We start from the raw sequence: 51,029 nt of genomic DNA on the forward strand, positions 1-51,029 counted from the left end.
CCACCCAGGCACGCTCCCGCCTCCACGGCTCCCGCCTCCGGCTTCCCTGGCCGTTCCGGCAATGCCGCCGTCAGCTCCGGTTTTCTCGCCTCCGGAAGATCGCCCGGGATTGCCACCCCCGGTTGAACTGATCCCCTTGCCCCCAGCCGAGCTCCCTTGACCGCCCGCTACCGGGTGATCCTTGAGTTCGTGGGCTTTCTTCATGTCCTTCACGGCTTGGGCATCTTCGGCTTTCCCCTTGCGCTCCAGGTGAGCCGCCCTCATCTGATCGATTTGCGCCTGCTGGGGATGGCCCTCCTGCTTTTCGATTGAGGCCGCATCTCGGTATCCTCGCGCAAGTGCCTCATTCCCGGCGGCTTGATCCTGTAAGTTCGTGGCTTCTGCCCTCAGTTGGCTCGCGCTCTGGCCTTGGCCAGTAGACGCATTCTCCGCCAACGTCCCCAATAGTGGAGCCACCCCGGTGGCATCAGCAGCGTTAGGATTGTCTCCTCCCGCTTCTTGCGCCTGAAGTAGGGAGTAAGGGGTCGCGCAGATCAGGAACCCTGTCATCAGCCACCACTTTCGACCAAGCCGCCTCTGTCGTTTCATCTCCTGCTCCTCCTTTGGGTTGTTTGAATTACGTAATCGTCTGCAAAACTTGGACTCCTTCTTAAAAGCTGAGACGTATCCGCTCAGCGGGTTCTTAGAAAAAACTTTCGGAAAGAAGGGACGGGAAAATCGGTGCGGTCGGTCTTTCCCTCTCGGACCGAGGCATGGCGAGTACGAGCTCCCTCCGCTTTTCCTGGAGCGAAGGCCATGGTTTCCTGGTAGAGCTGCGGCGCTTCTCTTCTCCACCGAGGATGGATCGATCTCTCTTCCGCGTCGTGGAAAGAGCCTTCGAGAGCCAAAAACGCCCTGGCGCCACCGCCGGAACTCGTCAGGCAAGACCAATCACGTTGCCTATCCCTTTTGCCCGCGAATTCCCGCTCTTGTGTAGGAGCGGAGGGAAGGCCGTGGAAGAATAATAATTATATCGAAGCCTTCGCCAACTCGGCCTCCACTTCTTCGAGACGCTTCCGCCGGCTTAAGGGCGCCAGCAATGAATAGACGCAGGGGACGACGAAGAGGGTGAAAAACGTCGAGACGAGAATCCCGCTGATCACTACGACAGCTAGAGGCTTCCGGACTTCCGCGCCGGGGCCGACGCCCAATGCGGCCGGCAGCGCCGCCGCGATGGTGGCGAGCGAAGTCATCAAGATAGGCCGTAGCCGGATCGCGGCCGCGTCGAGTAGGGCTTCAGGGAGGGGCAGCGCCTCTTCGAAGCGCTTCTTATTAAAGAACTCGACCAGAAGAATCGAGTTTTTCATCGCCAGGCCCATGAGCAAAATGATCCCGATTCCACTGTAGATGTTGAGCGACATCCCGGTCAGATAGAGCCCTTGGAGGGCTCCCGTCAGGGAAAAGGGGATCGCCACGAGCACAACCAGGGGATAGAGGAAGCTGTTGAACTGAGCGCCCAAAAGCATATAGGCCAAAAGGATTCCCAGAGCGAAGGTCACGGGGAAGGCGGCGAACGTCTCCTTGGCAGTCTGGCTGCTGCCTGTCGGCTCCACGTCGTAGCCCGGAGGCAACTCTTTCCGGCAGATCGCCAAAGCGGTGTCCAAGGCCTTCGCCTGAGAAACCTCGGGCTTCACGTTGGCGAAAAGGGTGATCGCCCGCCTGCGGTTTTCCCGAGTGATGTCGAGCAGCTTCGGCACGATCCGTAGCTCTGCGATGTCTTTGAGCCGGATCATCTCTCCTCCATAACCCGACCAGAGCGGAAGATCGGCTACATCCTCGGGCTCTTGCCACTGCCGTGGTTCGAGTCGAATCCGTACGTCGTAGCGGCGGTTATCTTCCAGATTGGTATATTGCCCCTGGCGCACTCCTCCGATCGCCGTCCCGACGACATCGGCGATCGTCTGCATGCTTATGTTCGATCCGGCAGCCTTTTCCCGGTCGGGCACTACCTCCAACTCGGGCATCCCCGTTCGATAGTCGGTGTCCAAATCGGAATAGAAGCCGGTCGCCTCCATCTGGCGAAGAATCGCGTCCGCTTTGGATTGAAGAACCGCATAGTCGGAACCGCGCAACGAGAGCTCAATGTTCGTCCCTCGCTTGCTGCTGAAGGCACTCTGGCTGATATCGATTACCTTGATGTGCAAGTCGTCGTACGAAGGTTTCCGAAATTCCTTCCGCCAAGCACGAATGATCTCCTGCAGATGCTGACTCCGCTCCTTGCGAGGTTTGAGCGTGACGAAAACCGCCCCATGGTTCACTTCTCCACCCGAATAGCCGCCTACCGTGGTAAAAAAGTGAGCGACCGTCGACTGCTCCTTTAGGAAGGACTCGAGCTCCTGGACTCGGGTGCTCGTATATTCCAACGAGCTTCCTACAGGAGTTTCCACGCGGAGAAGAGCCATACCGAGGTCTTCGGAAGGGGCAAGTTCCCTGTGTAGCAAGGGGAAGACCCGGAGAGAAAAGAGGAAGAGTCCGAAAGAAACGAAGACGACGAGCCACCGGTGGTGGAGGGCAATGCCGAGGAGAGCTCGGTAGACCTTCCCCATTTTCCGATAAAAGCGCTCCAGCCAATTTTCGATCGGTCCAGGCCCGTGCGCCCCGCTCACGAACTCGGCGCAACGCATCGGGGCCAAAGTAACTGCTTCCAGAAGAGAGATGAGGACCGCGCAAGAAATCATTGCTCCGAACTGGAAGAGGAATTTGCCGACGACCCCCCCTAAGAATGCAATCGGAGCAAGAACGGAAACGATCGTCAGAGTGGCGGCCCCCGCCGCGAAAAAGATCTCCCGGCTTCCGTCGAGAGCCGACTGCTCCGGGCTCTTCCCCAACCGATGATGGCGGGTGATATTCTCGAGCACCATGATGGAATCGTCGACCACGATCCCGACGGCGAGGGAGAGGGCCAGCAGCGTGAAGAAATTCAACGTAAAGCCCATCGCCCGGCAGAAGATGAAGCTTCCCAGAATGGAAATCGGGATAGAGAAGAGCACGTTCACGGTGGTCCGAAAGGAGCCGAGAAAGGCGAGGCATACCAAAGTCGTCACAGCGATGGAAAAGAGTAGAGTGAAGGCGGTTTCCCGGATCGCCTCGATTGTAAAGACGGACGAATCGAAGCGCGGGCCGATCTTCATGCCCGGGGGCAAATCGGGCTTCAGTTCGGCCATAATCCGTTTGGCGGAATTCGCCACTTCGATCTCGTTGTATCCGCGAAGCTTTTGCAGCCCCAATCCCACGGAAGGCACGCCATCGCTCCGTGCGAACCGGCGAGGATCCATGATTCCATCCTCGGCCCGTGCTATCTGCCCTAGCGGAGTGAAGGAATCGGCCGGGCCTCGTACGTTGCTCAGGACATTGGTGGCAAAACTCGTGGCACCGGCGGCCCCGGTCATTCCGGGTTGCGCAGAAGCAATCCCGGTCAATGGGGGCAGATTGGCTCCGCCGGAGCCTCCTCGGTGGTTGAGGGCCAAGCCGCCCATCTCTTCCGGAGACCGAACCTCGCCCATGACGCGGACGTTGATCTCGTTCGTGGCGCTCTCCAAGTAGCCGGAAGCCGTTTCCTGGTACTCGGCTCGGAACAAATTGAGAACATCGTTGGGGGCGACTTGGTACTGCGCGAGCTTGGCCCGGTCAAGCCAGACACGGAAATTCCGGTCCGTCCATCCTCCGAGCTGGATATCTCCAACACCTCGAACGAGAGAAAACTTGTCGCGAACGTTCGTGTCCACGTAACGAATCAGATCCTTGAGAGGCCGATCCCACGTCACCGCAAGCCAGAGGATCGGGGAATCGTTCTGATTCACTTTGAAGATTACGGGCGGATCTACATTGTAGGGAAGTCGTACCGAGCGGATCTTCGAATTCGTCTCCTGCAGGGCGGCGTCGATGTCCCGATCCAAGCGAAAATCCAATTGAATCCGTGCAACCCCCTGCATGATCGTGCTCGTGACGTCTCGAATTCCCTGCACCGACATGAGCACCTCTTCCAAAGGGTCGACTACCTCAGCTTCCATCACCTCGGGGGAGGCCCCGGGCCACTGCGCGACGACGGTCAAGACCGGATAGGTCACATCCGGCAGGCGGCTGATCCCTAGAGAAAAAAGGCAGAGAATGCCGAAAAAGACCAAGGCCGCCATCAGCATCCAAGCGGCAACCGGTCTACGGATCGCAAGTTCGGGTAAGTTCACGGGATCCCATCCGGGCTCTGGGGTGCCTCCGCATGCTCCCATACCGCGGGTGCAGGACGCTCCCGAGCCGGAGGCGAGGGCTGGCGAGGTCTTCTTTCCAGCCGCGCGAGCACGCGGTAAGCGGCCGGGACGACGAAGAGCGTAAAGAGGGTGGAAACCGTCACTCCCCCAAGGATCGTGATAGCCATGGGAATCCGGCTTTCGGAGCCGGGACCGATCGCCAAGGCCGGAGGAAGTGCCGCCGCCAAGGTCGCCACCGAAGTCATCAGGATCGGACGGAGCCGGATCGGACCCGCCTCCAACAATGCTTCCCGCACCGGAAGCCCGTCGAGTCGCCGCTTTTGGTTGGCGAACTCGACGAGCAGAATCGAGTTCTTCTTCGCGATCCCCATGAGCAGCACCAAGCCGATCATGCTATAAAGATTGATCGACTGATGCGTCGCCCAGAGGGCGAGAAGGGCTCCGCTCAAGCTGAATGGGAGCGCAAGCAAGACGGTAAAAGGATGAAGGAAGCTATTGAATTGGGACGCGAGAACCATGTAGGCGATGACGACACCGACCCATAGGGCGAACTCGAGGCTGCCGAAGGTCTCTTCGAAGGCCGCTGCTCCTCCGCTCCAATGCACTCGATATCCGCGGAGGACATATTTCTCGGCGATCTTTCGGGCCTCGGCCAGAGCCGCTGCTTGCGACTTCCCCGGCGCGGCGTTCGCGAAGACCGTGATCGCCCGTTCCCGCATCCGCCGGCCGATCGTCTGGTAGGTAGGGACGGTCTCGAAATGGGCGACCGAGCCGATCGGCATATATTCGTTGGAGTTCGTGCGGACGAAGAGCTTTTGAATGTCCCCCGGCGTAACGCGCTCCCCGCCTTCCAAGCGGATCCGAATGTCGTAGCGCCGATCTCCATTCGTGAATTGGCTCTGGGCAATGCCTCCGATCGCGACCGCTACTGTGTTCGCGATGTTTTGAATCGGCATGGCGCAGGCATTGGCCGCGAACCGATCGGGGAATACCCGGACTTCCGGCATGCCGTCTCGGAAGTCGGTATCGAGATCGACGAAGTAGCCGGATTTCTTCATCTCCTCAGTGATCTTGTCGACCTGCTCCCGGAGGACCTTGTAGTCCCGACCTCGCACGGAGAACTCGATCGGAAACCCCCTTCCGGTAGTAAATCCCCGGATCGATAGGTCCTGGAGGGCCACCTTAAGACCTCCGAGGGCAACGAGCTCAGCCCGGAGGCGATCCCCCAACTGTTGCTGCGTGAGCTTCCGCTCCGCCTTGGGCTTGAGGGTCACATAGACCGTGCCCACATTGACCTGCGCATCGATCAGGTTGCCGTCGCTCGCCCCCGTGCGCTGCAGGAAACCGCCTACCTCCCCGAATACTCGAGCCACCTCGGGGTGGGCGGCGATGATCGCCTCACACTCTTCCAGCTTCCTTTGCGTAAGGTGAATCGAAGAGCCGACGGGCGTCTGGATACGAACCAGAAAGGACGACTCGTCTTGCGCGGGAATCAGCTCCTTGGGCAACACTGCCAGAAAGCGCAGGGAGAGAACGAAGAGGGCCGTAGCCGCAATGAGAATCAACCAGGGGTGATCTATGCAGATGCGCAGGAGGAGCCGATATGTCCGTGACAACCCGCAAAAGATCCGGTCCATGAGCCACGCGAGTCCTCGCCGGTGGCTCGGATCTTCCAGGAGCTGAGAACAACGCATCGGAGTGAGAGTGATCGCCTCGAGCAGCGAAAGCGCGACCGCCGCGGTGATCGTGACCCCGAACTGGTAAAAATATTTCCCGATAATCCCGCGCATGAACGCCACCGGTAAGAAGATGGCCAGGATCGCCACCGTTGCCGCCACGGCCGCAAAGGTGATCTCTCTCGCTCCGATCTGGGCGGCCAGCACCCTCCCTTGGCCCATTTCCCGATGGCGGACGATGTTCTCCAAAACCATGATCGCATCGTCGACGATGATGCCGATGGCCAGCGATAGGCCGAGAAGCGTGAAGAAGTTGAGCGTAAAGCCCAAGAAATAGAGGACGATGAAGGTCCCGAGCACGGAGGTAGGGATCGAGAAGAGGACATTGAGGGTCGAACTCCACGTTCCCAAAAACAGATAGCAGACTACCGCCGTCACCAGAGCCGAGAGAAGAAGGGTGAACAGGGTTTCCTGAATCGCCTCTTCGATATGCTGCGTCCGGTCATAGACCACCTTGACAGCGAAACCGGGAGGCAAATGGCGCTGGATCTCCTCGAGCTTCTGCTTCACCGCCCGGGCGACCGCGACTGAATTCGCTCCCGGCTGCTTCTTGATCCCCAGTCCCACGACCGGATGTCCATCCGTAACCGCAACCCTTCGGATATCATCGAGACCGTCTTCCACCCGAGCGACATCCCGAATATGAATCGGGGATCGATAGATAAGCTCGGTCCCTCGTTTTTTGATCTGAATGTTACCCACCTGCTCCGGAGTCAGACCTTCCCCCATCGCCCGAACGTTCATCTCTCGTCGCGAGTTTTCGAGGTATCCGGCCGCTACCTCGACCTGCTCCTGCTGAAGGGCGGTCTGAACGTCGAGGACGGTAAGCTGCAGCGGCTTGAGCTTCTCGTTGTCCACCCAGATCCGTAGGTTGCGAACGTTGTAGCCGGCCAGGACGATCTCCCCGACTCCGGGCACGATCTGGAACTCGTCGTGTAAGACCAAGTCTACGTAGGTGACAAGGTCGTGGAGCGTCTTGCCCGTGCCGGAAACCGAAAGGATCAGGATGGGCTGTTCCTCCGGGTTATCCTTGGTCAAGATGGGCTGCGCAACAGGCTGTACGGTCTGCGTGGCGGCCTGGGTGGTCGTGTCGTAGGGGAGCTTGACGGAGCTGACTTTCGACTGGACCTCGGTCAATGCCGCATCGATCGGCCTGCCGAGATCGAACTCGAGGATGACCGATGCCTGTCCTTGCTCGATAAAGGATGTGATATTCCGGAGCCCCTGCGCCGAAATCACGGCTTCCTCGATCGGATCGACGATCGCCGTCTCCAGGATCTCCGGGGCAGCGCCCGCCCACTGGAGGTTGATCGTCACTACCGGAAAGTCGATCTCCGGAAGATCGCTCACTCCTAGTCGGCCAAGAGAGATGGCGCCGAAGACGATGAGCCCCGCCATCAGCATCCATGCGAAGACCGGCCGACGAATCGAGAGATCGGAGAGAGTCATTCGGATGTCCCATCCCTCACTGGTCAGAGCCCGCGATCCGCTTCCCTACGGGGATCCTTCCGTCCCCTCCGGGCGGAGCTCCCCGAGAGAACACAAACGATTTACCGGACGATTCGAGAAAAAGTTGTCCGCTTCGTGCCGTAGCCCTCCCTCCCGAAGCCGCCCGCTAGAGGCCGCCCGAAAAGGCTCCGGTTTCCATTGCCTCATCCGGAATAAAGGAAGGCACGACTCGTTCTTGGGATATTTTCCCATGTTGTCCAGCCCGCGCTCCTTCGAAAGCGCCTGGCGCGGGTAAGCTGGGGGGGGTCGGAATCACGATGACCGGGCCATCCGAACGCTGCTGGAAATAACCGCCGCCCCCAGGGAACGTCCTCCACAAGCTCTTCTGCGCCGCGCCGCTGTCCGGCGATCGCTCCAAGACTTTGGTCTCGCTAGCCGTCGCGGCTCCCAAAGCAATCGAGAAAAACCATACGGCGAATACGAGAATAGCGAAGACAATCCGCCTTACACGCCCCATGGAAAAGAGTGTAACCGCTTATTCCCCGAGAGAAAAGGAACGAAAATGAGAAGAACCGGATCCTCTTGCCATCCGCTACCGCTCTCCCAGAAGGAACGGCAGGGACTTCCGCAAGGATTCTCGTGCACGGAAGAGCAGGGCTCGCGTCGCGCTCAAAGACAAGCCGAGCACTCGTCCGATCTCCTCATAGGAGAGATCCTCGTATCCCTTCAGGAGCACAGCCAGCCGCTGCTTCGGCGGAAGGGACGCGATCGCTCGCTCGACTAGATCGATCCGTTCTTTATCCAGAAGCATCTCCGCGGGAGAGCGGGCCGTGGTTTGGGAACTTCCCGCTCCTGGATCGTCTCCCGTCAGAATCAGAACCTCGGCGGAGGGGCGGCGGCGGAACTCATTCAACACAAGCCGTCGCAAAATCGTAAAGAGCCAAGTCCGGAATTTTGCCGTCGGCCGGTACCGTTTTGCCGCCCAATAGACGCGGAGGAAGACCTTTTGGGTAATTTCCTCGGCGAGGAAGCGATCCTGCAACATCTTGAATGCGGTGCCGAACACCGCGAGTTTGTGACGCTCGATCAACAAGCGAAAAGCCTCATCATCGCCCTTGGCGATCCTCGCCATGAGCTCTGCATCCTGGAATTGTTCCGGTACCACGCTTTCGTATCCCGTTTTGTCGCTCCGGCGGTAGGGAACGGAAGCCCCCTTCCCCTCAACCGAATCGCGCTATCTTCCGGACGCTCGGGTCCGCCCCCGGGGTCGTTGTCGTCCCTCGCAGAAGGAAGCCGATGGAAGAGTGCTCTGCCTTAGGGAGAAGAGAACGGCATCACCGGAGACGTCCCGGGCCCGGAAGGCGAACTGGTTTGCAGCATGTCATGAAGCGGAAGGCCGGTGCGATCTGGATTCCCCGAGGCCAAGCCCGCCTGGACAAAGAGATTTACCAATTGGTAACGCGCATTCATCTCGTTCTGATGGAGCGCGAGCCTCGCTTGCTGATAGGTATTCAAGGCGACGAGCACATCGAGAAGTTGCGCCACCCCTCGCTCGAAGTCCTGCCGCTGCGCCGCGTAATAGAGCGCGGAAACTTCGACCTGTTCCCGATATTGGAGAACCTGCCCTACGGCGGCATTAAAGAGAGCAAAGGCGATTCGAAGATTTTGATCCGCGGTACGCTTCAAATTCTCCACCTGAAGCTCGGCGGAATGGACGAGCGCTCGCTGCTGGCGGACATATCCCACGTAAAGGCCGCCGGTAAAAAGCGGCATCGTCGTCACGATATTCGTGTTCCAGACTACGGGAGAAACAGGCTGATGGCTCAGGAAGTACGTGCCGGTCAACGCAGTGCGAGGGCCGAACTCGCCAATGGCCACCGCCAACGTCGCTTTCTGGGAACGCAAAAGCTGCACCTGGGCAAGAATGTCCGGGCGGGTCCCCACGTGCACCAAGTATTCTTCCAAGGATTGGGATCCAGGGAAAGCTTGGCTCTCCTTCAAATCGATCTTCTCCGTGCCGATGCCCAAATAGTAATTGAGCACCGCTTTGTACTGGTTCCTCAGCCCGACATAGTTTTCCCGCGAGGCGACCGATGCCGCGAGATTTGCCTGTCCTTGAAAGACGTCGGCCGGACGAGAACGACCAACTTTCCATCGGTACTGAAGCTCGTTCACGAGCCCCCGGAGGGCGGCAATCTGATCTTCCAGGATGATCACGCTGCCTTCATAATTCAGTTCCTGATAGAAGGCTTGGGCGACATTCAAATAGAGGTTCTGGTAGTCCCACTGCATCGAGTAGGTCTGCGCTGCGGCGGTCGCCCGCGCCGCCGCGACTCGGTTTTGTTGCCGCAAGCTATCGAAAAGAAGCCAGGTCGAGTTGATCGAGTTGAAGGAGAAGTAGCCCTGGGAAGCTCCCACCGCCACTCCGCCCACGGTGGGAATCACTCCGGTCGTGTTTTGGAAGCTCTGCATGTTCTCCCAGGAAAATTGCGGAGCGAATGCCGACTGCGTCTGCGCTACCACCGCCTGCTGCGCGCGCACGGTCTGATAATCAATCTTCAACTGATCCCAACGGATCGCCGCCAGCCGATAGCACTCAGCCAAGTCGATTGCTATTGGATCGGACCGTTTTCCGGCGATCGGGGAAACGGCTTCCAGCATCGTTTCCAGAGAAGGGAGATTGGAAACGGCGGGACGACTCGGGGCCGGCAGAGCCTGAGCCGGCAGGGCCCGTGCGGGCCAACCCGGCCGCCCCGTTCCCACCGCCTCCTCCTTCTGAGCCGTGACTCGGCACGGAAAAAGGGCCGGCAAACAAAACGCTCCGGCGGCGAGAATCGCCAATGATCGCTCCGACCCTTTGCGTCTCCTGAGCTCCTCTTTCATAAAACGGACCTTCCCGCGCCGACTGTCGTTCACCGACCGCTACGGAATCGAAGCCTTCAACACCGGCGGGCTATTCGGACCCACCGGCGGTCCGGTGCGAAGGACATTCTGCAAAGGGAGGCCGGTGGCATCGATATTGGTCGGCGTCAGGCCCGCTTGGACGAAGAGATTCACCAACTGGTAGCGAGCATTCATCTCGGTCTGATGCAAAGCAAGCCTCGCCTGCTGATAGGTGTTCAAAGCCACCAAAACGTCGAGGAGTTGGGCGACGCCACGCTGAAAGTCGTCCCGCTGCGCCGCATAATAGAGAGCCGAGACTTCGACCTGCTCGCGATACTGGAGTACCTGCTCGACCGCGGCATTGAAGAGAGCAAAAGCAATCCGAAGGTTCTGGTCGGCCGTGCGCTTCAAATTCTCCACCTGGAGTTCCGCGACATGGACGAGTGCCCGCTCCTCTCGAACGGTCGAGGTGAGGAGGCCGCCGGTAAAGAGCGGCATCGTCGCCACGATGTTGACGGTCCAAACGACCGGAGAGTCCGGCTGGTGGCTCAAAAAGTAACTTCCCGCCACTCCGGCACGCGGGCCGAAATTTCCAATGGCGACCGCCAGCTGAGCCTTCTGCGCACGCAAGAGCTGCAGTTGGGCGAGGACATCGGGCCGGCTCCCTACATGCACCAAATACTCTTCCAGGCTCTGTGAGCTGGGGAAAGGCTGCGTCTCTTTGAGGTTGACCTTCTCCGGACCGATTCCCAAGTAGTAGTTGAGCGTCGCCTTATACTGATTCATGAGCCCGACGTATCCCTCTCTCTGGGCGACCGCCGCAGCCAGGTTTGCTTGCCCCTGGAAAACGTCCGCGGGACGAGACCGCCCGATCTTGAGCCGATACTCAAGCTCGGTTACGAGTCCTTGCAGAGCGGCAATCTGATCCTCCAGAATCGAGACGCTCCCCTCATAGTTCAACTCTTGATAGAACGCCTGGGCGACATTGAGGTAGAGCATCTGGTAATCCCGCTGCAACGTGTAAGACTGCGCCGCAGCGTCCGCTCGAGCTGCGGCGACGCGGTTTTGTTGTCTCAAGCTGTCGAAGAGCAGCCAGGTAGTGTTGATGGAATTAAAAGAGAAATACCCCTGGGATGTTCCCACAGCCACCCCGCTGACGGTGGGAATGACCCCAGTCGTATTCTGGAAGCTCTGCATGTTCTCCCAAGAAAACTGCGGGAAGAACGCCGACAAGGTCTGCGTCACCACCGCCTGCTGAGCTCGTAGGGTCTGATAGTCGATCTTCAACTGATCCCAACGGATCGCCGCCATCTGATAGCAGGCGGCTAGATCGAGTGCCTTCGGGTCGGACCGCTTCCCGGCGATCGGCGAGACGGCTTGCAGAAGCGCCTCGAGAGGAGGAGCATTGCCAGGAGCGGGACGTCCTTGCACCGGCTGCTCATAGGCCGGCAGCGCCCTGACCGGCCGAGTCGCCTGCGCTTTATCCGCCTCCAATTCGAGTCGAGCGAGAGCCGACCGGAACGGGAGACTGAAAAGAAGGACTACTCCCACACCCGCAGCGGTCAATCGCCGCGTCGGCCTGCTCTGCCTCGCCCTCGTTTGCTTCACAACACCCAATCGCTCCCAAGAGGCTCTTACCAAGCTTAGCGCTTCCTCCCGAAGAGCCGGTTACCGATATAACCGGGTGGCGCGAAAAATGTCTCGCTTCCGCTAGCGCCATTCTCCCGATTCGCGAGAGCGTGTCAACGGACAGCGGCGCTGAAACGGATCGGCGTCCACGATCCTTCTCGGCTTCGGAAGGCCAGCCGGTCCAAGCACTCCCTCTTTGACGGGCGGACCCTTGGATCGGATCGCAGCCGCCTTCCCCGCAATTCGTATCCGCCACGCCGGATAGGGCGTGCATGCGGGGCGAACGGCGCTATACCTGCTCTCCAAGCTCCGGGAAGAGCCGCTGCAACGCCTCCCGATACTTCGCTTGCGTTTTTGCCACGATCTCCTCGGGCAAAGGAGGTGCAGGCGGCTGTTTATTCCAGGGAAGCGCTTCGAGGTAGTCCCGCACGAACTGCTTGTCGAAACTGGGACAGGGTCCTCCAGGATGATATTCCGACAGCGGCCAAAGCCGCGAGCTATCCGGGGTCAGAACCTCGTCGATCAACAGGAGCTCCTCTCCTTGCATTCCAAACTCGAACTTCGTGTCCGCGACGAGGATCCCCCTCTCCAGCGCGTATCGCCTCCCCGCTTCATAAAGCTCCAAGGAGAGCGAAGAGACTCGCGCATGCAAGGCCGTTCCCAACAACTCCTCCGCCTCCGATGCGCTCAGCGGCAGATCATGCCCGACTTGGGCTTTGGTCGTCGGAGTGAAAATCGGTTCCGGCAAGGAATCCCCTTCCCGCAAGCCAGCGGGAAGAGAGATCCCCGCCACGGTCCGGCTCCGGCGATACTCCTTCCAAGCGGAGCCCGCGAGATACCCGCGCACCACGCACTCGATCGGCAACGGTCGACACGGCCGGGCTCGGGTCAGCCGTCCGGCCCACTCCGGAAAAGGAATCTCCGCCGGGAGGTCGTAGCTCAAGGCATGGTTGGGGCAGAGGGAGGCCAGAAGGGAAAACCAGCCTCGGCTGATCTGCGTGAGAATTTTCCCTTTGCCCGGAATCGGGGTAGGCAAGATGCAATCGAAGGCCGAAATCCGATCGGAGGCGACCAGCCAAAGCTCATCGCGCCAGGCGTAAAGATCGCGCACCTTTCCCTGGTGAACCAGCCGGAGACCGAAATGGGCCAGCTCCTTTTGCGTCCTCACCGTCTCTGTCTACTCCCTCCGCTTCCGTTCCGTAAAGCCTGCAACTCTCTGCCAGTTCGGCGGGCAGCCGCCTTGCCAACCTTCCCAAGGAATCGCTAGGATTCTCTCCGAGAGCCGCTTAGCGGCGCAGCGCCATGCCGGGTGCTGCTCCTATCGTGTATGGGCATCGCCCGCGTCCAAGTTCGCGCGAAGTTTTTCTTCGAAGAGGAGCGGAAGTTTCCTATTCAAGGAGTAAGCTACGGACCGTTTGCTCCTCGTTCGACCGACGGAGCCCCGTTTCCTGAGCCCGCGACCATTCGCAGCGACTTCTCGCAAATGAAGGAGTGCGGCTGCAACGTTCTCCGCGTTTATCACATTCCTCCCCTCGATCTGCTCGATTCGGCGCTCGATCACGGACTGCGGGTTCTCATCACGATCCCATGGGTCGAGCGCACGCTCTTTTGGAAGGATCCCGCGATTCTTCGGAGGATCGAGGAACATGTCCGACAATCTGTCCGGGCAAGCGCGGGTCATCCGGCGATTTTCGCCTACTTGGTAGATAACGAGATCCCTCCGGATCTCGTTCGCTGGGCCGGGATCCGGAGGATCGAGCGCCACATCGATTCGCTGATCCGCTTGGTACGGGAAGAAGATCGGGAAGCGCTGGTAAGCTACGCAAATTATCCGCCGACCGAATACCTCCGTCCCTCGTCGGTCGATTTCGTCAGCTTCAACGTATATCTTCACCGACCGGAAGAGTTGCGCGCCTATTTGGCGCGCTTGCAAAACCTCTCCGGTGAGAAGCCTCTGCTGATATCCGAGTTTGGCATGGATACTCGCCGCCATTCGGAAATCGAGCAAGCCGACCTGCTCGCGGGCCATATCGAAGCGGTTTTTCAGAGCGGCGGAGCCGGCACGATCCTTTTCTCATGGACCGATGAATGGTTCACGGGCGGATCCGAAATCTCTGATTGGGCATTCGGACTGGTGAGGAAAGATCGCACTCCGAAAGAAAGCTTCCATCGGGTAAAATCTCTCTTCCGCTCTTGGAACGATCCGCTCTTCCGCCGCTTCCCCCTTCGACAGCTGCCAAAGATCTCCGTCATCGTCTGCAATTTCAACGGCGGCCGCTTCCTGGGAGACTGCATCCGCTCTCTCCAGCAACTCCAATATCCCGATTTCGAAATCATCGTGGTCGATGACGGTTCGACGGACGGCTCGCGCAAGCTCCTCGAAACCTTTGAAGGAATCCGAGTGATCCATCAGGAGAACGGGGGCTTGTCGGTCGCGCGAAACCGAGGAATCGCCGCTGCGGAAGGAGAGGTTCTTGCGTTCACCGATGCCGATTGCGTAGTCGACGAGGATTGGCTCTATTTTCTGGCGAGCGCTTTTCAGTCTGGCGATCTCGCTGGCGTGGGAGGACCGAACATCGCTCCCCCTCCGGCTACCGCAGTCGAAGCCGTCATTGCGGCGGCTCCCGGTTCCCCGTCTCATGTCCTGCTCACGGATCGGTTAGCGGAACACCTTCCCGGATGCAACATGGCCTTTCGGCGTACCGCCCTGGAGAAGATCGGAGGGTTTGTTCCGGAATTTCGGGTTGCCGGGGACGACGTCGATCTCTGTTGGAGGCTTCTCGATCAGGGTTTCGCTCTCGGCTTTTCGCCCGGCGCCCTGGTTTGGCACCGCCGGCGTTCAACCGTTTCGGCTTACCTCCGACAGCAAGCCGGCTATGGGAAGGCCGAAGGCCTGCTGCGCTTCCGCCACCCGTCGCGTTTCCGGTCGAGCGAGACAGCCTTCTGGAGAGGTCGAATCTATCCTTCGCCCGCTCCCCGCATTCCGATTCTCGAGCCCATCGTTTACCGCGGCGCTTTTGCCAGCGGCCTTTTCCAATATCTCTACGCTCGCCCTGCGCCTTCCTGGTTCTGGGTCGTCACCAGCATGGAATGGTTCGCGCTCGCTCTCCTATCCCTTGCGCTGAGCTTCCGCTGGCCCTGGTTTCTCGCTCCGACGCTCCTACTCGTTTTGGCTGGCATCATTCCGGCGGCACTCTACGGATTCCAGAGCCGACTCTCTCCGCGATTCGCAACGGGAACCAATCGATTCCTCCTGTCGGCCTTGGCGCTTTTACAACCGCTGGTTCGAAGCCTTCTCCGACGGCTTACCTGGCTGCGCGGCAAGCCCGCACCGACCACCCCGGAACCGTTGCCGGAAATTGCTCGGCTGGAGGGAGCGCTCTTGCAGGAGGGAGTGGCCCTTTGGAGCGAATCGGGCATCGAACGCATCGGCCTCCTGGACAGGATTCAGTCGGTGTTGGAGGAGGATCGCTATTTTTCCGTCGTAGACGACGGCTGGAGCGATTGGGACATCCAAGTCTTTGCCGGACCATGGTGGCAAGTCCGCCTCCGCACCTTGACCGAGGTCTATCCTCAAGGCGCAAGGCTGCTGCGAGTGGCTATTCTGCTCAAGCCGAGCCCTCTCTCCGCGCTTGCCTTGGTAGGCGGCGGCTTCTCGATCGCCGCGGCCTTCGTCGCCTTTGGTCGACCCGCCCTGCCTCTCCTCGCAGGCGGCATTCTGACCTTGCTTCTCTGGCTCCGAGAGGGGCTTCGTCTTCGCCGCTGCCTTGCCACCCTGATAGGCAGGGCGGGTCAGCGACTCGGTCTGATACCGGTTTCCTGGCATCCTTTCGGCTCGCGTCCCGGCCCGCGCTTCGACCCGCCGCAAGAGGAGCGATAATTCTCATGTCGCGAAAAGCGAAAATCGGGGATGCCGCAGCGAACCGCCGAACCCGACTCGGCGATCCGCTCGGAACTCGAAACTCCCCGTGGACCGTCTATCGGGACGCCCTTCGCTTCTTTTCCGAGGTCTCCGGCGCGGCGCTCTTTGCTTCTCTTCTGCTTCTGCTCACCGTGGCGGCGAGTCTTCTGCGCCCTTGGCCAGTGCAATGGCTGATCGACAACGTGCTGCTTTCGCCCCACGCTCCTCTTCGCTTCCTCGGCAAGCCGCTCTCCCTCTCCGAAGCCGCCTTCGGCGCCGCCTCGGCCCTGGTTGGATTTTCCCTTCTCCACGGAGGCCTCAACCTCTGGGCCAATTCCCTGCTCTATCGGATCGGGCTGCGCGCTCTAGTCTCGCTCCGCACCGAGCTCTTCGACTGCTTGCAAAACCTTCCTCTCTCCTATCATCGAGGCCATCTGACCGCGGACTCGTCCTATCGAGTCGCATACGACGCACAAGCGATCCAAACGGTTCTTCAGAAAGGACTCGGTTCGGTTCTCGGATCGAGCGCCACCTTGATCGGGGCTGCTGTCGTTCTTTTTCGGATGAATCCGCTTTTGGCGGCCTGCTCCCTCGGCATCCTTCCCTTCCTCTGGATCGTCATCATCCATTTCGCAGGCCGGATCCGCAAGGAGAGCGGAGAAGTCCAAGAGAAGGAAAGTCTTCTTCTCGCTCAGGTCTCGGAAGGTTTGAGCAACGTGCAACTGCTTCAGGCTTACGGGCGGGAGGAGGAGTCGCTCTCTTCCTTCCGTCGGCACGCCGAGAAGAGCGGGCAGGCCAATCTCCGATTCCTTTGGACCAACAGCCTGTCGGCCTTGGCCGCGACGGCCATTACCGCCCTTGGGTCCGCTCTCGTCCTCTTCGTCGGCGCCCAACAAGCCGCCGTCGGTCGCCTGACCGTAGGTGAGTTGTGGATTTTCCTGAGTTATCTGGCATTGCTCTACCACCCTCTGGAACAACTCTCTTATACGGCATGGGCGCTGGAGGACGCGGCGGCTCGGCTTGGCCGCGTCTTCGAAGTCTTGCGAGTCGCAGACGCAATCCCGGATCCGCCAGGCGCAAAACTCTTCCCGCGCACCCGAGGGGAAATCTCCTTCGACCACGTTTCCTTCTTCTACGATGCGCGGCGACCGATTCTCCGGAACCTCTCCTTACACGTCGCTCCGGGGCAGCGGATCGCAATCGTCGGTCCGACCGGAAGCGGAAAAAGCACTTTCCTTTCCCTGCTTCCTCGATTTTTCGAACCATCGGATGGCGCTATCCGAATCGACGGCATCGACATTCGTACGGTAACGAAGCGCTCGCTGCGCGAGCAGATGGCGATCGTTCTCCAGGACACGATGATTTTTCAAGGGACCGTTCTGGAGAACATCGCGTTGGGACGCGCTTCCGCTTCCTTTCCGGAAATCGAGAAAGCGGCGCAAGCGGCGCGGGCGGATGAATTCATCGAGCGGCTCCCGCAAAAATATGAGACTCGGATCGGAGAGCACGGACTGACCCTGAGCGGCGGGCAGCGGCAGAGGATCGGGATTGCCCGGGCCTTCTTGCGACAAGCCCCGATTCTTTTGCTCGACGAGCCGACAGGATCTCTCGATCCGGCGGTCGAGGCCGACATCATCCAGAGCTTGCGCCTGCTCTTTTCCCGCCGGACGACCTTACTAGTCACCCATCGGCTTCATCTCGCCTGCGAAATGGATTGGATCTACGTCCTGAACGAAGGTCGCTTTGCCGAATCGGGCCGACATCGCGACCTCCTCGCTCAGCACGGCCTCTATCGTCGGCTTTGGGAAGCGCAGAATAGCGGAGGAACCTAGTCGTAGCCGATCAACCTTTGTTGGACCGGTCGCGTTCTTTCTCGAATCGCGCCGCGACGGTGCCGATCCGGCTCACATCGTATCCCGGAAGAGCGGCGAACTCGGTCCGCAACCGGCGGTCCGAGAGGAGGTCGAGGAGCAAGGCAACCGTGGGATGTTCGGTCTGATCTTGCGGCACGATCCAATCAAATTCGCTTGTGCCCAGAGGAAGGAAGGCTACCCCTTGGGCCTCCGCACAGGCGCGGTTGGTCAGGGATGCATCGGCTACCCCGAGACGGACCGCTCGAGCCGCAGACACGGGGCTGGGAGCAGCCGTTTCATATCCTCGGATTGCCTCTTCCGGAATTCCCCGCTTCCGAAGCAGATCGTCCAAGAGGGCTCGGCTTCCCGACCCCGGATCCCGATTGAGAAATCGCAATCCTGGATTGATCAAATCTTCCACCGAACGGATGCCGGCCGGATTGCCCGGCGCGAGAGCGATCCCCTCCTCCCACTGGGCGAAACGGATCAACATTCCGCCGAACTCTCGCAGAGCTTCCCGTGCGAGCACGACGTTATTGCGGGCCTCGTCTGCGGGGAGATGGCAACCCGCGAGATGCGTCTGCCCAGCGCGAAGGGCTGCCGCAGCCTCTTCGCTCGCACACGAGATCCAGCGCAGGCGATCCCGACTGACGGCGGCGAGTCTCTCCACGAGCAGACCGATGCCCGGGTCGCAGCCGAGAAAGAAAGCGCTCCGTTGAATGGCGGAAGCCGACGAAAGCAGCGTCCACCCGCCTCCCCGGCCTTCTCCCGGGAGAAGAGCATCGGCCGCCGTGAAGGCACCGGAGCCCTCTTCGATCCTTTCCACGGGGTAGGGCACCAACCGGCCGCGCACGTCCGCCAACACGATCCGCCTCCCCCCTGCTACCCCGGGAAACGGGCCGGACAAGAGAGGAAGATCGATTCTGTCCCAGCAAGGAAAGAGCTCTTCGACACGGCTTCCGAGCGTGCGAGCAAGACGGATCGCCACGAGAGTGTTCGGAATGTAGCGCCCCGTCTCGATGGAATGCAGCGCTTGGCGTGTAATCCCGATGAGCTTCGCTAGCTCTTTTTGCGAAAAGCCTCTTTCGATCCGTTTTTGCCGGACGGGCTTCTCGAACTCCGCAGCGCGGGCCTCGGATCCCCGAATTGGTTGTCTGCCATTTGCCATGAGTCCTTTTCCGAGATCCCCTCTCGCCATGACCGCGTTCGATTACAGAACCAAGGAAGGATCGGACCGATTCATTCGCCGGCGAATCGGCTCCCGCTTCTGCGTCGAAAGGCGGGAATATCGAGATTCTCCCCCTTGTGCATGGTAGCCGTGGTCTTGGCAAACGGAGCACTCTCCGCAGGGAAAGAAACCCGCCGTCCCTCGCGTTGTACTCCGACCGCCGCTTCTACGGGAAGCTCGGAGGACGTCCGCATCGGCTCGTTCCGAGCCTCCTCCGAAAGATCTTGTTTCTGGAGCCGAGAAACGCATCGCCCGAAAAGAAAGAGCCCATGATTTCGCATCGGGCGAGCTGGCGATCGCCCCAAAACACAGACGGGCGTCCCCCTCGGGAGAAGTTGGGCCAGCTTCTCCCGGGCTTCGTCCTGCATACCAAAAATCTCCTCATCCGTCTCGAAGTATCCCACGCAATAATCGGCACTTTCCGCCGCCTGCCGGAAGTCGCTCCTCTCGAAGAGGGCCAATGGGGATCCATCCGCGCGGGGCCCCTTTTCCCAAAAGACGCGGCAATCCTCAACCCTACGACCGGCGGAAAAGGGCGACGAGTCCGCCCCACCTTCCAGGGAAACGGATCGGACCCCTCCGGAGGCGATCTCCCGCCATAGGTCCACCCATTGTCCGACCCCGGCCTGAAGATCCCGCAGCCGGCGCCGCACATCGGCGACTCCGGGGGTTGACCCGTTTTGTACGACCGGCGCGGTCGAGAAAAGAAACAACGAGGCCTCGGCGGGGAACTCGTCGCGAGCGATCTCCGCTGCCTTTCGTCGCTCCTCGGCTTCGAAGGGAAAAGGAAGAAACGCGAAGATTGCAGTGGGAATCTCCCGCTCCACCGACTTGAGAGAAAGAGCTTCCGCCACCGTCGCTCCTGTCGCGCCGGCAAGCCCGGTGAGAATCAGCAGCGAAGAGCAGCCCGTCAGCAGACTCTCGAGCCGCTGGTTCTCCTGCCCTACCATCCGCCATGCAAGATCCCGACTTCCAAAACAGCCGAGCCCTCCCACGAGGTTGGGAGCCAGAAGGAGCTTTTCCCCTGCCAGCGACCCTTCCACCGCGGAAAGCTCTCCATCGCATGCAAAGCTCCCCTCCGGGGAATCCGACAGGAGAATCCACTCATCCAAGACGTTGATCCCCGCCGAACCTGCTCCGACGATGCGAACGCTCATTCTCCATTTTCCCCAGATCGCGCTGCCGCCTAAAAAAATCGGATCCCGGAAAGAAATCGTCGCAGCGACCTGCCCATACGGTTCCACCGACCACCTTCGCCCTCTTGCATTTCTGCGATCCTCCCATAGCGCAAGAGACCCAAGACGGTCGCCCAATCCTGTTTCCCCTCGCAGGAGACTTCCCCGTCAAAGGCGAGAAGCCTCCCGGCTTGCACGGGCCGATCAAAGATCTTTCCCGCCAATCCCTGGACTCCGTCGAGCCGGGATCCTCCGCCCGTCAGAATGATCGTTCCGGAAAAGCTCTCCCAAAACGGCTGCGCCTCCAAATCCTCTCGGATGATCTCGAAGATCTCGGCCTGCCTGGCCCGAAGGACGTCGACGATCAGGGACATCGGCACGAATCGCTGCTCATAAGGCCCTTCGGCCGGTAGACTGACCCGCCGGTACGCCACATCCTCCCGTACTTCCACCGTCCCGCTGCTTTTTTTGAGTTCCTCGGAGCGGGGGAACGGAATTTTCACCGCGACGGCGAGATCGTTGGTGAGATGATCTCCTCCCACCCCGAGCGTCCCCGAATGGGCGACGTAGCCGTTCCGATAGACGATATAATCGGTAATTCCCGCCCCGCAATTGACCACCACCGCACCGGAGCTTTTCTGCTCCGGCGCGAGAAGGGCCTGTGCGGTAGCATAGCTGGATAGGGCATACCCCTTGACGCGAAGGGAAAGTCCCGTCACGCAATGGATGGTCGTCTGCAGACGCGTCGCAATCCCGGAAACCAGATGATAGTCGGCCATCAAGCGGCGGGAAAGGAGTCCCACGGGGTTGGCGGTCGGCGTGCCATCGTCGAGAATGTAGGTCTGCAACAAATCGTGAAGCAAGATCTGACCTGGTGGTAGCGCTTGCTGCCGTACGAGTTGACGCAGCTCTCGCAGATGGCCCTCCTCGATCATGGCTCCCTCCGCCCCTAAATCGAGGGCCAGGCGACTTTGGAAAGAGCGAATATGCGCCCCCGAAATCGCCAAGTAGACCTCTCCAATGGAAACCGCAGTCTTTGCTTCCGCATCCAAGATCGCTTGGTGGATTGCCTTTTGCGTCATCTCGAAATCGGTGATTTCGCACTTACGAACATGCGTCGAAGGGCTCTCCGCGACTCCGAGAAGAGAGAGAGAGCCTTCCGCATCGAGCTCGGCAACCGCGACTTTGATTTTGCTCGTTCCCACCTCCAACCCGACAAGAACCGACCGAGACCTGCCGCCAAACATCGACATTCTCCTAATATTCAAAAATTACCGGAACATTCTGCTCCGGAGTCAAATCGACGGAAGCTACCTTGCGGCCGCGACTCTGGGAAAAGGCATAGATCTTTTGGAGCCGCTTCATCTGCCTTTCCAGATGATCCAACCTCAAGACGATGCCAACCCCATCACGGGTCACCACCTTCAGGCAGAGATGGCCGGAAACATCGAGACTCGCCGGATCGAGCAAATTTCGCAAAGAGGGCGTCCCCTGAAGCAGTCGAAGCAGACGGAGCGCTGCGCGGCATTCCTGGCTATCCAACCGGTTGCCGATCTCCAATTCGTCTGCCGGTACCCCTTCGATCTCCGGCAAAAGCGCAAGGACTTCCCCCTTTCGCGCCAGAAAAACGACCCCGTGGAAATCCACACACAAGTTCTGACCCGCAAATCGCTTCCCCTTCGTCCAAAGTTTCGCGAGCGGGATCCGTTCCTCGACGGTAATGGCAATGCGATCGGGCAGGTCTCGACGAACGGAGACTCGCTGTACATAGGGAAGCGAGGCGATCGACTGATAGACCTCCGGCAACGAAATGCTCAGGAGATTTTGCCCTAAGCGAAGTTTCGAAGCGGACAAAATCTCCTTGCGAGGCAGGTGATCGGTTCCATCGAGGGTGATTTCCCGGAGCGCATAGCGAGAGTCTCTCGCAAAAAAGGGGAGAGCCAGTCGCGTCCCGGCATAATAACCGGCGCCACCTAGGAGGATGAGAGCCGCCAAGATCAGCACGAGCGCAGAGATGCGCCGCAGAAAAAGCCGCCTCCGCTGCTGCGGACCCCCCTTGGTCTGCAACACGCTCTGCTTGGCTCGGTTTCGGCGGTTCGGTTTGCGAAAGCGATTCATCTTGCGTTGCGTTCTTCCCAAGACAAAAGGAGGATCTTTTCGCAGAGCTGCGGAAATTCGAGCCCGGCCGCCCGTGCGGCTTTCGGGAAGAGGCTCGTCTCCGTCATTCCCGGAATCGTGTTCACCTCGATCACCCAAGGCTTCCCGTCTGCATCCAAGAGGAGATCCACTCTCCCATAAACCGTGCAACCCAAGGCTCGGTAGGCGGCAAGAGCCGCTCGGGCCGCCGAGTCGGCCTCTTCCCCCGTAAGTGGGGCCGGGCAGAGGTATTCCACCGCTCCGGGGGTGTACTTATTGCGATAGTCATAAAATCCGGCCTTGGGTCGAATTTCGACGACTGGCAAAAGTTCGCTCCCAAGGATACCGACCGTAAGCTCTCGTCCTTGGATATAGGCTTCGGCGATCACGAGATGATCTTCCTCGGCCGCTCGGATATAGGCTTCTCGATATTCTCCTTTTTGAAAAACGAGGCTGATTCCGATGCTCGATCCCTGGCGCGCGGGCTTGATAACAAAGGGAAGCGGCAGCGGCAGCTTGTCCCCGGAGCGGGCGAGAGCCCAATCTGGGGTCGGCACACCGCTTTTTCGGAAGATCTCCTTGCTCCACGACTTATCGAAAGCCCGCTCGCTCGCTTCCGCGCCACTGCCCGTGAATCGAACTCCTCGCCGCAACAGCAGCCTCTGCACCTGGCCATCTTCCCCGAAAGTTCCGTGCAAACAGAGAAAGACGATGTCTGTATCCTGGGGAAGGGAAAGATCGACATCCCGCAAATCGATCTCCTCGACCGGGTAATCGAGCTGGCGCAATGCCGCCGTCACGGCTCGCCCGGTTCGCAACGAAACCTCTCTTTCGTGGGAAGGTCCGCCTTCCAAGACGACCACTCGCAACTTCTCCTTCACGAATTCTCCTCATCTCCGAGCACGGCTAGGTCGCAAACCACGTTTACCTCCCTTTTCCGGCAGAGCTGCCGGACGATCTCGACGATGGCCAACACATCGGCAATCTTGACCTCGTCCCGCAGCTGGATGCGGTTCGGCACCCGGGGATTTACCGAGGCCCCGCCCACCGCGATTCCCTCACTGCCGATCTCCGCCCACACATCGTCGATCTCCCCTCCCTCGGCGGTTCGAAAGATTCCTTCGAGCCATCGACCCGTCATTTCCGGATCGGCTTCCACTCTTGCAGAGCGCATGGATGCAACGGAAGCCGCCGCTTTCGTACCGGGCGCGGTTCGAAAGGAGACGCCGACGACAACGCCAAGATGCGCGAGCGATCCTCTCTTCGAAAGAGCTTGCAGGTCGTGCCGCAGCAACGTCCGCACCTCTCCTTCCCGGTCGATCAGGACGATCTTTTCGATCCGATGAGCAAGCCGTCTCTCGAGACGATCCACGCCTCGGATCAGCGCTCCCCCTACGGTTCCGCAAACCCCTGCACCGAGCGAAGAGAGGCTCGTTCCACCTCCGGCTTCCACTCTCCCGTCTTCGACCACCACCCGACAGAAGGACGGGTGGCGGAGGCTCAAACAAATCCCGCGCATCCCCCCTTCCCGAACCAAGCTCCCCGTTCCCATGCCGACGACATTCAAGGAGATCTTCTCGCGACAAGCGATCTTCGCCAATCGGCAGACATCTTGCCGAGTCGCCGGCTCGCACCAGAATTCCGCAGGGCCTCCCAGCCCCGAGGAGGTATGCTTGCCGAGAGGCTCCTCCATCGCGAGGATGGCCGACGGCGACAGCGATCGCCGCATCTCCTCGTAAAGAGAACATTGACCCGCGAGCGCGCGAGCCACACGGTGCACGTCACCGGCCCCCAAGGCCAGAAAGAGATCCCCCGGGCGGAGCGCCGCAGCAGCCCTCCGCCTGGTTTCCGAGGGGGTGCGTGCGGAAAGCACCTCGACCCCGCTCCCCTCGGCGATCGTATGCGCCAGCCGCTCGGAGTTCACTCCCTCGATCGGTTTCTCGCCGGCACCATAAATTTCCGTCACCAAGACCAGATCCGCTCCGCGGAAGGCGGTCGCAAAGCCCTTCTCCAACCCATGGGCACGGGAATAGCGATGAGGCTGGAAAAGGGCGACTACCCGCCTTCGGCCCGCCCCTCGTGCGGCAGCGAGCGTTGCTCGAATCTCCGTAGGGTGATGGGCGTAGTCATCGACGACCAAGAACGACGAACCCGCAAAGAGGACCTCGAAACGCCGTTTGACCCCCCGAAAACCCGCCATCGCCGCTCCGATATCGCCGAGCGGGAGTCCAAGCTCGAGGCTCAAGGCAATTCCGGCCAAGGCATTCTGCACATTCTGGCTTCCCGGCAGGGGCAGGCGAATCTCTCCCAGCGGTCTTCCCTCGTCGACCAAGAGGAAGGTACTTTCGAACGGCTTCAGCTTGACGCTCTCCGCGCGGTATCTTCCACCCGAGCCCAAGCCGTAGCTCACCGCATTCTCCCGATGAGCGCAGAGCTTGGATGCATACGGATCGTCCGCGCAATAGATGATCTTTCCGGAACATCGATTCAAAAATGTGGCAAAAACCTCCAGGATGGCATCCATCCCCGGGTAGAAGTCGAGATGCTCCTCCTCTACGTTCAGAAGCACGGCGTGGGTCGGTTGAAAGGACGCCAGCGTCCCGTCGCTCTCGTCGCCCTCGATGACCATGTAATCCCCCTTCCCCCAGTCGGAGCTCGGGCCCAGAACGGGAACATCGCCGCCTACATAGTAGGACGGCTCCCATCCGCTCTGACGTAGGATATGAGCCAACAGGGCGGTGGTCGTTGTCTTGCCGTGCATTCCTGCAACGACGATCGATTTTTTCGTGCGGCAGAGTTCCTGAAGCAAGTCGGCTCTTCGTGCGGTCGGAATCCCCCGTGCAACCGCGATCTTTCGCTCGGGATTATCCTCACGAACGGCGGAAGAGTAGACCAGAAGGTCTACTCCTTCCGGGACGCCGCCGTCATGGCCGCAGGAGAAGCGCAAGCCCAATTCTTCGAGATCCTCGATCGCGGCCGTTCGGCGCCGATCCGACCCCGAGACCTGATGGCCTAGCAACAGCAAGAGGCGAGCGAGCGGCCCCACGCCCGCCCCCGCCACACCCACAAGATGAATCCGCGCGGGCCGGCTCAAGCAGCCGTTCCACGAACGCGTCAACGTCGCATGCACCTTTCCACCTCCTCTGCGACGAGCCTTGCCGCGTCCGGACGCGCCAAGCTTGCGGCCGCCTCGCTCATCCTCTGGCGCTTCCTTGCGTCGTTCAAAATCTCCTCTACTGCTGTCGCCAGCACCTCTCCAGACAGAGCCCCTTGATCGTAGGACAAACTTGCTCCGGCTTCCACGAAAGCTTTTGCATTGGCACGCTGATGGTTGTCGGCGGCGTAGGGGAAGGGTATCAGGATGCTCGGCAGCCCGTAAAATGCGACCTCGGCCAGAGTAGCTGCTCCGGCGCGCGCAACGGCGACATCGGCCAAGCTATAAAAGAGATCCATCCGATGCGAAAAGCTTTCGACTATCGCGGGAATCCGATGCGCTCGATAAGAAGCCAGACAGGCCTCACGATCCGCCAGACCAGAAAGGTGGAGAACTTGTACCGGGCACGACGATCGAGCCAAAGCGCCCACTGCTTCCTGCAAAAGACGATTCACTGCTCGGGCTCCCTGGCTTCCCCCCAGGATCAGAATCGTCGGCCGGTCCGCGGATAAGCCGAGCGCATCGGCCGCCTCGCCCCGAGGAATCTTCCGTAGGCGCTCGCGCAGCGGCGTACCCGTCACGACCGCCGAGGCACCTCCTAAAAGCGCCCGGCATTGAGCAAACCCCAAAAGGACCCGGTCGACCTTACGGCAAAACAACCGAGTAACAAGACCGGGCACGGCGTTCGACTCGTGCAGTAGGGTAGGAATGTTCCGCTCTCCTGCCACGAACAGCGGCACCGCACTCAGAAAGCCACCCATCCCAAGGACCGCTCCAGGCTGCAAACGACCGAAGAGAGAGAGGCAACTTCGCCGACTCCGCCAGAGCCGCCAAAAGAAAATGGGGGTGTTGGTCGAAAACGGCCCAGGCCATCCCATGGTGGGAAGCGTCTCCCACGGATACTCTCCCTCGCCTTCCAACGCGGTGCGGTCGATCTCTTTTTCCGAAAGGAGCAGGCAGATCCCCTTCCCCCGCCGTTTCAACTCCTCGGCGACCGCGAGGCCGGGCAACAGGTGTCCGCCTGTTCCGCCGCAAGCGATGACGACGCAAGGAGGACTCATAGCCGCACACTCCGCTGGGCTCCCTGCGACTCCACCGCAAATGCCGATCCCCTTCCCCCTTGCCGATGGATATTGAGCAGAGTACCGAGAGCCATGAGGCAGAATAGAAGATTCGAGCCGCCATAGCTAATGAAGGGCAAGGGCAACCCCTTGTTCGGCAATAGACCCGTCACAACGCCCAAGTTGGCGATCGCTTGAACCGCAATGAGCGTAATCAGGCCCATCCCGAGCAAGAGCCCCTCTCCGTCAGCGGCGAGCAGCGCGATCCATCCGCCGCACAAGGAGAGCACTAGATAGACCAACACGACTCCCAATGTCACCCAAAGACCGAGCTCTTCTCCAAGAATCGGAAAAATGAAATCGGTGGTCGCTTCCGGCAGATAATACATTTTCTGGCGGCTATTCCCCAGCCCCAGCCCGGTAACACCTCCCGAACCGAGGGCCACGAGCGCTTGCCACACCTGGTAAGCCTTCCCCTGCTTGTCTCCGTCCATATTCCAAAATGCGAGCAATCGAGCTCTCCGCTCCGGAATGCTCAAAGCTACCCCGAGAAGCCCGCCGGCCACCGTGAGGAAGCCCGGCACGATCAGCCAAAGCGACACCCCCGCAATCACCAAAACCACCATGGCCAACGTCATGTAGAGAGCGGCGCTCCCGAGATCGCGTGCCAGTAGGAGAAGGCCCGCGAATCCACTAATCACGAGGAGCACCGTGAGATAGCGACGCCATCGCTCCCATCGACGCCCGGTTGGCCTCCCCAGTTGGTCTGCGGCAAAGATGCAGAGGACCCACTTGATCAACTCCGAGGGCTGCAAGGTCAGAGGCCCGAGAGAAATCCAGCGAGCGGATCCGTGAACCTTGTGCCCGATACCGGGAACAAAGCAGAGCAAGAGAAGCAGGAGCCCGACGCCTACCAAGATCCAAGACCGCTTCAAGAGCCAATGATAATCGACGCGCGCCAGAAGCAGCCCCCCCCCGATTCCCACCCCGATCCAGCAGAGCTGCCTCTCCACAAGGGGAAGAAGAGAGGTGTCCTTCTCTCCCACGAAGCGGCCGGCCGCACTGTACAATGCGATCAGGCCAAGACCCATGAGGGCAAAGGCGGTCAAGGTCAAGACGTACCCGACCCACCGGTGCAGCTCTCTTTCCCTCACCGATCCTTTCCCCCTTTTGCTTTAACCGCCCCGCGCCCCGACGATCCGACGGGGGGAATTCGTTTTCGCGGGCGGTATGCGAATCTCTTGACCAATCTGGAGCTTGCTGGAAGCAGTCAGCCCGTTGAGGGCCATCAAGTCGGCCAGCCCGACATGAAAACGGCGCGCAATCCGCCAGAGACTGTCTCCTTGGACGACATGATAGACTCGAGGCGGACTCTCCGTCGAAGGTCCCACGGGGGTCGAGGAGCTTCGCAGTTCGGCAGGCGGAGACGCCCCTCCACGAGTTCTCCCTGTCGGATCGGTCACAGGCGCAGGTTCGAAGGAGCTCGATGGACGCATCTGCCCATCGGACGAGGTTCGCCGAAGACGTTTTTTGGACCCTTTCTTTCGCTCGGGATCTTCGGAGTTCGACAACCGAAGGGGATCGTTTTTCCCATGCGCGGCACTCCCGCGAACGGGAGTGGCTCCCGCAAAAGACGGCTTGGCCTCCGAGCCCGCACCCCCGTCCGGCCGGGGGCCTGAGAGCGCGGCACTGACCGTGCCTTTTCGGCCTCTGCTTTCCGGCCGCACCCCTTTTTCACCAACTCCCAAGAGGTTGTAGAGCGCGATGCCTCCAATGAAGAGAACGTGGAGCAACATGACCGCGAGAATCACCGTGATTACCTTCAAGCCAGCCGTGCTTTCCTTCAGTGGGAGATCCTGCTGCACGAGATCCATCGAACCGGAAGAGCCGCCGACGGCCCCTCCTCCGAGAGGGTTCGCGGCCTTCCAGCGAAGCACCCGGGCGGAAGTTCGGGTCTTTCTCTTCATTCGCACCACGCGCTCCGAATAAACCCTTTCATCTGAGCTTGAGGCTCGAGAGAGCCAAAAGCCCGCAGAGCAGGCTCAAAATCCAGAAACGTACGGTCACCCTCGATTCCCCCCACCCTTGCAATTCGAAATGGTGATGGAGGGGCGCCATAGCGAAGACCCTCTTTCCGGTCAACCGGAACGAAGCGACCTGAATGATGACCGAAAGGGCCTCGATGACGAAGATCCCCCCGGCGAGGACCAGCAGAAGCTCCTGACCGATCGCAATGGAGACCAACCCGAAGGCCCCGCCGAGCGCCAACGACCCGGTGTCGCCCATGAAGACCTCCGCCGGATGACAGTTATACCAGAGGAAGCCGATAGACGCTCCAAGGAGAGCCGCGCAGAAAACGGCCAGCTCATCGGCACCCCGGACATGGGGAACGAAGAGATAGGAGCTCCAATCCGGACGTCCCGCTACGTACGAGAAGACGGCGAAAACCAACGCCACTCCGATGGAGCAGCCGATGGCCAGCCCATCGAGTCCGTCGGTCAGGTTGACCGCATTCGAAGAGCCCATGACCACTAGCAAGAAGAATGGCAGCGCCGCCCATCCGAGCTCGATGCGGAAGACCGACTTCAGGAAGGGCACCGCCAGCTTGCTCGCCTCTCGGCCGGTCTCCGGACTTCCGAGAAGGAGCACGCCGGCGATCAGGGCGACGGCTGCCTGGACCAACAGCTTGACGCGACCGGGAATTCCGGCCGACTTTTTTTGCACCACTTTGAGGTAATCATCCCAAAAACCGAGCGCGCCGAGCGCGGAGGTTCCCCCTAAGCAGATCCAGAGAAAGCGGTTGGTGGGCACCGCCCAGAGCAGGCAACTTCCCACAAGGGCGGAGAGAATCAGCAAGCCGCCCATCGTGGGCGTTCCGGCCTTCGATCCATGCAGATCGGCTAAATGCCTCACCTCTTCCTTCCCGCGAATCGGCTGACCCATCTTCAAGCGTCGGAGCAGAGCGATCGTGGGCCGCCCAAGAATCCAAGAAATGAAGAGCGCCGTGAGAGTAGCGGCGATCGATCGGAAGGTGATGTAACGAAATACATTAAAACCGATAAAGCTTCCGGAAAGCAAATGCAGGTAGTAGAGCACCTTGATTCTCCTTTCGCTCCGTTCTCGTCGTCACCCCTTGTTTCCGTATCGTGCTTCTCCGCCGCCGCTATAACAGAGCTTGAACCAAGCGCTCGAGCCCAAGAAATCGGGAGCCTTTCACCAAGATCACATCGTCCGCCCGGCGCAAGCTCTGCAGCTCTCGAAGCGCTTCCTCCGCAGTGGGACACCGGCGGACCTTCTCCTCGGGAAGTCCCCCCAAAACCGCACCCTGGGCCAGCCGGTCCGCCTCCGGACCGACCGTGATCAAGAACGCCAGGGGCAGTGCACCGGCCTCCCGACCAACACGTTCGTGCAGAGCCGATGATTGGGAACCCAACTCCCCCATGGAACCGATGACCGCCGCCCTCCGGCTCCCCTTGGGAAACTCCGCCAGAGCGCGAAGCGCGGCGCACGCCGAATCCGGATTCGCGTTATAGCTGTCGTCGATCAGCCAACCCTCCCGAAACCGCCGAACCTCCATGCGATGTCCGGGATAGACCGCGGTTTCCAACGCCCGGGCGATCTCCCCCGCCGATACTCCTGCGAGCTTCCCTACGCCCGCGGCCAGCAATGCGTCGGTCACCACCGCTCGGGAGGTCGTACGAAGCTGCACAGGCAGCTCTTCCGAATTTCCCTGGAGCAAAAAATGAATCCCTTCCTCTCGCACTTCGATCCGTCCGGCTCGCCAAACCGCCTCGGGGCCCGAGCCGACCCAGAGAACTCTACCGCGGCACCGTCCCGCCGTCCGGCGAACCCAAGGATCCTCGTCCGGGAGAACCGCCCATCCGTCCGGAGGGATCGACTCGAGAAGGGCACCTTTTTCCTTCGCTATGGCCTCGTCGCTTCCGAAGAAGCCGACATGAGCCAAGCCGATATTGGTGAGAACGCCGATTTCAGGCGCGGCGACGGCGGCCAAGCGGACGATTTCCCCGGGGTGGTTCGTTCCCATTTCCAGGACGCCGAATTCCGTCTTCGAAGAGAAGTCGAGAATCGCTAAGGGCAATCCGATCTGATTGTTGCGATTTCCGGCATTGCCAAGGGCGACAAAACGACTTCGCAGCACACTCAGAATCAATTCCTTGGTCGTCGTCTTCCCACTGCTCCCGGTCACCGCGACGATTTTCCCAGAGAGAGTCCGGCGATACCGATGAGCGAATCGGTGGAGGGCGGCAAGCGTGTCCTCGACCAGCACAATGCCTGCATCGTCGGGGAGAAAACCCAGGCTCTCGATAGGGCGAGCGACGACAGCCGCGCGCGCGCCCCGACCCAACGCCTCTCGGAGGAAGTCATGGCCGTCGAAGTTCGCGCCGGAAAGAGCCCAGAAACAATCGCCAGGCTGAATCGTTCGCGAATCGGTATGGATACGAGCGAGGAGCAAACCAGGATCTCCCTTCCTTCGGAATCCTCCGCACCATTCCGCGATTCTTTCCAGAGAAACGGATTCCATCTTCCCTTATCCTCTCTCCGCCAAAATCTTGCTCACGATGCTCCGATCGTCGAAAGGATGAAAGACGCCCTGAACTTCCTGAGTCGTTTCATGCCCTTTGCCGGCGATGCAGATGAGATCGCCGCTTTCGGCTTCCCACAAAGCGGCCCGAATCGCGGAAAACCGATCCGGAATCCAAGCGGGGCGACTGCCCGCCGGCACGCCTTTTGCCATATCCGCAAAAATGTGATCGATCGATTCCGTTCGCGGATTGTCCGCGGTGAATAGGACTCGATCCGCAAGCGAACAGGCCACCGCCGCCATTCTCGGGCGTTTGGTTGGATCCCGGTCCCCCCCGCAGCCGACGACGACCCCCAGTCGTTTCGGTGCCAGTTCCCGAAGGGCCTGCAGCGTCTTTTGCAGCGCGTCTTCCGTATGTGCGTAATCCACCACGGCGATGACCCCATCGCGGGAACGAAAGCGCTCCATCCGACCCGGTACTCCAGGAAAGTCTTCCAGAGCCTTTACGCTCTCCCGAGGAGAAATCCCGAGTGCGTAGGCGGCCGCGAAAGCCCCCAGGGCGTTCTCGACATTGAACGACCCGAGCAAGGGGATCGTGACCGAAAACGATCCGCCGGGATAGCATAAACGAAACGAGCTTCCCGAGGGTTCCTTCCTCACCTCTTCCGCCCGAAAATCGGCACCGGCAGCCCCTGACGCGCTATAGGAAACAACTCTCTTCGGTTTTCGAGGCGACGAGCGGAGCGCCCGCCAGGCCGGATCATCCTCATTGAGTACGGCAACCGCCGGCCTTTCCGACGCCGAAAGCCGCTCGAAGAGCAAGGTCTTCGCGGCCTTATAGCTCTCCACGTCTCCATGAAAGTCGAGATGATCCGACGTCAGATTGGTAAAGACCCCGACAGAGAAAGTAGCTCCGGCTACTCTCCCTTGCGCTAAGGCATGAGAAGAGACCTCGAGGACGGCGTTCCGACATCCGCTCTCCCGCATTTCGGCGAGAAGTCGCTGGAGATCGGAACCTTCGGGAGTCGTTCTGCGCGCCGGGAGAACCAATTCCCCGAGTTGGTACCGCACGGTGCCGATAAGACCCGTCTTTCGCCCGGATCGCTCGAGAATATGGTGGACGAGAAAGGCCGTCGTCGTCTTCCCGTTGGTTCCCGTGATCCCCACCAGCTCCATAGAGCCGCTCGGATGCCGATAGAACCGATCCGCCATCAAGGCCAGCGCCTCACGCGCATTGGCGACCCGAACGTAGGGGACCCGTAAGGGCGATGCTGCTTCTCGGCCGCGCTCCCCGACGATCGCAACCACTCCCTTTCCCACGGCTTCGGAAAGGAAGCGGTGACCGTCAACCCTCACCCCTTGCCAGGCAAAAAAGAGATCTCCCGGCTTTGCGCTTCGAGAATCGTAACAGAGCCCGCGTACCGGAGGATCTGCGTCTCCGGTCACCTCGCAAGGCTCTACAGCAGCCAGAAGATCTCGAAGCGTCACAATGGTCCTACGTTCGCCGCCCGAGCCGGCGCGCTCCTCGGAACAATCCCCAATGCCTCCGCAATTTGGGAGGCCATCGAGCTAAACGCGGGCGCGGCTACGTCCCCGCCGTAGTACCGACCTCCCTTCGGCTCATCGACCATGATGAGAAGCACGAACTGAGGGTCTTCCTCCGGCAGATATCCCACAAAAGAAGAAATGTATCGGCCGTGTCCGTAGCTTCCCCCGACCGCCTTTTGGGCCGTTCCGGTCTTGCCCGCCACGGTGAAGCCCGGCACGGCCGCCTTCGTTCCGGTTCCCCCTTTCGCCACCACGCTGGCGAGGGCGAGCGATACCCATCGCGCCGTTTTCTCGGAAATCACACGTCGCACCTGCTCGGGGACAACGTAAGAGATGGGTCGGCCGTCCGACGACACCCATCCGCGCACCAACAGCGGCTTCATGAACCAACCTCCGTTGGCGATCACCGACATCGCTTGCGTCATCTGCATCGGAGTGACCATGACCTCTTGGCCCATAGGAATGCGACTGATGGAAAGCTTCGACCACTGCCAGGGCGGCCGAAGCACACCGGCCGACTCCCCCTGGGAGGGCAAAAGGCCGGTTGGCGCACCGATCCCAAAGGCACGGGCAAAGCGATAGAGCCGGGCGGATCCTAAGCCGATTCCCAACTTGGCAAACCCGATATTACTCGATTTGGAGGTCGCCTCTCGCACGGTCAGGGTCCCGTGCGCATGGCTGTCGTGCAGAACGTAGCCGGCGTAGGAGAACGCACCGTTTTCGCAATTGACCAAGGAGTTCAGCGTCACCTGTCGTTCTTCGAGAACACCCGCGAGAGTGATGATCTTGAAGATCGATCCGGGTTCCATCGGATCGGTCAAGCAGCGATTGCGCAACAGCTCCGGACGAACATGCTCCCCGTCGTTGGGATCGAACGTGGGTCTTACCGCCATCCCGAGAACCTCTCCGGTCGAGGGCCGCATCACGACCGAACAGATCGCCTTCGGACGAAATTCCCGATCGAGATCGTCCAGCCCTTTTTCCAAGATGTGTTGAATCGTCAAATCGAGGGTCAGCCTCACCGTCGCCCCATCGACCGGCGCGACGTTGAATCCGCGATATACCGGAATTTCCCTACCCAACACATCCTTTTCGATCCAGCGCTCTCCGGGTAGGCCGCGGAGCTGGCGGTCAAAAGCTCGCTCGACTCCCGCCACTCCCTTCCCCTCCGCGTCCAACATCCCGACGACTGCAGCCCCCTCCCGCCCGTTTGGGTAAACGCGGATGAAGTCTTCGCGGAAGAGGAGGAACGGCTCCGGACTCCTTCCTCCCACGCGCCACTGTCGCAACTTCTCCTGTTCGAAATTGTTCAGCCTCTGGACGACATCCTCGCCCACCCTTTTGGCCAGCAGCCGATACCTCTCGGTCGGTCGAAAGTTCGCCGAAATCGATCCGGGGGCGAGGCCAAGCAGGCTTTCTAGCTTAGGAACGGTCTGCTCAGGATCGCGAAGGTTCTTGCCATCGAGCCGGACCTCGTAAACCGCCTGGCTCTGGGCTAGCGGCGTCCCATGGACGTCGACGATCATGCCTCGATGAGCCGGCAGCTCGATCCGGGCGCAATGGTTGAGCATCGCCAGTCGGGCGTACTTCGAATGCTCGACGAGCTGAAGCTCGACCAGCCGATGCGAAACGACCGTAAACCCGAAAGCGAGCAAGACCAGAATCCACAGGGATCGTTGCCGAGTTTTCACGGCAGCCGCCGTCGTTCCCTCCCCGTCGTTCCCGCAAGAACATCGGAGCGCTTCCCTTCCTCCATGCGAACCACTTCCAGTTCACTCGTCTTGACCAAGCCGAGATGCCAAGAGGCGATTCTTCGTTCCAGCTCCAGAGCGGAGCTCGCACGGGCAATCCCCACCTGCACCCGCATGTTCCGTTTTTTCCACTGGACTAGCTCCTTTTCGTAATGGGCCACATCCAGGGAGAGCCGGGCAATCTGGTTCTTGAGGGACAAAAACGCGATACCGACTCCGGCAAGGAAAAGAACCGCGACGATCCATCCCCCCAGAGTGCTTAATGGGAATGGCTCGAGATGTCGTACTTGGTTTCCGCTCATAAATCCCTTCCACCTTCCTTCCAACCCACTCGCAAGCGGGCGCTGCGCGATCTCGGATTGCGCAAGATCTCCTCTTCCGACGGCAGAACGCGCACCAGCCGGGCAAAGCCGCCGGCGAGTGGCAAAGCCTCCTCCGGCGCGGTAGGTTCTTTCAAGCGCCGACAGCTCTGCCCGCGCAGGAAATGCTTCACGCGACGATCTTCCTCCGACTGAAAACTAATCACCGCCAAGCGGCCTCCGGGACTCAATAGGCGCAATGCCGCCGGCAGAGCTCGTTCCAGCGATCCCAATTCATCGTTGACAGCCATTCGCAGAGCCAAGAACGCTCGGGTCGCCGGATGGATTCGCCTGCGAGACGGCCGGGCCGCGCCGATGGCCGCGACGAGCTCTCCCGTCGTCCGCAAGCGTCCCTTCTCCCGAGCGCGCAGGACGGCGCGGGCCAACCGCCGGCTTTCCCCCGGAGAGGACGTCGTCGAAAAGAGTCGAACCAGATCCGCTTCACCGAGATCCTGCAAGAGATCGCCCGCAGTCATTGGACTCGCCGAATCCATCCGCATGTCGAGCGGCGCATCCCAACGGAAGCTAAACCCTCGAGAAGGATCCTCCAGTTGCCCCGATGAGATCCCTAGGTCGAGGAGGACTCCCTCGACGGATCCCCAACCCATCTCGACCGCAGCCGCAGCCATCTCGACAAAATTCCTCCGAACGAAGCGGAATCGGTCGCCCCAGACATTCCCCAAAAGGGCCGCCCTTTGCTCCGCCTCGGGATCGCGATCCATCGCCAAGACCCGACAACCGCAAGCGAGCAGGGCGGAGGTATGCCCCCCAAAGCCGAAGGTGCCGTCGATCCAACGTTCCCCCTGCGCAGGAGCGGCTGCCTCCAGAAACTCGCGCAACAAGACCGGCTCATGCCGCAGTCCGTCCATGATCGCCTCAGCTGGAAGAGACCCGTTCATGCTTCTTCCTCGTTGCCCCGCCCTCTCGATTCGAGTTCACAGGCCCGCCTTCTCCATCACCTCTTCCAAGGTCGTAGGACCGAGCCGAAGCGCATGCCAAGCCTCCGCGCTCCAGATTTCAAAGTGGTCGAAGCATCCTGCGAGCACCGCTTCCTTCCGTAAGCCCGCTTGGCGCCGAAGCCGCTCTTTCACGCTAATCCGCCCCTGCTGGTCCCAACTGACCATCTGAGCGATGCGAGCCAACGCCTCCAGCTGCAAACGCAAAGGATCCTGAAAGGAAAGGTTGCCGACTCGTTCACGAAGCTGGGCAAGCCAACTTTCGGGGTAGACCTTCAGGCACTTCGATCGGGAAGGGAAAGCAAAAAGCCGGGCCTCGTACCCCTCCTGCCTCCATTCCGAGGGTATGGTTATCCGTCCCTTTTCATCGAAAGCGTGCTCGAAAGCATCGGTGTAATTTGCGCTCATCGGGGCACCCATTCCCCCGTTTCGCGCCACTTTCCTCCATTTTACACCACCCGTCAACCGGATTTTCTCTGGAATTCTCGCCGAGTTCGGCGAGCTAGCAGGATCGAGGCGGGAGATTCTGCTTGCGAGCCGGTCGCTCAATCCATTAGGGAGCGGCAATGCCCGCGCCTTTGCCTCCCTTTTCCCCGGAAAGCCTTCTCGACTTTTCCGGGACGGCTCACAGCTCTCTGTTCCAGGGCCTCTCTCGGGTTTGGGAGGTGCTGCCACGCATCGCACGCTACCTGGACGAACGGCTGGAGCCTGCTCTTCTGGGGGAAGTCTCTCCCCTAGCGACGATCGGCCCCCGAGTGCGGATCGAGAAAGGGTGCATCGTCGAGGCGGGCGCCGTGCTTCTCGGGCCGGCGTGGATCGGAGAAAACTGCACGATTCGGCCGGGGGCGTTCGTGCGGCAGAATGTCATCGTTGGATGCCGCTCCGTCCTCGGCAATTCCTGCGAGTTCAAGAACGCCCTTCTCTTCAATGACGTACAAGTTCCCCATTTCAACTATGTGGGCGATTCGATCTTGGGAGCTCATACCCACCTGGGTGCGGGAGCGATTCTCTCGAACCTGCGTCTGCGCGGCGACGAGGTCCAAGTCCGTCTCGGACGGACCGTCTTCCCCACCGGTCTCCGCAAATTCGGCGCCATCCTTGGCGACCATTCCCAAGTCGGGTGCAACGCGGTCCTCAATCCCGGATCCATCCTCGGTCGAGGATCGCTGGTTTACCCGGGCGTCGTCTGGAGCGGGTATCTCCCGGAAGGGGCGATCGCCAAGGCGGCGTCACGGCCGGTCGTCGTGGAAGGTGGCTCCGCCGATCGATAAGAGGCGGGCAGAGAAAGTCTAGGCTCGGCTCACGCCGGGAGACGGCGGCGGCTGAAGAAGAGCCCCAACCCCCAGAGAAGAAGGGCGGGAGTCAGAAAGTAGGGGTAGAGCTCTTCGGTCACCAGCCCGGGGCGATCGGGAAACGAGACCTTCTTCTCCGCATCGATGGCGGCAAAGGCATCCCGTATCGTTCCCTCGTCGAGTGCGCGAAAGTAATGTCCTCCCGTCTGGTCCGCCATCCGTCGCAGCAGATCCTCATCCAGGTCCGACGAGCTCATCTCGTTCCCTACCTTTTGTCCATCGTCATCGAAGACGGGTGCGCCGCCTTCGCCCAAACGTCCGGCACCGATGGTAAAGATTGGAATCCTCTTCTGGCGCGAGAGCGCAATCGCTTCCTCGGGGGAAAGCGCTCCGCAATTATTTCCTCCGTCGGTTAGCAGAATGAGAAACTTTCCCTTCCTCTTTTCCTCTTTTGCCTCTCTCCCGGTCAGCCGGGCAAGGGCAAGGCCGACCGCGTCGCCGATCGCCGTCCCATCCTCGATCATCCCCACCTCCAACCGATCGATTTGCCGATCGAGCCAACGATGATCAAAGGTGAGGGGACTCACGGTATACGCTCGTCCCGAAAAAGCGACGAGTCCGATCCGGTCAGCGACGCGCTTGTCCAGAAAAGACTTCACGACGCCCTGCACCGCTTCGAAACGGCTCACCGCTCGGCCGCCCCGTTCGTAATCTTCTGCAAGCATGCTCCCGGAGAGATCGAGGACAAGCAGAATGTCATATCCTTCCTGTGGAATGCGCAAGAGCCCTTTCTCCTCCACCGGACGAGCGAGCGCCAGAATCACCAGAGCCAAACCTCCATAGGCGCAAAAAGCCGCGATTTTCCCGGAACCGACGCCTCGTGGGGGCTTCCAGCGCCCGGCAAACGGGAGGAGCCAAGCAGATGGCTTCCTTCGGCTTCTGGCCCAACCCAAAAGCGGGAGAAGGGCGAGGCAAAGGAGGAAAAGTGGCTGAGCGAGTCGCAAATGCCCCATGACGAACTTGAAAAGCGCTCCCGCCGGTCCGGCGGCGATGGTCTCTTTGCTTTGGCTTAAGCAACGTGCATTCTGCGCATCCGTGCAAGAAGGAATTGCGCGAGCGCCGACGAGATCGGCCGATCGGTGCTCAATACACATCGGGCTTGAGGATCCGGAAAGAGGGTCCTCCATCGCTCTTCTCGTTCCCGCGCCCACTCCTCCTGACGCCGACGAACGGATCGGGAGGAAGTGTCCAAGGAGAGGAATTCTCCGGAGGTCGGATCGAAAACATCGATGACGCCGATCTCGGGTAATCTCCTCTCCCAAGGATCCTCAACCCGTACTCCCACCAACTCGTACTTGGATCGCAACAGCGCCCAATCCGAGGGCTTCCTCTCGCCCGCAAAATCTCCCAGCCAAACCAGTACGCCTCCCTTCGATAGCACCGAATGGACGATCTTCCACGGAATCTCCGGATCCGGCAAAGGCCACTGCTCCGGAGGTCGGCTCCTCAAAAGCTGCAAAAGCGAACGAAGGATTCCGCGCGGTTGCCGCTTCGGCGGGTAGAGGGCGTATCCGCCGGAATAGACATGCAGAATGGCCACGCGATCCCGATTATCGGCGGAGAGCACCCCGAAGAAGCCGGCTGCCTCCAAGACGGTCTCCCGTTTGGTCTTGCCTTGGGAGCCAAAGCAAAGCGACGGGCTATCCTCCACCAAGAGCAACAGGGAAAGCTCACGCTCCTCCACGAATTTCTTGCGGTATGGCTCACCCTTTCTGGCCGTGACATTCCAATCGATGTCCCGCACGTCGTCGCCGAACTCGTAGCGAACCACCTGCTCGAACTCCATCCCCTTGCCCCGAAAAGCAGATCGGTAACCGCCTTCCAACAAGGATCTCGTGGAATGGCGGACCCGCCATTCCAAACGGCGTAGAAGTCCGCAAGCCGCGACGATTTGTCTGAGATCTTCGGAGGAGCCCACGACTTCCCGCTCGCGCTTCCGCTCAATCCTTCTCCGGGATAGCGGTCCTTTCCAGAAGCTGCTCCAAGACGGCTCCCACCGCGATCCCTTGGGCTTCGGCTTCGTAGCTCAACCCCACTCGATGGCGCAAAACATCGGGGAAGAGTTCTCGAATCAACGCCGGACTGACATAATCGAGCCCCCGGAGCCAAGCCATCGTCCGACCGGCAAGGAAAAGCGCCAAGGAAGCCCGAGGCGACGCTCCGTAGGAGAGGAGATTCTCTCCTTCGAAGACCTCTTTCCGCCGGGTCGAGCGCACAAGCTCCAAGATATACCGCTCGATGGCCGAACTCACATAGATTTCATCGATCTGCGACCGGAGCCGGCGGATCTCCTCAGCGGAAGAGACCCCGGAAACCTCCGGCGTCTCGGTCAATCGGCCCCAGAGACGCAACATCGAACGTTCTTCCTCCTCCGATGGATAATCCACCAGGACCTTGAAGAGGAAACGGTCCGCCTGCGCCTCCGGCAACGGGTAGGTTCCTTCCTGCTCGATGGGATTCTGGGTAGCAAGAACAAGAAACGGATCGGGGAGCCGATGCGCAGTGCCCCCCAGCGTGACCTGCCTTTCCTGCATCGCTTCCAGCAGAGCGCTCTGCACTTTGGCCGGAGCGCGATTGATCTCGTCGGCCAGAACGATATTCGCGAAGATCGGGCCGAGATGAGGATAAAACCGTCCTTCTTGCGGCTGAAAGACCATCGTGCCCACTACATCGCTCGGGAGCAGGTCCGGAGTAAACTGGATGCGCTCGAACTGCACCCCGACCGCTGCCGAAAGGCTCTTCACCAAAAGGGTCTTGGCTAAGCCCGGCATGCCTTCGATCAAGACATGCCCTCCCGAAAGAAGGGCGATCAGCAGCCTTTCGATGATCTTATCCTGGCCGAGTACGGTCTTGTGGACTTCGTCGAGAATCCGCTGCGCCCATTCCGGTCCTTTTATCATATCTTTGCGAAGCTCGGCTCAGTATAGCCAGCAGCCCCTTTTGCTACGCGAGGTTCTTTTTTCGTCCGAATCCTCGGTCGGACTCCGATGTTTCGGCTCCGATCGGGGATCGGCCGACCTTCCCTAGGTTTCTCCAGTAAGCCTGCTCTCGACGAAATGAGGCGTGACAGGCGGAAAAGAATCGGAGTAGGTAAATGGTGTAAGGATAGCTTCCCTTGGAAACGCAACGCCTTTCCCCCTCGAAGGCTCTCCATTGGTTTTGCGGAGCCCTGGTAGTCGCCACGTTGATATTGATCGGCGTCGGGGCTCTCGTAACGAGTACCGAGTCGGGCATGTCCGTTCCCGACTGGCCCACGAGCTTCGGCTACAATATGTTCTCGCTCCCTCTCGCACGCTGGGCGGGCGGAGTGCTCTACGAGCATAGTCATCGGCTGGCCGCATCTGCCGTCGGTTTCCTCACGATCATTTTGGCGGGCTGGCTCTGGTTCCGAGAGCGAAGACCCTGGCTGCGTTGGGCGGGGGTGGTCGCCCTCCTCCTCGTCATTCTGCAGGGAATAGTGGGTGGACTCCGAGTCGTCTGGGTGGCCGATCGGTTGGGCATTCTTCACGCCGCGTTGGCCCAAAGCTTCCTCGCCCTCGTCGCCGTCATCTGGTTGGCAACTTCCGCTCGTTTGTGGCTCGGGGCCGACGGCGGCGCCACGGGGAAGACAGAGTCTCCAAACGTCCCTGCTTGGCTTGCCAGCGCCTTTTTGGGTCTCAGCCTCTTGCTCTTCCTCCAACTCCTGGTTGCCGCCGCAATGCGCCACGCGCATGCCTGGCTCTCCATTCCGGACTTCCCGACGGCCTACGGCCAACTCTGGCCCCATATCGGAGAAGGCGATCTCGCCTCCATCAATGCGCAGAGAGCAGCGAAAAACATCCCGCCCACGTCTCTGTTTCAAATCCATCTCCAGTTGGTCCATCGGGGACTCGCCTTGCTCATCCTCCTCTGTGCGATCGCGCTCTCCGCGGGCGTTTTCCCGAAAACGAAACGAGGGTCCCTCCGACGGACCGTCCTCTGGTTCCTGGCGCTCACAGCCGTACAGATCGGGATAGGAGCGTTCGTCATTTGGAGCGGAAAATCTGTGTTTCCGACGACCCTTCATGTCCTCTTGGGAGCCGGTCTCTTCCTTTTGGCTGTCCTCGGCACCGGCATCGCCTACCGCCTTCGCTGGCTCGCCGGCAGGGAAGCTCTGGTAGGCGAGAAAACCCCCCTAGGCGATGCAGGGAAAGAGTGCCCGGCCTAGCAGCCATTGCATCCAAGCCAGTGAAACATCTTCTCCGCCATTCGGGCCAGCCTTCGATTCCATCGCTCCCCGCAGGGAGAGCGGTCCCGACGCTTTCTCCACGGCCGTTGTCGGCAGCCGTTCGGTGGTGGCAGGAACTCTCGGCGCTCATTAAATTCCGGCTGACCCTCCTGGTCCTGCTCACTACCTTGATCGGCTACTGCATCGGATCCGATCACCCGATCGATGGGCTGCGAGCCCTGCACGCCGTTTTGGGAACGGCCCTCGTGGCGGCCGCTGCCGCTATTCTCAACGAGGTAATCGAACGCCGGCAGGATGCGCAGATGACCCGCACGCAAAATCGCCCGATCGCAGCTGGCCGTGTCGACGGCCTCCATGCAACCGCCGCAGCGGTGGCCTCCGCGATGGCGGGCATCGCCTATCTCATCTTCTTCGCCAACATGCTCGCCGGGCTGGTCGCGGCTGCGACCCTCTTCACCTATGTCTGCCTCTACACCCCCATGAAGCTGATCAGCCCGTGGAATACATGGGTAGGAGCAGTTTCCGGAGCTCTGCCTCCCGTCATCGGCTACGCGAGCGCCAAAAATGCGGTCGACGGCACGGCACTCTTCCTCTTCTCCCTTCTCTTTTTCTGGCAGATGCCGCACTTTTTCGCCATAGCGTGGCTCTACCGCAACGATTACGAGAAAGCCGGATTCCGGATGCTCGTCGTGGTCGACGTCACCGGTCGAAAGCTGACCTCGCAAACCGTCTTCTTTACCTTGATCCTCTTTCTGGTCAGCCTCTGGCCGATGGTGGCGGGAACCGCGGCCATTCCTTATACTCTAGGGGCCATCGCCCTCGGAGCGCTCTTTATTGGGGCTGCCGTTCGCTTCCACAACGAACCGAATCGAGCTTCGGCCCGGGGTCTCTTCTTCGCTTCCATTGCCTATCTCCCGCTCCTCTTGGGACTTCTCGTCGCCTTCTGGAAATAGCGGGCGCTGGATCCGCGGGTTTTGTTCGAGAGGTTATTCTCCGTCCGCCGGGCGGCTCGACTCGAAACTCAACCGCTGCGCAAGGTTCGAGCTCGTGGTCATCTCCGCCCCGTAGTTGCGGCGAAGATACTCCAAGCCCGACGTTTGCTCTTGCTCGGTGAACGCCCCCACGCAGTCGACCGGCACCAGGATTCGGTAGCCGCGAAAAAATGCACCGGCCGCGGAATGACGGATGCAAAGATGCGTGTGCAGGCCCGTGAGAATCACCGTGTCCACCCCCAGCGAGCGCAAGAGCGAGTCGAGCCCGGTTTCGAAGAAAGCACTGTAAGTTCGCTTTTCCAGAACGTAATCCCCGTTCTGGGGAGCCAGCTCCGCGACGATGCGAGCTCCTTCGCTCCCCTTCATCGCGTGCTCTCCCCAAACTCGCAGCTCGGGATCATGGGGCAGATGGGCGTCGCTGACGTAAATCACGGACCGCCGCGACCGCCGCGCTGCGGAGAGAAGCGATAGAAGCGGCTCGATCACGGCCGTCTCTCTCCCCGTGGCGAGTTTTCCGCGAAGGAAGTCGACCACCATGTCGACCACAATCACGGACTCCATATTTCCTCCGAAAACCGGAGAACCCATTTAGGCGCTGGCGGTCGCCTCGGCACGTCGCCGGTCGATTGCGCTCAAGATTTTCTTCCGCAGGCGCAGCTTCCCGGGGGTTACTTCGACGTACTCATCTGGTCCGATATATTCGATGGCCTGCTCCAAGCTCAGGCTCCGCGGAGGTTCCAGGATGATCCCCTTCCCCTCTCCTTGCGAGCGCATGTTCGTCAGATGCTTGGTCTTGCAGGGATTTACCAAAAGATCATCGGGCCGAGCGTTCTCTCCCACGATCATCCCTTCGTAGACCTCTTCTCCGGGACCGACAAAGAGGACACCTCGCTCCTGGAGATTTTCCAAGGCGAAGGAGCTGGTCGTCCCCTTTTCCATGGAGACCAAAACGCCGTTACCGCGAAGGACGATCTCCCCACGCTTCGGACCATATTCTCGAAAGAGATGGCTCGCGACGCCCTCTCCTCGAGTGAGATTCACCAGCTCCGTCTCGAAGCCTATCAGCCCCCGGGTCGGAATGACCGCTTCCACGAAAACCGTCTCCCGCAAGTGCCGAAGATTCTCGACCTCCGCTCCCCGTCGAGCCAATGACTCCAGCAGAGGGCCCAAATTCGCCTGCGGAAGATCGACATAGAGCGTTTCCAGCGGCTCCAGAATGCGCCCGGCCTCGTCTTTTCGGTAGATCACCTCGGGTCGAGAAACCATGAGCTCGAAGCCTTCCCGGCGCATCTGCTCGACGAGAACCGCAATTTGCATCTCTCCTCGGCCGCTCACCTCGAAGGAACCCGCCGTGCCACCGTCCTCCACCTGCAGTCCCACGTTGGTACGGATTTCGCGGAAGAGGCGATCTCGCAGATGCCGAGCGGTCAAAAATTTCCCTTCTCGGCCCGACAGCGGCGAGTTGTTGACCAACAAGCGCATGCGGACCGTGGGCGGATCGACTTCAATGCGAGGCAAGGGCTCCCGATCCTCTTGATCGCAGAAAGTATCCCCGATTTCGACCTCGGCGAGCCCGGCTACGGCAACGATGTCGCCCGCCACCGCTTCCCCCAATTCCTGGCGACGCAAGCCGTCATAGCCTAAAAGCTGCGTCACCCGCCCTCTTCGCGGGATCCCTTCCCTCGGAAGGCAGACGATCGGATCTCCTACCCGAATCCGTCCTCCATAAATCTTCCCGATCGCCAGCTGCCCGAGGTAGTCGCTGTAATCGAGGTTGGCGACCAAGAGCGAGAAATGGGCGCCGGCATCGACTTTCGGCGGGGGAATCTTCTCCAAGATCGTTTCGAACAACGGCTCCATCCCGAGCTTTGTCGCCTCTTCCACTCCTTTCCATTCGCGACAGGCGAAGCCCACCTTTGCTGAGGCATAAAGAGCTGGGAAGTCGAGTTGCTCGTCGGTCGCTTCCAGCTCCAAAAAGAGCTCGAACACCTGATCGAGGATCTCATTGGGTCGAGCATTTTCCCGGTCGACCTTGTTCAAGATGACGATCGGAGCGAGGCCGGCGGCCAATGCCTTCTTGAGAACAAACTTGGTCTGAGCTTGGGGTCCCTCCACCGCGTCGACGAGCAAGAGAACCCCGTCTACCATTCGAAGACTCCGCTCTACTTCCCCTCCAAAATCGGCATGACCAGGCGTATCGACCAAATTGATTTTGTAGTCCTTATAATGGAAGGAAGCATTCTTCGCCCGGATGGTAATTCCCTTCTCCTTTTCGAGATCCATCGAATCCATCACTCGCTCCGCAACCGTTTGGTTGCTGCGGAATGTGCCGGATTGGCGAAGGAGTTGGTCGACGAGAGTCGTCTTCCCGTGATCGACGTGCGCGATGATAGCAATATTTCGTATCTGAGCCATGAGCACAGGGAAGATAGCAGCGCCGCCCGTTTCGCACAAGTGCCCCGGGCAGGCGCCCGCCTACGGCCTCACCAGGATCCGGGTTCCTTCCGAAACCTTGAGCTGATGGGCCGCCGAGTTCTTGTTCATGGCCAGCTCGAGATAGTCCGAGCTATTGAAGAGCGCCCCCAATTTTCCAGAGGGGATGTCCGCATAGGTCCCGACGAGCGGCGCCCGAATCGTCTGTTCCCCGATGGAGATCCGCAAGAGGATCCCTTCCTGCAAACGGGAAGAGAGATCCCTCGGAATATTCGTAATCACGTTTCCGAAGTGATCGACATAAATCACCTGACCCTGGAAACTCTGGCCGAGAAGGCTCGCAGGCGTTAGGTTGAGTGACTCCACCTTCTCGATTCGAGATCCGAGCTGGTCCGGATCCATACCGGCCGCCAAGCGGGCGGCTTCGGGTCCAAAGATATCCCGCCCTTGAAAGGTACGCGAAGACTTTCCCGCTCGATAAAACGAAGGCTTATCGAGTTTCCAAGCCCGCCTCATCCCTTCCCGCTCGACGACGAGCGAGAGGATCCCGTTATCCGGGGCAAAGAAGAACTTTCCCGAGCGGGTCTCGAGTAGGATCGGCGCCCGCTCGGTTCCGACGCCCGGATCCACAACGGTGACAAAGATCGATCCCTTTGGAAACTCCCGCGTAGCCTCTTCGACCAAGTAGGCCCCCTGCCAAATCTGAAAGGGTTCGACCTGATGAAGCAGATCGACCACGCGGGCGCTCGGATGGACCGTATAGATAGCCCCCTTCACCGCCGCCACATAGGGATCGCGCAAGCCGAAATCGGTAAGCAGGCCGATCACGGGCTCGCTCTGCGGCTCCCTCCGCGAGCAACCGGCCAGAATCATGGCAACCCCAAAAACCAAAGCTAATTTACGGATTGTACGATCTCCCGCATTCCGCCCCGACTGGGCTCGATCGATAATACAGGTAGACGATTCCGCCGACTAGACTCCAGACGAGTCCGACCGCAAAGAGCAGCAGGGAGAAGGCTACCGCCTCCTCCCGACTCACTCCAAAGGAGCCGAGCAGATAGAGAAGCGCTCCTTCCCGAATCCCGAGACCCGAAATACTGACCGGCAGCGCGACCGCGACGTTTACGACGACCATCGTCGTCACCAGGAGCCAAAACGGCAGCTCCAGGCGCAGCGCTTGCATGAGCGCCCAGAGCAAGGCCGCGGAGCTCCCATGGGCCAGCACAGATAGGCCGACCGCGATCCAATTCGCCCGCGTGGCCTTCCGATAGAGTTGCACCGCGCTCAGAACCTCCTGCAACGCCTTTTCCAAGCGTGCCGCCGTCTTCCCAGAGCTGGGAAGCCGGAGACGTCCGCTCGCAAACCCGCGCAGCAGAACCGGGATCGCCACCAGCGTGGCAAGTGTCAAAAGGAAGAGGGAGAGAGCCGCATTCCGGAGGACCGCTCGCGCTGCGAGTTCCGGATAAAAGGCTGCCGCGAGCAGCGAGCCAAGCACGAGGAGAACGACCCCTTCGAGAAACCGATCGTAGAGGACCGAGAAGCCAGCCATCGCCCCCTTACCAGGAAAAACGCGTGTCGCGTAAAAGATCCGGACGAAATCACCGCTGGTCGAACCCGGTAGAATCGCGTTGAAAAACTTCCCGACGAACCCTAAGGCCATAGCCTGCCGAAAGGAAAGAGGAAGCTCTAATACGGCAAGCAGGATGCGCCAGCGGACCGACGTAATCGGCGTCGACAGCCCGGCAAAGAGAATCGCCAACCCCAGCCAGACCGGCCTCCCGGCGAGCGCTAGTTTGCCGATCTGCTTCCAATCTACCCGCGTCGCGATCCACGCAAGGAGGATCGATGAGACAGCCGCTCTCGCCGCCCATTTCCACGCGCCTCTCTGCCATGGGACACGCCGACCCTCGAACGTTCCCTCGCGCTCCATCCTCCTCCGCTCCTCGCATCCGATCTACCGCTCCGCGACCGGGTCCGCAACGTTCTCCCGGTCCTCGGTCGTCTCGATAGTCTTCGCAGGATCGAGGATGACACGCATCTGATGGAAATCCAAGGTAAGGCGATAGGATTGAAAGAAACCATTCCCTAGGATGCCGTCGATCGGAAATCCCTGCATGTGATCGATCGACGGGGGAAAATCATACATGGTGCCAATATCGGCCTTCTGATCGAGTCGCACGATGGGACCCACCCGCAGCTCTCGAAATTCGGTGTAAACCTTCGGGAAAAGCCCCGCACGCCGCAGGCTGATGATGTAGCCGCCGTGGGCAGGCAGATGGGCTCGATGGATGAGCCGTCGAGAAAGCGTAACGGGCCGTCCTGCGGCGACCGTATCCAACAGGAAGACCGTATCCGTTCCGTTTACCCGCCCTTGTATCACGATTTGTCCGCCCGGCGTCCAAAAGAACGGGAGAACGATCGGGCCCGAATCCGACCTTCTCTCTCCCTCTCCCTCACCCCGCGGCTCCTTTGCCGCTCCTCCATCCGCCTTCCGGAGAGAGAGCTTCTTTGCGGGATAATCAATCGTCGTCTCGAAATGGGAAAGGAAATCCGTCCCAAGCAGACCGTCGACCAAGCCCTTCCAATTCGGCAGGAGCACGGGGACGCGCCGGATCCTCATCGAATCCAAATTCAGGGTATCGACCCGCCCGAAACGATTTTTTACCGACCACTTGCCTGCGGCCCAGAACCAGAACTGGAGAAAGTTGCTCTGCTGCCGCTCGACCTTCGCCGCGCGCGCGACCGTATCGTTGACCGCGCTCATCCCGCCGCGCGTGTCGATGTAGAATTGGGCATCCTTCCCGTTGATGCGTACCGGAAACTTGAGGCGGGGAAACGCCGCGAGAAGGGGGAGCCGGACGGAGCTCGCTCCTTCGATTTCGTACGCCTTCGGCTCGAGAGTGGCCACGAGCTCGGCCAACGCATCGAGGCCGAGACCATCGAGCTCGGAAGCGGATTGGCTCAGCTCCCCGGAGCGATACCATGCGAGGCTGAGCAAGGCTTGCGTCTCCGGATCCGATGGATGGAGGCGGAGCGCTCGGCGGAAATGCGCTCGCGCTTCGGGAAGCCGATTCTCCATGAGCTCGAACCATCCCAGCTTTTTCCAGGGGAGCGCGCTGTTCGGCTCCTCGATCACCCATCGGCGCACCGCGCCGCCGGCGCCGAGAAGATCACCCTTCTGAAGAGACGATTCGAATGCCGCTCGGGACGGGGAGTCGGCGATCGCCGGCTCGGCCGGGGCAACCAGTGCCAACCCCATGGCAAGCAGCACCGTCCTTAGAAAAATCATCACTCCTTCTTACTTAGTCTCCCTCAGAAAAGCAGATGGAATTTGACGATGAGCGCGTTGGCGTACCTCGACTCGATTGTAGAGTGATTCAAGGCTATCTGGTAGCCGATTCCGAAGTAGTAGCGCAGGTCCTCCTTGATTGTGAACCGGCCGATCAAGAGTTCCGGTAGCACGAAGAGTCCCGGGGCGCCGGTGGGCAGAAAACGGCTAATCGTGGGCTGAGAGTTGAACTCGAGGCAGGGAGTGATGCGGCCGATCCGGTATTCGAACGCCGCGTTCCAGATGATGGGGGCCCCAAGCTTGCTATTGTCTCCATCCGCCCACTGGGAGCCAAGGTTCGCGATAAAGTTGAAGTTTCCCCAACCCTTTCCGAAAAGCAGGGTGGGAGTCCAAACCCAGTGGTTGGCCATATTGGGAATGACGGCTGTCGGAGTAAGCGCGGAAAGCTGGACCGAGAAGACGTAGTTCTTCTGGTTTTCCGGCGAGGCCATGATCCGGTGGCGCCATTGTAACACCTCGCCCGCCCAACCGGTGGAAGCTGGGACTCCAGGTTCGTCGATATAGTTGGGCAAAGAAAAGGTAAATTCATCGGTGGGGGTTACGATCAGACTTACACCCTTCCCCGCCCCATAATTGTACTCCTTGTTTCCATTGCCCTTGGTCTCGTCGTAGACGTCGTAGCGGATGCGCTGCTCCAAGCGCGAGGTTGTCGTTACCAAAGGAGTCATCCAGTTCGTCTGACGCTCCTTGGTCTCGGCGGTCATCCGGTGCCATCTTTCGTACCAGCCCGTACCCGGATTCTGGTCGTTCATGGTCTCCACTAGATCCTGCGCCGCGATTTCTTCGCCCGGGTAGAAGACCGAATCGGCTTGAGCACTCGGGGACAAGGCCCAAACGGCCCATCCGGTGATCCAGAAGACGCAAAAAGAGCGTGCGAATGCTGCCGTACGGCTCCGAAAGCGCGGCCCGGCACTCCGCCGAAGGGATGGGGGGAACCCTTCGTGCCTCATGGAGAAGGAAAGCTACGCATCCGGCGGGTGTGCAAAAACAGACTCCGGTAAGCAATCTCCGCGCCAACGTGAGAAGTTCTTGGTTTCAGTCAACCCTCGGGAAAGAGGCTCCTATCCCTGGATGAGGGAAATCGGCCGACTCGGCTTGGTCGATCCGTGCAATGGAAACACGGCGAACCGCCGGAACGGATGCATCGTCGATCCCGAGGTTTTGCACATTCCTTTCTCTCTATGGCATGAACCCGAGGAACGAAAAAAGGTTGTGGCGAAAGTTGTCGGGCGGCCGATCGCTTCCCTCAAAAAAGCGGAGAAAACTTCCTGATGAGCACGTTTGCAAATTGCGCCCGGGCGGTCGCCGCATCTTGAGCCATTAGGTATCCGAATCCGAAATAGAGGCTTTCAGAAATCCTGGAAATGGAAACGGCTGATCGTGACAAAAGGCGTCCAAACCTAGTGCTCGGCCACTCCGGGCAGGGTTCCCGGGATGAGCCGAATCAGCATGACCGACAAGGGGGAATTCTTTTGGTTTTCGGAAGAGACCGTGCTTTCTGGAAAACAACAATCCGGACCACCCTTCTCTTCCCGGATTTCCCCAGCAGCAGATCCTGGTCCGTTTTGCCCCGAGAATGGTTAGAAGAGAAGATGAAATTTTGCGATGAACGCGTTGGCGTACTGCTCTTCCAACGTCGTCTGGTCCAAGGCCATTTGGTATCCGAAACCGAAATAGAGGCTCCAGTGATCGCGGAAGTGGAATCGGCCGATCAAAACTTCCGGGGTGACAAAGAGCCCTGGCTGCCCAACAAAGAAGAAGTTGCTGAGAGTAGGATGGGAATTCACCTCGATCGTCGGGCAGATCACGCCGAAACGATATTGAAGGGCCACACCCCAAACAATCGGGCTGCCGAGTTGCCGATTGTCGGCGTCGGCCCAGGCGGTGCCCAGATTCACCATGAAGTCGAAATGGCCCCAACCTTTGCCGAAGGTAAGCATCGGCGTCCAGATCCAGTGCTCCGCGAAGTCAGGCAGCGTCCCGGTTGGAGAGAGCGCTTCGAGCATCACGGAAAAGACGTAATTCTTCTGGTCTTCCGGAGAAGCCATGATCCGGTTTTTGATCATGAAGCTCTCTCCTCGGAATCCATCGAGCCGACCCGCTCCCGGATAATAGAGATATTGGGGCAAGGAAAAAGCCGCCTCCATTGTCGGAGCGACGATGAAGTTGATGCCTTTTCCCGCCCCGAAATTGAACTTCTTATTTCCGTTCGGCAGAGTCTCATCATAGACGTCGTAGCGGATCCGCTGTTCCAGACGCGGGGTTTCCGTCACGATCGGCGTCAGCCAATGAGTCTGTTTCTCCCGCGTCTCGATCGTCATCCGGCGCCAGCGGCTAAGCCAATCTTTTCCGGGGCTCTGCTGGTTCATCGTTTCGACGAGGTCTTGGGCGGCGACCTCGACCCCCGGATAGAAAACGGGATCAGCCCGGACCGTGGACGATGCCGTCACAAAAAGGATTAGACAGAGGAAGGCGGAGCCAACTGGTCCGAAGCGATGCATGGGACGTTGGCCCTCTCTCCTCCCCGTGAGCATCCTTTTGAATTCCGGCGACCGTCCTTTTCCTCTCCCTTTTTGCCTTACCTTCCGCGCGGGCCAAAGCGGCAAAAAGCGCTACAGCGGCCCTTGGATAGAGCCAACTCCACTTCGCGTCCTTCCTCAAAAATCGATCTCCTCCTTTCCGGGGATCGGCAAAAGAGCATACCCGCTTTCCTCGGCCTTCCTGCCGAGGAGAGAAGACCACATCTGCCCGGCATGGATTCGAACCATGACTAAAGGCTCCAAAGACCTCTGTGCTACCGTTACACCACCGGGCAAAACTCTAGGCTCCCTGGCTACGGGAAAAGCCTTCGGTTCCATTAAACGTATACAGGAGCTCCATCTTTGTGAACTCAATTCCCGCGGCTTCCACGGAGCCAAGCAGGTCGACGATCGCCTGCTGCGAAACTGCGGCCAGCCGATCCTTGGCGAGAAATCGGCATTGGAAGGGTCCGGCGAGCAGTGTCTCTCCCAAGCCGAAAGGCCAGACGCTCATTCCGCGGTTGGCGATGGTTCCAAGCGCCAAAGCATCCGTTTCCGCCGCACGGAGTGC

Annotated in this window: 38 protein-coding genes, 1 tRNA gene and 1 pseudogene; 6 read left to right on the plus strand and 34 right to left on the minus strand. The window is 60.0% G+C overall.

Annotated features, from left to right (window positions below):
* The first annotated feature begins 156 nt into the window (after window positions 1–156).
* On the plus strand, window positions 157–312 hold the full coding sequence (locus FN369_RS11075; RefSeq protein WP_178087657.1) for a hypothetical protein: 156 nt from the start codon (window positions 157–159) through the stop codon (window positions 310–312).
* 695 nt (window positions 313–1,007) lie between these two features.
* Here FN369_RS11075 and FN369_RS03565 read toward each other — a convergent pair.
* From FN369_RS03565 to FN369_RS03590, 6 genes are all read right to left on the minus strand, one after another.
* Window positions 1,008–4,223 (minus strand): efflux RND transporter permease subunit, encoded by a 3,216-nt coding sequence (locus tag FN369_RS03565; protein ID WP_142524833.1) that lies wholly within the window; start codon window positions 4,221–4,223, stop codon window positions 1,008–1,010.
* Complete coding sequence (locus tag FN369_RS03570) at window positions 4,220–7,429, minus strand: efflux RND transporter permease subunit (RefSeq protein ID WP_142524834.1); 3,210 nt, start codon at window positions 7,427–7,429, stop codon at window positions 4,220–4,222. Before FN369_RS03570 ends, FN369_RS03565 begins: the two co-directional genes overlap by 4 nt.
* Before the next feature lie 592 nt (window positions 7,430–8,021).
* Window positions 8,022–8,594 carry an RNA polymerase sigma factor gene (locus FN369_RS03575; RefSeq protein WP_246189523.1) on the minus strand — a complete coding sequence of 191 codons (573 nt, stop codon included), beginning with the start codon at window positions 8,592–8,594 and terminating at the stop codon, window positions 8,022–8,024.
* Between the two features lie 149 nt (window positions 8,595–8,743).
* Window positions 8,744–10,312: a TolC family protein gene (locus FN369_RS03580; RefSeq protein ID WP_142524835.1), complete on the minus strand. Its 1,569-nt coding sequence runs from the start codon at window positions 10,310–10,312 to the stop codon at window positions 8,744–8,746.
* A 39-nt stretch (window positions 10,313–10,351) separates the two neighbouring features.
* Window positions 10,352–11,920 carry a TolC family protein gene (locus FN369_RS03585; protein WP_142524836.1) on the minus strand — a complete coding sequence of 523 codons (1,569 nt, stop codon included), beginning with the start codon at window positions 11,918–11,920 and terminating at the stop codon, window positions 10,352–10,354.
* 310 nt (window positions 11,921–12,230) lie between these two features.
* Window positions 12,231–13,109, minus strand: a complete 879-nt coding sequence (locus FN369_RS03590) for a phosphoribosylaminoimidazolesuccinocarboxamide synthase (protein ID WP_142524837.1) — start codon at window positions 13,107–13,109, stop codon at window positions 12,231–12,233.
* Window positions 13,110–13,250: 141 nt separating this feature from the next.
* Here FN369_RS03590 and FN369_RS03595 point away from each other — a divergent pair, with 141 nt between their 5' ends.
* Window positions 13,251–15,821, plus strand: a complete 2,571-nt coding sequence (locus FN369_RS03595; RefSeq protein ID WP_142524838.1) for a glycosyltransferase — start codon at window positions 13,251–13,253, stop codon at window positions 15,819–15,821.
* Between the two features lie 5 nt (window positions 15,822–15,826).
* The gene (locus tag FN369_RS03600) at window positions 15,827–17,674 is read left to right on the plus strand and encodes an ABC transporter ATP-binding protein (protein WP_178087658.1); all 1,848 of its coding nucleotides are present in this window, start codon (window positions 15,827–15,829) and stop codon (window positions 17,672–17,674) included.
* A 10-nt stretch (window positions 17,675–17,684) separates the two neighbouring features.
* On the opposite strand, the gene FN369_RS03605 is transcribed toward FN369_RS03600, so the two are convergent.
* From FN369_RS03605 to FN369_RS03680, 16 genes are all read right to left on the minus strand, one after another.
* Window positions 17,685–18,893, minus strand: a complete 1,209-nt coding sequence (locus FN369_RS03605) for an XRE family transcriptional regulator (protein ID WP_142524840.1) — start codon at window positions 18,891–18,893, stop codon at window positions 17,685–17,687.
* 41 nt (window positions 18,894–18,934) lie between these two features.
* A complete protein-coding gene (locus FN369_RS03610) occupies window positions 18,935–20,080 on the minus strand; it encodes an FtsZ/tubulin family protein (RefSeq protein ID WP_142524841.1) in 1,146 nt (381 codons plus the stop codon).
* Window positions 20,081–20,109: 29 nt separating this feature from the next.
* Entirely contained in the window at window positions 20,110–21,345 is a 1,236-nt protein-coding gene (gene ftsA / locus FN369_RS03615; RefSeq protein WP_142524842.1) for a cell division protein FtsA, read from the minus strand.
* Window positions 21,346–21,355: 10 nt separating this feature from the next.
* The gene (locus tag FN369_RS03620) at window positions 21,356–22,216 is read right to left on the minus strand and encodes a cell division protein FtsQ/DivIB (protein WP_142524843.1); all 861 of its coding nucleotides are present in this window, start codon (window positions 22,214–22,216) and stop codon (window positions 21,356–21,358) included.
* Window positions 22,213–23,115: a D-alanine--D-alanine ligase gene (locus tag FN369_RS03625; RefSeq protein WP_142524844.1), complete on the minus strand. Its 903-nt coding sequence runs from the start codon at window positions 23,113–23,115 to the stop codon at window positions 22,213–22,215. Before FN369_RS03625 ends, FN369_RS03620 begins: the two co-directional genes overlap by 4 nt.
* Complete coding sequence (gene murC, locus FN369_RS03630) at window positions 23,112–25,364, minus strand: UDP-N-acetylmuramate--L-alanine ligase (protein ID WP_142524845.1); 2,253 nt, start codon at window positions 25,362–25,364, stop codon at window positions 23,112–23,114. Before murC ends, FN369_RS03625 begins: the two co-directional genes overlap by 4 nt.
* Window positions 25,349–26,449, minus strand: coding sequence for an undecaprenyldiphospho-muramoylpentapeptide beta-N-acetylglucosaminyltransferase (murG, locus tag FN369_RS03635; protein ID WP_142524846.1), 1,101 nt, complete (start codon window positions 26,447–26,449; stop codon window positions 25,349–25,351). Before murG ends, murC begins: the two co-directional genes overlap by 16 nt.
* Window positions 26,446–27,603 carry an FtsW/RodA/SpoVE family cell cycle protein gene (locus FN369_RS03640; protein ID WP_142524847.1) on the minus strand — a complete coding sequence of 386 codons (1,158 nt, stop codon included), beginning with the start codon at window positions 27,601–27,603 and terminating at the stop codon, window positions 26,446–26,448. The genes murG and FN369_RS03640 overlap by 4 nt, the downstream gene beginning before the upstream one ends.
* Before the next feature lie 21 nt (window positions 27,604–27,624).
* On the minus strand, window positions 27,625–28,416 hold the full coding sequence (locus FN369_RS11450; protein WP_246189524.1) for a LysM peptidoglycan-binding domain-containing protein: 792 nt from the start codon (window positions 28,414–28,416) through the stop codon (window positions 27,625–27,627).
* 28 nt (window positions 28,417–28,444) lie between these two features.
* Complete coding sequence (gene mraY / locus FN369_RS03650; protein ID WP_142524848.1) at window positions 28,445–29,545, minus strand: phospho-N-acetylmuramoyl-pentapeptide-transferase; 1,101 nt, start codon at window positions 29,543–29,545, stop codon at window positions 28,445–28,447.
* A 67-nt stretch (window positions 29,546–29,612) separates the two neighbouring features.
* A complete protein-coding gene (locus FN369_RS03655; protein WP_142524849.1) occupies window positions 29,613–30,992 on the minus strand; it encodes a UDP-N-acetylmuramoyl-tripeptide--D-alanyl-D-alanine ligase in 1,380 nt (459 codons plus the stop codon).
* 6 nt (window positions 30,993–30,998) lie between these two features.
* Window positions 30,999–32,480, minus strand: a complete 1,482-nt coding sequence (locus FN369_RS03660) for a UDP-N-acetylmuramoyl-L-alanyl-D-glutamate--2,6-diaminopimelate ligase (RefSeq protein ID WP_281290915.1) — start codon at window positions 32,478–32,480, stop codon at window positions 30,999–31,001.
* Complete coding sequence (locus tag FN369_RS03665; protein ID WP_142524851.1) at window positions 32,477–34,231, minus strand: peptidoglycan D,D-transpeptidase FtsI family protein; 1,755 nt, start codon at window positions 34,229–34,231, stop codon at window positions 32,477–32,479. Before FN369_RS03665 ends, FN369_RS03660 begins: the two co-directional genes overlap by 4 nt.
* Entirely contained in the window at window positions 34,228–34,593 is a 366-nt protein-coding gene (locus FN369_RS03670) for a hypothetical protein (protein WP_142524852.1), read from the minus strand. Before FN369_RS03670 ends, FN369_RS03665 begins: the two co-directional genes overlap by 4 nt.
* Window positions 34,590–35,549 carry a 16S rRNA (cytosine(1402)-N(4))-methyltransferase RsmH gene (gene rsmH, locus FN369_RS03675; RefSeq protein ID WP_246189525.1) on the minus strand — a complete coding sequence of 320 codons (960 nt, stop codon included), beginning with the start codon at window positions 35,547–35,549 and terminating at the stop codon, window positions 34,590–34,592. The genes FN369_RS03670 and rsmH overlap by 4 nt, the downstream gene beginning before the upstream one ends.
* A 36-nt stretch (window positions 35,550–35,585) precedes the next feature.
* On the minus strand, window positions 35,586–36,014 hold the full coding sequence (locus FN369_RS03680; RefSeq protein WP_142524853.1) for a division/cell wall cluster transcriptional repressor MraZ: 429 nt from the start codon (window positions 36,012–36,014) through the stop codon (window positions 35,586–35,588).
* A 158-nt stretch (window positions 36,015–36,172) separates the two neighbouring features.
* Here FN369_RS03680 and FN369_RS03685 point away from each other — a divergent pair, with 158 nt between their 5' ends.
* Window positions 36,173–36,877: an acyltransferase gene (locus tag FN369_RS03685; RefSeq protein ID WP_142524854.1), complete on the plus strand. Its 705-nt coding sequence runs from the start codon at window positions 36,173–36,175 to the stop codon at window positions 36,875–36,877.
* A 29-nt stretch (window positions 36,878–36,906) separates the two neighbouring features.
* On the opposite strand, the gene FN369_RS03690 is transcribed toward FN369_RS03685, so the two are convergent.
* The 3 genes from FN369_RS03690 to FN369_RS03700 form a co-directional block, all read right to left on the minus strand.
* Window positions 36,907–37,722: a VWA domain-containing protein gene (locus FN369_RS03690; RefSeq protein ID WP_246189530.1), complete on the minus strand. Its 816-nt coding sequence runs from the start codon at window positions 37,720–37,722 to the stop codon at window positions 36,907–36,909.
* 245 nt (window positions 37,723–37,967) lie between these two features.
* Window positions 37,968–38,744 (minus strand): DUF58 domain-containing protein, encoded by a 777-nt coding sequence (locus FN369_RS03695; RefSeq protein ID WP_142524856.1) that lies wholly within the window; start codon window positions 38,742–38,744, stop codon window positions 37,968–37,970.
* Window positions 38,745–38,898: 154 nt separating this feature from the next.
* Complete coding sequence (locus tag FN369_RS03700) at window positions 38,899–39,858, minus strand: AAA family ATPase (protein ID WP_142524857.1); 960 nt, start codon at window positions 39,856–39,858, stop codon at window positions 38,899–38,901.
* Window positions 39,859–40,073: 215 nt separating this feature from the next.
* On the opposite strand from FN369_RS03700, the gene FN369_RS03705 reads away from it, so the two are divergent.
* Window positions 40,074–41,144 (plus strand): COX15/CtaA family protein, encoded by a 1,071-nt coding sequence (locus FN369_RS03705; RefSeq protein WP_142524858.1) that lies wholly within the window; start codon window positions 40,074–40,076, stop codon window positions 41,142–41,144.
* Window positions 41,145–41,164: 20 nt separating this feature from the next.
* Window positions 41,165–42,118 (plus strand): heme o synthase, encoded by a 954-nt coding sequence (cyoE, locus tag FN369_RS03710; protein ID WP_246189526.1) that lies wholly within the window; start codon window positions 41,165–41,167, stop codon window positions 42,116–42,118.
* 33 nt (window positions 42,119–42,151) lie between these two features.
* Here the strand turns inward: cyoE and FN369_RS03715 are convergent, their stop codons facing one another.
* The 9 genes and pseudogenes from FN369_RS03715 to FN369_RS03755 all read right to left on the minus strand — a co-directional run.
* Complete coding sequence (locus FN369_RS03715) at window positions 42,152–42,718, minus strand: cysteine hydrolase family protein (RefSeq protein WP_142524859.1); 567 nt, start codon at window positions 42,716–42,718, stop codon at window positions 42,152–42,154.
* A gap of 27 nt (window positions 42,719–42,745) precedes the next feature.
* The gene (gene typA / locus FN369_RS03720; RefSeq protein ID WP_142524860.1) at window positions 42,746–44,572 is read right to left on the minus strand and encodes a translational GTPase TypA; all 1,827 of its coding nucleotides are present in this window, start codon (window positions 44,570–44,572) and stop codon (window positions 42,746–42,748) included.
* Between the two features lie 60 nt (window positions 44,573–44,632).
* Window positions 44,633–45,481: an SAM hydrolase/SAM-dependent halogenase family protein gene (locus FN369_RS03725; protein ID WP_246189527.1), complete on the minus strand. Its 849-nt coding sequence runs from the start codon at window positions 45,479–45,481 to the stop codon at window positions 44,633–44,635.
* A 7-nt stretch (window positions 45,482–45,488) separates the two neighbouring features.
* Window positions 45,489–46,520, minus strand: a complete 1,032-nt coding sequence (locus tag FN369_RS03730) for a lysylphosphatidylglycerol synthase transmembrane domain-containing protein (RefSeq protein ID WP_142524862.1) — start codon at window positions 46,518–46,520, stop codon at window positions 45,489–45,491.
* A gap of 24 nt (window positions 46,521–46,544) precedes the next feature.
* The gene (locus FN369_RS03735; RefSeq protein ID WP_142524863.1) at window positions 46,545–47,879 is read right to left on the minus strand and encodes an aspartyl protease family protein; all 1,335 of its coding nucleotides are present in this window, start codon (window positions 47,877–47,879) and stop codon (window positions 46,545–46,547) included.
* A 23-nt stretch (window positions 47,880–47,902) separates the two neighbouring features.
* Window positions 47,903–48,691, minus strand: coding sequence for a hypothetical protein (locus tag FN369_RS03740; RefSeq protein WP_246189528.1), 789 nt, complete (start codon window positions 48,689–48,691; stop codon window positions 47,903–47,905).
* A gap of 828 nt (window positions 48,692–49,519) precedes the next feature.
* Window positions 49,520–50,389 (minus strand): hypothetical protein, encoded by an 870-nt coding sequence (locus FN369_RS03745; protein ID WP_246189529.1) that lies wholly within the window; start codon window positions 50,387–50,389, stop codon window positions 49,520–49,522.
* Window positions 50,390–50,683: 294 nt separating this feature from the next.
* A tRNA-Gln gene (locus FN369_RS03750) sits at window positions 50,684–50,754 on the minus strand.
* A gap of 5 nt (window positions 50,755–50,759) precedes the next feature.
* Window positions 50,760–51,029 (minus strand): annotated as a pseudogene (locus FN369_RS03755) (NADP-dependent isocitrate dehydrogenase); the annotation flags it as partial.

The organism is Methylacidimicrobium cyclopophantes (assembly GCF_902143385.2).
In the GTDB taxonomy this organism is placed as follows: Bacteria; Verrucomicrobiota; Verrucomicrobiia; order Methylacidiphilales; family Methylacidiphilaceae; genus Methylacidimicrobium; species Methylacidimicrobium cyclopophantes.

Excerpts from the sequence above, each read along its gene's own strand:
- FN369_RS03700 (WP_142524857.1), bottom strand. The coding sequence starts at position 39,858 with ATGATAAAAGGACCGGAATGGGCGCAGCGGATTCTCGACGAAGTCCAC.
- FN369_RS03695 (WP_142524856.1), bottom strand. The coding sequence starts at position 38,744 with ATGGAGTTCGAGCAGGTGGTTCGCTACGAGTTCGGCGACGACGTGCGG.
- murG (WP_142524846.1), bottom strand. The coding sequence starts at position 26,449 with ATGAGTCCTCCTTGCGTCGTCATCGCTTGCGGCGGAACAGGCGGACAC.
- FN369_RS03580 (WP_142524835.1), bottom strand. The coding sequence starts at position 10,312 with ATGAAAGAGGAGCTCAGGAGACGCAAAGGGTCGGAGCGATCATTGGCG.
- FN369_RS03655 (WP_142524849.1), bottom strand. The coding sequence starts at position 30,992 with ATGGAATCCGTTTCTCTGGAAAGAATCGCGGAATGGTGCGGAGGATTC.
- FN369_RS11450 (WP_246189524.1), bottom strand. The coding sequence starts at position 28,416 with ATGAAGAGAAAGACCCGAACTTCCGCCCGGGTGCTTCGCTGGAAGGCC.
- FN369_RS03715 (WP_142524859.1), bottom strand. The coding sequence starts at position 42,718 with ATGGAGTCCGTGATTGTGGTCGACATGGTGGTCGACTTCCTTCGCGGA.
- FN369_RS03680 (WP_142524853.1), bottom strand. The coding sequence starts at position 36,014 with ATGAGCGCAAATTACACCGATGCTTTCGAGCACGCTTTCGATGAAAAG.
- FN369_RS03620 (WP_142524843.1), bottom strand. The coding sequence starts at position 22,216 with ATGAATCGCTTTCGCAAACCGAACCGCCGAAACCGAGCCAAGCAGAGC.
- FN369_RS03670 (WP_142524852.1), bottom strand. The coding sequence starts at position 34,593 with ATGAGCGGAAACCAAGTACGACATCTCGAGCCATTCCCATTAAGCACT.
- FN369_RS03600 (WP_178087658.1), top strand. The coding sequence starts at position 15,827 with ATGTCGCGAAAAGCGAAAATCGGGGATGCCGCAGCGAACCGCCGAACC.
- ftsA (WP_142524842.1), bottom strand. The coding sequence starts at position 21,345 with ATGTTTGGCGGCAGGTCTCGGTCGGTTCTTGTCGGGTTGGAGGTGGGA.
- typA (WP_142524860.1), bottom strand. The coding sequence starts at position 44,572 with ATGGCTCAGATACGAAATATTGCTATCATCGCGCACGTCGATCACGGG.
- FN369_RS03570 (WP_142524834.1), bottom strand. The coding sequence starts at position 7,429 with ATGACTCTCTCCGATCTCTCGATTCGTCGGCCGGTCTTCGCATGGATG.
- rsmH (WP_246189525.1), bottom strand. The coding sequence starts at position 35,549 with ATGAACGGGTCTCTTCCAGCTGAGGCGATCATGGACGGACTGCGGCAT.
- FN369_RS03730 (WP_142524862.1), bottom strand. The coding sequence starts at position 46,520 with ATGGAGCGCGAGGGAACGTTCGAGGGTCGGCGTGTCCCATGGCAGAGA.
- FN369_RS03605 (WP_142524840.1), bottom strand. The coding sequence starts at position 18,893 with ATGGCGAGAGGGGATCTCGGAAAAGGACTCATGGCAAATGGCAGACAA.
- FN369_RS03610 (WP_142524841.1), bottom strand. The coding sequence starts at position 20,080 with ATGAGCGTTCGCATCGTCGGAGCAGGTTCGGCGGGGATCAACGTCTTG.
- FN369_RS03740 (WP_246189528.1), bottom strand. The coding sequence starts at position 48,691 with ATGAACGACCAGAATCCGGGTACGGGCTGGTACGAAAGATGGCACCGG.
- FN369_RS03735 (WP_142524863.1), bottom strand. The coding sequence starts at position 47,879 with ATGATTTTTCTAAGGACGGTGCTGCTTGCCATGGGGTTGGCACTGGTT.
- FN369_RS03685 (WP_142524854.1), top strand. The coding sequence starts at position 36,173 with ATGCCCGCGCCTTTGCCTCCCTTTTCCCCGGAAAGCCTTCTCGACTTT.